The sequence below is a fragment of the Romboutsia sp. LXY-2 genome (genome assembly GCF_056171995.1).
The window spans coordinates 1-57671 of sequence record NZ_JBKFGI010000015.1 but is presented as its reverse complement, the minus strand read 5'-3'; the positions used below and the strand labels follow the sequence as shown (position 1 = coordinate 57671).

Here is a 57671-nt window from a genome sequence, read left to right as displayed (position 1 = left end):
ACAGCTACAGCATTAGCGTCTTGTATAGGTAGTATAGCAATGGGTCTATTGGCTAATTATCCAATAACTTTAATGCCAGCAATGGGACTGAATGCATTTTTTGCTTATACAGTAGTACTTGGAATGGGGTATAGTTGGCAATTTGCTTTATGTGCAGTATTCATAGAAGGAATTATATTTATAATATTAAGCTTAACAAATGTACGTGAAAAGATAATTGAATGTATACCAACAGTATTAAAGCATGCGGTTACGGCAGGAATAGGATTGTTTATAGCATTTATAGGTTTAAAAAGTGCAGGAATAGTAGAAGCAGGAGGGGCTATAGTTCAGCTAGGTAATATGAAATCACCAGCTGTTGTATTATCTGTAGCTGGAATACTAATAGCATCTACTTTATTAATAAAGAACGTAAAAGGAACTTTCCTTTTAGCTATGATAATAACTACGGTATTAGGTATAGTTGCAGGATTAGTGGAAATACCATCTGCAATAGTATCAAGTATACCATCAATAAAGCCTGTATTTTTACAAGCATTTAGCTTAGATGCGTCGCAAATATTTAGTATGGATATGTTAATGGTAGTGTTTACATTCTTATTTGTAGATTTATTTGATACAGTAGGATTTTTAGTAGGAATAGCATCTCAGTCTGGAATGTTAGATGAAGATGGAAATCTACCAAGAGCTAAGCAGGCATTACTTGCAGATGCTATAGGAACTACGGCAGGTGCAATGCTTGGAACATCAACAGTTACATCTTCGGTTGAAAGTGCTGCAGGAATTGCAGAAGGTGGAAAAACAGGGCTTACGTCAGTAGTTACAGGTTTAATGTTTGTATTAGCATTATTCTTTGCACCTATATTTACATCAATACCTGCTCAAGCTACATCAGCAGTATTAATAATCGTTGGTGTTATGATGGCTAGTTCAATATTAAAAATAAACTTTGATGATTTTACAGATGCAATACCAGCTTTCTTAACATTCACTATGATGCCACTGGCTTATAGTGTTGCAGACGGTATTATGTTTGGTATAATCTCTTACACAATATTAAAACTAATAGCTAACAAAAAAGATGAAGCCAAATTATCACTTATAATACTGACGATAGTATTTATATTAAAGTTTGCCCTATTATAGATTTAAAGGCTAGATTTTGAAATATCAGGTCTACCTAGTTTTAATTATAGAAATAGCAATTAAGTATATAAAATAGAAATATTACGCAAAATAAAAGTATACATGCAATAATTGAAAAATCGGAGGAAAATTATGAAATTCAAAAAACTAATATCATTAAGTACAGCAGTTGTAATAGCATCATCATTACTTGTAGGATGTAGCAATAAATCAGAAGGCGACAAAGGATCAGAAAATAAAACTATGACAATAGGTATGGTAGCCGATGTTGGTGGAATAAATGATGAATCATTTAACCAATCAGCATGGGAAGGTCTACAAAAGGCTAAAGAAGATTTAGGGGTAGAGATAAAAGTAATAGAATCTAAACAAGCATCAGAATATCTACCAAACATAGAAAGTTTAATAGAAGAGGAAGTTGATTTAGTTATAGGTGTAGGTAATACAATGAAGCAAGATATAGAAACAGAAGCTAAAAATTACCCTGACCAACAATTTGTAATAATAGATGAAACATATGATGAAATACCAGAAAATGTAACACCATTATTATTTAGAGAAAATGAAGCAGCGTATTTAACAGGACTTATAGCTGGAAAAATGACTAAAACAAATAATGTAGGATTTATAGGTGGAATGGATAACAATGTTATAGCAAGATTCCAATATGGATATATGGCAGGGGTAAGAGAAGCAAATCCTAACGCTAAGGTTTCTTCACAATATGCAGGTACATTTGGAGATGCAGCAAAAGGTAAATCTTTAGCTAATCAAATGTATGGAAATAATGTAGATATAATATTATCAGCAGCAGGTGGAACAGGTTTAGGTGCAATAGAAGCAGCTAAAGAGAAAAATAAGTATGCAATAGGTGTTGATAAAGATCAAAGTTCTTTAGCTCCAGAAAATGTTTTAACTTCTGCATTAAAGAAAGTAAATGTTGGTGTTTATGATGTAGTTAAAGACTTCGTAGATGGAAAATTAACTGGTGGACAAGAGAAGGTATACGGACTTAAAGAAGATGGTGTAGGTATACCTGAAACAACTAGCAAGTTAGTTCCTCAAGATGTAATAGATTATGTAAATGAAATGATAGAAAAAATAAAAGTTGGAGAAGTAAAAGTTCCAACTAACAAAGAAGAATACGATGCAATGGCGAAATAATTTTTAAAAGGTGATCTTAATAGATCACCTTTTTTTACGTATTGGGAAAATGTAACGTCTTAAAAAGGATATGAGTAAAGTTAAATTTCAAAAGTATGTGATTAGTAATATAGCTAACTATTAAATAATGAAATAATTTTTTTAGTATTATAATGAAAAATATACCGGGTTTTATAGTATATGTAGATGTAAAGTTTATAAAATTAAACTTATTTACGAATTATATATAAAAAAATAAAGAAAATGTACGAAAAATGTATTGAAAAAACATGAACAATATAATATAATAAGATTATAAAGTTAGCAATTATACGAATCATAAATCTAAAAATAATTAGGAGGACGTGTATGCAAGCTACACAATCGGCAAAAAGATCAACTCTGGACAGAGTATTTAAACTAACAGAAAATAACACGAACGTTAAAACAGAAATAATAGCAGGTATAACTACATTTATGACAATGGCTTATATATTAGTTGTAAATGCCAACATACTTGGAGATGCAGGTATGGATAAAGGTGCAGTATTTGCTGCTACAGCAATAGCAGGATTTATAGGAAGTTGTGCAATGGGATTATTAGCAAACTATCCAATAGCTTTAGCTCCTGGTATGGGATTAAATGCATTCTTTGCTTATACAGTAGTATTAGGAATGGGATATAGCTGGCAATTTGCACTATGTGCAGTTTTAATAGAAGGATTAATATTCATATTACTTACAGCAACAAATGTAAGAGAGAAAATAATAGATTGTATACCAGCAGTACTTAAACATGCAGTTACAGCAGGTATAGGACTTTTCATAGCATTCATAGGTTTATCAAATGCAGGCATAGTTGTAAACGGAGCAACAATATTAGCATTAGGAAACTTAATGGATCCATTGGTTTTATTAACAATATTTGGTCTACTATTAGCATCAGTATTATTAGCTAAAAATGTTAAAGGTGCATTCCTTTTAGCTATGATAATTGTATCTGCAATAGGTATGGTAGCCGGATTAGTACAATTACCAACGGCTTTAGTATCATCAGTACCTTCAATAAAGCCAATATTTATGCAAGCTTTTTCGGTACCAATGAATGAAGTATTTAGTTTAGACATGCTAGTAGTAGTATTTACATTCTTATTCGTTGATTTATTTGATACAGTAGGATGTTTAGTAGGGGTAGCATCTAAAGGGAATATGTTAGATGAGAACGGAAAATTACCAAAAGCTAAGCAAGCATTATTTGCAGATGCTATAGCTACTACAGTAGGTGCTTTACTTGGAACTTCAACAGTTACAGCTTATGTTGAAAGTGCAGCAGGTATAGGAGAAGGTGGAAGAACAGGATTAACAGCTATTACAACAGGATTATTATTCTTAGTATCTTTATTCTTCGCACCAATATTCATAGCAATACCAACACAAGCTACAGCTCCAGTTTTAATATTAGTTGGGGTTATGATGGCTAGCTCACTTACTCAAATAGATTTCTCAGACTTTACAAATGCAATACCAGCATTCTTAACATTAGCAATGATGCCACTTGCATATAGTATAGCTGACGGTATAATATTTGGTATAATATCTTTCACAGTATTAAAGTTAGCTACGAATAAAACAAAAGAAGTAAATATATCTTTAATAATACTTTCAATACTATTTATTAGTAAGTTTGTATTCTTAAGTCACTAAAATAAATAAACTGTAGGAAACTACATTATAAGGTATCAGGTCTTAATTGATCTGGTACCTTTTTTACGCTTAAGGATATTATAATACTTCGAATTATGTGGATAACTTCAGAACATAAGTAATATCAATAAACTGGATTTGAGCTTAAAAAAAGATTTTGAGCAACGGACGAAGTCGTTAGCGACATGAGCGAAGCGAATTTATTACGTATAAGTAAACTTTGATAGTACATAATCTGTGTATTTTTCTTCTAATGTGTCGAATTTATAGGTAAAGTTGTTTTTATATAGTATATAGAAAAATTATATTTTAAAAATAAATACGAACTATATAAGTAATATTGAGGAAAATGTAAGGTTTATAAAATAAGATGTAATTGTTAAAACTATTTAAAAATTACCAGATAAAAGTAAAAAACACTTGAAAAAAAGCGTATAATAATATAAAATTTAAGTATAAAGTTCGTAACAAAAAATATATTTTCTTTAAAAACTGGAAAAACACATCTACAATTTAGGGAGGAAGTAAGATGAAAGTTGCGGTAATAATGGGGTCTAAATCGGATTATCCTAAAATAGAATCAGGAATAGAACTTTTAGAAAAGTTCGGAATTAAGGTGGTAGCTAGAGCGTTATCGGCTCATAGAACACCAAATCAATTAATGAGTTTCTTAAAAGAAATAGAAGCAGATACAGACGTAATAATAGCAGCAGCTGGTAAAGCGGCACATTTACCAGGAGTAGTAGCATCACACACTTTAACACCAGTAATAGGCTTACCAATAATATCATCTACACTAGATGGATTAGATTCTTTACTATCAATAGTTCAAATGCCACCAGGAATACCGGTAGCAACGGTAACTATAGATTCAGGTCTTAATGCAGCACTTATGGCAGCTCAAATAATGAGTATTAAATATCCAGAAATAAAAGAACAATTAGTAATATATAGAAAAGAAATGGAAGAAAAAGTATTAGAAGCTGATAAAAACTTAAGGGGGTAATAACAATGTTATTATATGAAGGAAAAGCTAAGCAAATATATTCTACTGAAAACGAAAATGAATTTGTTGTATATTACAAAGATGATGCTACTGCATTTAACGGAGAAAAGAAAGCATCAATAAACTCAAAAGGTATATTAAACAATAAGATATCAACTATAATGTTTGAAATGTTACACGAAAATAACATTGAAACTCACTTTATAAAAAAGGTATCTGATAGAGAAATGATAGTTAAAAAAGTTGAGATATTACCACTTGAAGTAATAATAAGAAACATAACAGCAGGTTCATTCTGTAAGAGATATGGAATAGAAGAAGGGATAGTTTTAGATGAGCCAATATTTGAATTAAGTTATAAAAATGATGCATTTGGAGACCCAATGTTAAACAATGACCATGCAGTAGCTATGAAGCTTGCTACTAGAGAAGAATTAGATTTCTTAAGAACTCAAACATTAAAGATAAATGAATTAATGAAAGAATTCTTCTTAAAGATGAACCTAAAGTTAGTAGACTTTAAATTAGAATTTGGTAAAGATGTAGATGGAAATATAATATTAGCAGATGAAATATCTCCTGATACTTGTAGATTATGGGATGTAGACACTAATGAAAAATTCGATAAAGATAGATTCAGAAGAGACCTTGGGGATTTAGTAGAAGGTTATGAAGAAGTCCTTGCAAGAATGAATGGTAATTAGGGGGAAGTTACATGTGTGGAATTGTAGGAATATATTCAAATAAAGATGTAGCTAAAGAACTATACTACTCTTTATATTCTATTCAACATAGAGGTCAAGAAAGTTGTGGAATAGCGGTAGTAGATGGAGACAATATCAATTATAAAAAAGATATGGGTCTTGTTGGAGAAGTATTTAAAGAAGATGAGTTAAGTAACTTAAAAGGAAACATGGGTATAGGTCATGTTAGATATTCTACAGCTGGTGGAAGCCATACGGCAAATTGTCAGCCTTTAGTTGGAAGTTGTAGAAATAGAAAGTTAGCTCTAGCTCACAACGGGAACTTAGTAAATGCAAATTACTTAAGAGATATGTTAGAAGAGGATGGATATATGTTCCAAGCTAACTCTGACACAGAAGTTATACTTTATATACTTGCTAGATATTATAAGGGAGACATCGTAGAAAGTTTAAAGTTAACAATGGATTATATAAAAGGAGCTTATTCTCTTGTAATAATGGGAGAAGATGAATTAGTAGGTGTTAGAGATCCTCATGGTTTCAGACCACTTATACTAGGTAAAAAAGATGATGAATATATATTTGCTTCAGAAGATTGTGCTATAGATATACTTGGTGGAGAAGTAATAAGAGATGTTGAGCCAGGAGAGATAATAGTAATAAAAGACGGTCAAATGAAATCTTATAACTACTCAGAAAACTATAAGCCAGTTAAGAAGAGCTGTATATTTGAACATATATACTTTGCTAGAAATGATGCCACTATAGACAACGTAAATGTTTATGATTTCAGAGTAAAAAGTGGTGAAATACTAGCTCAAAATGAAGAAATAAACGCAGATATAGTTGTTCCAGTGCCAGACTCAGGATGGGCAGGAGCTATAGGATATGCAAATGCAAGTGGACTTAAGCTAAGTGAAGGTCTTGTTAAAAATAGATATGTAGGAAGAACATTTATAAAGCCTACTCAAGAAGAAAGAGAAATAGCAGTAAAAATAAAATTAAATCCATTATCTAATGTAGTTAGTGGAAAATCTGTAGTTTTAGTTGATGACTCTGTTGTTAGAGGAACTACTTCAAGACAAATAGTTCAATCTTTAAGAGAAGCGGGAGCGAAAGAAATACATCTTAGAATAACATCACCTCCAGTAGAGTACTCTTGTTATTACGGAATAGATACTCCGAATCGTTCTAAGCTTATAGCATCAAATAATAGCATAGAAGAAATAAAAAATTATATCGGATGTGACAGTTTAAAATTCTTAGAAATAGATGCAATGATGGAAGCTACAGCTAACAAAAATAATTTCTGTAAAGCTTGTTTTGATGGGGATTATCCAGTAAAGAAAATCGATAAGGAGGAGTTACTTTCATGTTAACTTATAAAGAGTCAGGCGTTGATATAGATGAGGGGAACAGAGCAGTAGATCTTATAAAAGGGAAGATAAAATCTACTTACGACAACAATGTAATCGGTGATTTAGGGAACTTTAGCGGACTGTACAGCTTAAAGGATTTTGTAGGAATGAAGGAGCCAGTATTACTTTCTTCTACAGATGGAGTTGGAACAAAATTAAAATTAGCACAAATGATGGATAAACATGACACAGTAGGTATAGACTTAGTTGCAATGTGTGTAAACGACTTAATATGCCAAGGTGCAAAGCCATTATTCTTCTTAGATTATATAGCTACTGGAAAGTTAGTTGCAGAGCAAGTAGAACAGATAGTATCAGGTATAGCTGACGGATGCAAAATGGCTGGATGTGCATTAATAGGTGGCGAAACTGCTGAAATGCCAGGTATGTATTCTGACGATGAATATGACTTAGCTGGTTTCTCTGTTGGTATAGCTGATAAAGAAAAGATAGTATCAGGTCAAGATGTTAATAGTGGTGATGTATTAATAGGAATTCAATCAAGTGGAGTACACAGTAATGGGTTCTCATTTGTTAGAAAAATATTCTTAGATAAATATAATTATAAATTAGATCAACATATAGAAGAATTAGGAATGACTTTAGGAGAAGCTCTTTTAACTCCAACAAAAATATATGTTAAGTTAGTTTTAGATGTATTAAAGAATCATGAATTAAAGGCAATAGCTCATATAACTGGTGGCGGAGTAATAGAAAACATAACAAGAGTTATACCTAAAGGATTAGGAATAGACATAAAGAAAGATTCTTGGGAAAAGCCAGCTATATTCAAAATGATAGAAGGATTCAATGCTATAGATGAAAGAGAACTTCATAAGAGTTTTAACATGGGTGTTGGATTAGTATTTATAGTAAATAAAGATAAAGCTCAAGGTGTAGTTGATTATATAAATAATTCTACAGAAGAAAAAGCTTATTTAATAGGTGAAGTAGTAGATTCTCATGAAGGTGTGGTTCTATGCTAAATATAGGCGTTTTAATATCTGGTGGAGGAACGAATTTACAAGCTATTATAGATGAAACTGAAGCTGGAAATATTAATGGCAAGGTTAAGGTTGTTATATCTAATAAAGAAGATGCTTTTGGATTAGAAAGAGCTAGAAAACATGGTATAACAGCTATTTATGAAACTGATGAAGATAAAATAATAGAAATTTTGAAAGAAAATAATATAGATTTAGTGGTTTTGGCTGGTTTTTTAAAGATAATCAGCCCAAACTTTGTTAATGAATTTAGGAATAAAATGATAAACATCCATCCATCATTAATACCAGCTTTTTGTGGTCACGGATACTATGGAGAAAAGGTACACCAAGGAGTTCTTGATTATGGTGCTAAGGTAACTGGAGCTACAGTTCATTTTGTAGATGAGGGAGCAGATACAGGTGCAATAATAATGCAAGAAAGTATAATGGTAAATCAAGATGATGACGCAAAATCACTAGCTAAAAGAGTGCTAGAAGTTGAACATAGAATATTGAAAAATACTATTAAGCTTTTCTGTGAAGACAGAATAAGTATTCAGGATAGGAGAGTGTTAATAAATGAGTAAAAGAGCATTAATAAGTGTAACTGATAAAACTGGGGTAGTTGAATTTGCTAGAGAATTAAACAATTTAGGATATGAGGTTATATCTACTGGAAATACATTTAAGATATTACAAGAAAACGGAGTTAATGCTATTCAAATAGATGACGTAACAAAATTCCCAGAAATGTTAGATGGAAGAGTTAAGACTTTAAATCCATATATACATGGTGGAATATTATTCAAAAGAGATGATGAAAACCACGTTAAAACAGTAAATGAATATAAAATAGGTTCTATAGATTTAGTAGCTGTAAACTTATATGATTTTGAAGGTACATTAAAGGCTGGAAAATCTCATGAAGAAATGATAGAAAACATAGATATTGGTGGACCATCTATGATACGTTCAGCAGCTAAAAATTATAAGGATGTAACTGTTGTTGTAGACATAAATGACTATGACATGGTAATAGAAAAGTTAAAAAATAATACTTTAACATTAGAAGATAGAAAAAGATTATCTTATAAAGCTTTCTCAACTACAGGAAGATACGATGCACTTATATCAAGCTATTTTGCTGGTGAGGTAGGAGATACTTATCCTGAAATATTAAACTTAACATTCCAAAAAGAAGAAACATTAAGATATGGTGAAAATCCACATCAAAATGGAGTATTATACAAACAATCAAATGCTAAAAATCCTATATTAAATTACGAACAATTAAACGGAAAAGAACTTTCTTTCAATAACTTAAACGATCTACATGGATGTTTAGAAGTAATGAGAGAATTTAAAGATAGTGAAGAAGTAGTATCAGTAGCAATTAAGCACACTAATCCATGCGGAGTAGGATTAGGAAAAGACACTTTAGAAGCTTATACAAAATGCTATGAAGCTGATAAGGTATCAATATTTGGTGGAATAGTAGGAATAACATCTACAGTTGATGCAGCTACTGCAGAAATGATGAATCAAATATTCTTAGAAATAGTAGTAGCTTACGATTTTACAGAAGAAGCTTTAGAAATCTTAAAGAAAAAGAAAAACTTAAGAGTATTAAAGTTAGCTAAGATAGAAGAGAGCAAGCAAGCCTATGATATGAAGTACTTAGATGGAAAATTATTAATACAAGATAGAAATAATACTTTAGCTGATAAATATGAGACAGTAACAGAGTTACAACCTACAAAAGACCAATTAAAAGATATGGAATTTGGTATGAAGGTTGTTAAGAACATGAAGTCAAATGCTATTGCTATAGTTAAAGATGGAAAAACTTTAGCATTAGGTTGTGGTCAGACTTCAAGAATATGGGCATTAAAAAATGCTTTAGAAAACAACAATGACAAAGACTTTACTGGAGCAGTACTTGCATCAGATGCCTTCTTCCCATTTGACGATTGCGTAACATTAGCAAATGAATACGGTATAAAGGCAGTTGTTCAACCAGGTGGCTCAATAAATGATAAGGATTCAGTAGCTGCTTGTAACAAACTAAATATGACTATGGTGTGTACTGGTGTAAGACACTTTAAGCACTAGGGGGTAGAAAATGAAAATATTAGTTGTAGGCGGTGGCGGAAGAGAGCACGCTATATGCTGGAAATTAAGTAAAGAAAATAATGTAGAGAAAATATTCTGTGCACCAGGTAACGCAGGAATAAAAGAAGTAGCGGAATGTGTAAATATTGGTGACAGTGAAATAGATAAATTAGTAGAGTTTGCAAAAGAAAATAAAATAGACCTAACAGTAGTGGGACCAGAGGTTCCGCTAGTTTTAGGGATCGTTGATGAATTTGAAAAGAGTAATCTTAGAATATTTGGACCAAATAAAACTTGTGCTAAGCTAGAAGGAAGTAAGGCTTTTTCAAAAGAGTTTATGATAAAACACAATATACCAACCGCTAAGTATAAAGAATATACAGACTTAGAAGAAGCTATAAGTGAAATAGACAGCTTTGGATATCCAGTAGTAATTAAAGCGGATGGACTTGCAGCAGGTAAAGGTGTTGTAATACCAACAAATAGAGAAGAAGCAGTAGCTACTTTAAAAGAAATGATGGCTGACAAGAAGTTTGGAAATGCTGGAGATAAAATAGTTGTAGAAGAATTTTTAAAAGGAATAGAAACATCTATATTAGCCTTTGTAGACAATGACACAATAATTCCTATGGTAAGCGCAAAAGACCATAAGAAGGTATATAACTTTGAAGAAGGTCCAAACACAGGGGGTATGGGTACATTCTCTCCAAGTGAAATCTACACAGATGAGTTAGCTAAAGAAATAGAATTAGAAGTATTAAATAAGACTTTAGTAGGTTTTAAAGAAGAGGGGCTAAACTACAAAGGAATATTGTTTATTGGACTTATGATAACTGGTGATGGAGCTAAAGTTCTTGAGTACAACACGAGATTTGGAGATCCAGAAACTCAGTCAGTATTATTTAGATTAGAGACAGATTTAAGTGAAATAATGAACTCTATAATAGATAATAATTTAAAAAATGTTGATATAAATTATAAAAAAGAAGAAGCAGTTTGCGTAATGCTTACATCAGGAGGATATCCTGATAATTACGAAAAGGGTAAGGTAATAACAGGTCTTGATAACTTAGATAAAGACATAGTAGTATTCCATAGTGGAACTAAGATAGTAGATAGTCAACTAGTTACTAATGGAGGAAGGGTAATCGGAATAACAGCAAAGTCAGATACAGTAAAAGATGCAGCAACAAAAGTATATGAAAACATCAAGAAAATAAACTTTGAAGGAATGCATTATAGAACTGATATAGGAATGTAATTTGAAAAATTAACAGGATTAGAGGTTATCGTATTTGATAATTTCTAATCCTAAAATACTTAGAAAAGTAAAACTAAATTTTCTAAATAATATGGGGGAAAAGACATGTTAAATACTTTAACTTTAGAGTCAACTGTTAGAAGAGTGTTAGTTGAAAAAAGACCAGGATTTGATCTTGAAGCTAGAGCTTTAAAGAAAGATTTAGTAGAAAGTTTACACATAGATACTATAGAAGAAATTAGAGTTTTAAATAGATATGATATAGAAGGTATAGCTGACGAAGCATATGAAAACGCAGCAAGAACAATATTCTCAGAACCAAACTTAGATGTAGTTTATCATGAAGAATTATCTATAGAAGAAAATAATGCTACAAGAATATTTGCTGTAGAATACTTACCAGGTCAGTATGACCAAAGGGGAGATTGGGCAGCTCAGTGTATTCAAATAGTAAACCAAGGTATAAGACCAGCAATAAACACAGCTAAGGTTTATATATTAAGTGGAAATGTAACTGAGGAACAATTTGATAAAATAAAAAGTTATATTATAAATCCAGTAGACAGTAGAGAAGCTTCTTTAGAAAAGTCAAAAACTTTAAAAATGGAAACAGAAATACCTACATCAGTAGAAGTATTAGAAAGATTTATAGATTTAAGTAGTGAAGGATTACAAGATTTCTTAAATACAAGAGGCTTAGCTATGACATTAGCTGACTTAGCTCATGTTCAAGGATATTTCAAGAATACAGAAAAAAGAAATCCTACTATAACAGAAATAAAAGTACTAGACACATACTGGTCAGATCATTGCAGACACACTACTTTTATGACTGAAATAGAAGAGGTTAAGATAGAAGAAGGTAAATACACTGACGTAGTAAAAGAAGCTTATGACATGTACCTTGATTCTAGAAAGAAAGTATATGTAGATAGACAAAAGGATATATGCTTAATGGATATAGCTACGATAGCTATGAAAGAATTAAGAAAAGATGGAAAGCTAGATGACTTAGATGTAAGTGAAGAAATAAATGCATGCAGTATAAATGTAGATGTTGAAATAGATGGTAAAATGGAACAATACTTAGTAATGTTCAAAAATGAAACTCATAACCATCCAACAGAAATAGAGCCATTTGGTGGAGCGGCTACTTGTTTAGGTGGAGCAATAAGAGATCCATTATCAGGTAGAAGTTATGTATATCAAGCGATGCGTGTTACAGGAAGTGCAGACCCGAGAACATCATTAGAAGATACATTATCTGGTAAGCTAATGCAAAAGAAAATAACTACAGAAGCAGCTCACGGATATAGCTCATATGGAAACCAAATAGGATTAACTACAGGTCAAGTAGCAGAAGTATATGATGAAGACTTCGTAGCGAAGAGAATGGAAATAGGAGCTGTTATAGCTGCAGTACCTAAAGAAAATGTAGTAAGAGAAAGACCAGAAGCTGGAGATATAATAGTTCTACTTGGAGGAAAAACTGGTAGAGATGGTTGCGGTGGAGCAACAGGTTCTTCTAAAGAACACAGTGAAGAATCAATACTTACTTGTAGCGCAGAAGTTCAAAAAGGAGATGCTCCTAACGAAAGAAAGATACAAAGATTCTTTAGAAATAAAGAAGTAGCTCAGATGATAAAGAGATGTAACGACTTTGGAGCAGGTGGAGTTTGCGTTGCTATAGGAGAAATAGCTGACAGCTTAGATATAAACCTGGACTTAGTTCCTAAAAAGTATGATGGTCTTGATGGTACAGAACTTGCAATATCTGAATCACAAGAGCGTATGGCAGTAGCGATAAATAAAGAAAATAAAGAAAGATTTATAGATTTAGCAAGAGAAGAAAACTTAGAAGCTACACATGTTGCTACAGTGACAGACACAGGATATTTAAGAATGTTCTGGAACGGAGATGCTATAGTAAATGTAAATAGAGAATTCTTAGATACAAATGGAGTTAAGCAAAGTACTAAGGTACATGTAGCTAAGGTTAATGAAGAAGAAACATTCTTCAATTCAAATGTACTAATAAAAGATAATAGCTTAGAATGTTGTGAAACTAAAAATACATGTAGATGTAAATCTTCAGAAGGATTATTAGACATAGCTATAGCTAAAGAAGTTTCATTAAAAGATAAATTTATAGAAGTAATGTCAGATTTAAATGTTTGTTCTCAAAAAGGTTTAGTTGAGAAGTTTGACAATACAATAGGTGCAAATACTGTACTTATGCCATTTGGTGGTAAACATCAAGCTACACCATCTCAAGGTATGGTTGCAAAAATACCTGTGCTTGGTGGAGAAACAAATACTTCAACAATAATGACTTACGGATACAATCCCAAAATAGGAAAATGGAGTCCATTCCATGGTGCTTTATACGCAGTAGTAGAATCTGTGTGTAAAGTTGTGGCTATTGGGGGTAACTACAGAACAACTAGACTTACACTACAAGAATACTTTGAAAAACTTGGGGATAACGAAACTAAGTGGGGTAAACCATTCTCAGCATTATTAGGTGCATTTTATGCTCAAAACAAACTAGAAATACCTGCAATAGGCGGGAAAGATAGTATGTCAGGAACATTTAAAGATATAGAAGTACCCCCAACATTAGTATCATTTGCTGTGGATACTGTGGATGCAAAGCATGTAGTTTCTCCAGAGTTTAAGAAAAGTAATTCACAAGTTGTAATGTTACTAACAGATAGATTAGCTAATGAAGTGGTAGACTTTGATATATTAAAGAAAAACTTAGATAAAGTAACAGAACTTATTCACAAAAACACAGTGTTATCAACATATGCGCTAGGATTTGCTGGACTTGGAGAAGCAATATCTAAGATGACGTTTGGTAATAAAATAGGATTCAAGTTTAATGAGGAAGCTAGCAAGTCATTTACAGATACTGATAAGTTATTTGAAGCTAGTTATGGAAACATAGTACTTGAATTGGCTAAAGATGATTTAGGCATATTAGATGGATATAACTATGTAGTACTAGGTAACACTACAGAAGAAAAATCAATAGTTATAGGAAATGAAGAAATAAGTTTAGATGAGTTATATAGTGCTCATTGTGAAACACTAGAGCCTATATTCCCAACAAAATCTATAGAAATAAAAGACAAAATAGAAACTATAAACTTTATATCACAAGGTGAAGCTAAAAAATCGTCAATAAGTATAGCTAAGCCAAAGGTATTTATACCAGCATTCCCAGGAACAAACTGTGAATATGATTCAGCTAGAGTATTTGAAAATGCTGGAGCTAAATCAAGCATAAAGGTATTTAAAAACTTAAGCTATAAAGATATAGAAGGCTCTATAGACACAATAGTAAACGAAATAAAATCATCACAAATAATAATGCTTCCAGGAGGGTTTAGTGCAGGAGATGAGCCAGATGGCTCTGGTAAGTTTATAGCAACAGTATTTAGAAATCCTAGAGTACAAGAAGCAGTAAATGAATTTTTAACTAAGCAAGATGGTCTAATGTTAGGTATCTGTAACGGATTCCAAGCACTTATAAAATTAGGATTAGTACCATATGGTGAAATAAGAGCTCCACATGAAGATGCACCAACACTTACTTACAATAATATAGGTAGACATCAAGCTAAGATAGTTCAAACTAGAATAGCTTCTAACAAATCACCTTGGCTTCAAGGAACTGAGGTTGGGGATGTTCATAGCATAGCAGTTTCTCATGGAGAAGGTAAGTTTGTCGCTAGTGAAGAAGTTATGAAATCATTAATAGCTAATGGTCAAATAGCTACTCAATATGTAGATTTTAACAACCAGGCTACTTACGATATAGATTTTAACCCTAATGGTTCATTCTACGGCGTTGAAGGTATAACGAGTATTGACGGAAGAATACTTGGTAAGATGGGTCACTCTGAGAGAATAGGGGATAATGTGATAAAGAATATCATAGGTGAGAAGGATCAAAAAATCTTTGAATCTGGAGTTAAATATTTTAGATAGATTTATTGTAGATAGTACACTTACAGAAATGTAGGTGTATTATTTATTTTTGACAAATTAAAGAAAGAGTATTAGAAGTAAACCATACCGCTTATAAGTTTTGAAATGTAAAATAATTTTTAATTATTTCATAAATTTTGTTTGCTATTGTATTTTTTATGATATTATAATATATGTATTTTGTATACAATATATTGAAAGGTATTAAACATACAGGAGGATTACAATGACAAATGAAACAAAAGTAAAGGTTGTAACAGCTGACCCTTCAGCATTAGGACTTTTTGGGCTAGCTATAATTACATTAGTTGCATCATCTCAAAAATTAGGAATAACTACAGGAGTATCACTTGTTTTACCATGGGCAATATTTTTAGGTGCATCTGCTCAATTAATGGCAGCAATACAAGATTTCAAGCACAATAATACATTTGGAGCTACTGCATTTGGTGCATATGCATTTTTCTGGTATGCAGTTGGATTTACTTGGTTAATACAAAATGGAGTATTTGGGCCAGAGTTAGCAGCAGCAGTAGATCCTAAGCAGTTAGGATTTGCTTACTTAGGATATTTAATATTTACTATATTTATGACTATAGGTGCTATGGAAACTCATAAGGTATTATTTACAATATTTGTACTTATAGATTTCTTATTCTTAGGATTAAGTTTAACGTCATTTGGAATAATGGAACATGCTACTCATCAACTAGCAGCATATTCTGAGTTAGCAATAGCTATAGTATCATTCTATGGATGTGGTGCGGCTGTATTAAACACTCATTTCGGAAGAGTGTTCTTACCAGTTGGTAAGCCTTTTGGTATATTTAAGAAATAATTAATAAAAAAACTACGAAATCTTTAGTAGTAAAATTAAATAGCATTTATATCAAATTATGGATATAATAAGTAGATACAATTAGTTGTAAAAACATATTTTAAGGAGCTTTTTATGATAAAAAGAGAATTTGATATAAATGATATAGCATATCTTGCAAAGGATAGAAGAATAAAAGTCCATATAGATGGAAGTGAAACAAACACAAGAAATATATCTCTAAAAGCAGGAGATGCAGTTAAAATATTAGACTATTACGAAATAGAGAAATACGGGTATTCATATGAGGCTGAATTTAAAAAAGACGGAACTGTATATGTAATAAGAAAACATCTAAGTCAAAAAGATTTAAGACCTAAGAATGCTTAAAGTTTAAAATAAATGAATGAAATAAAAACTACTCTTGTTTATACTGGAGTGGTTTTTATTTTATTCACTTATTTTCTGTGGGCGGTATCATTAATCTATTCTTTATATAAATATTATTATAACCTTCTAATATACAATTCAAAAAAGAACTATATATAGATTTGAATTCGTACAAATTTATATATAGTCCTATTTTAATTAAAAAAATTGACGTTGTTTTATATTATTTATCTTAAAAACTTCATCTATCAAATTCATTTGATAAGAGCTAGCTTTTATAAGTTTGCTATGAAAAGTATATTTAGAGGAAGAATTTTTCTTGATTTTCAACTCAACAGAATAAATAATTTTGTTCTTAGAATGTTCCTTAACCCACCTATATCCCTCGATATTATCCCAAGGAATAAAAGATTCTAGAGTAAGTATACCATCAGGATAGACAATATTATTTTGTACTTTAGGGCTTTGGCAAGAAAGTACAATAATCGTTGTTAAACTCATGGTTAAAAGATGCACAGTATCTAAAGTCTCGTATGATATTTCATTCTGTGATATATTTTTAAAATCTATTAAGTAGGATGCAGCAGTTATCAAAAATGAGATTATAAATAGCCACTTAATAGGCTTTAATAAATTTTCATACCAAGCAGATTCTTTACAAGATTGAATATAAAAAACAGGGTCAATTTTGCAAAGTGTTTTACTTTTTTTACATGTTTTTATAAGTAGGGCAACAAATGGCATATAACAAATAAGAAAAATGATATTCATAAAAAGGTCTATAAATGTATAAGTATTAGTTATATAACCGTAAATAATAATTGATAATAGTATTAGCATAAGGGAAATTATTAAACCAACTATAAATATATATTTATGGTTAGAAACATTATCTTTAAAGCTCGTACTTAAAGCATGGGGATCTCCCATTTGATTTAATGCTTTTAATGTAGAATCTTCAATAGTCATACCATCATTTGTGTACTCATCAATATAACTATTAATATGATCTCTAAGTTCATCTTGTATATCTTGTGCTCGCTCTTCAGTTGAAATAAATCTGCATACAGATTGCAGAAAATTCTCTATAGAATTTTTTTCTCTATTCATTATCATCATACCCCCAATACAAAATCCATTGTCTTACTAAAGGCTTTCCATTCGTTTTCTCTAAGTTTTAATTCTTTGAGTCCTTTTGTTGTAATCTTGTAGTATTTTCTACGTCTACCATTTTCTACATGCCAAAAGGATTCGATAAATCCATTTTTTTCAAGATCATGCAAAATAGGATATAAGGTCCCTTCTTTAAAAAGAAACACGCCATTAGATTTATTTTCAATTTCTTTAATCATTCCATATCCATAAAGAGGTTCCTTTTTTAGTGCATTTAAGATAATGGTAACGGTACTTCCTTTTATAAGTTCTTTATTTATAACCAACACCTCGGATTCCTATGTATTATAAATAAAGTATAGTACCATTTATTGTAAAATGCAAGCTGGGATTTGAAATAAGCATAGTATTTCTTACTACTGAATAAGAAGAGGCAAAAGCAGAATATATGTAGAGCTTACAATAAGACCTATAAAGATAGAGTGATAACTGCAGGATCTAAATTGAAATGAAAGCATTGATACGTATTGGTTAAGTGTATTTAGCGAGAGAGGTAACTTAAATGTAACTAGACACTAAAATGTACCTAATTGTTGTTTTTTTCTCCAAGATTTATTATTAATTTATAGATGAAAATAAATTAAAAAACTGGAGGATTTAAAATGAAATTTAATAGTAAAGAAACTGCATTGGTATTAGTAGATCCACAAAATGAATTTTTACATGAAATGGGTGAAGGTTATAAATTAGCAAAAGATATTATTGAAGCTAATAACACTATAGAAAATATTGTATCATTACTAAAAAAATCTAAAGAAAATGGATATAATATATTTGTATCGCCACACTATTACTATCCACATGATTATACATGGAGATTTGGATCAAATGGTGAACATATGATGCATGAAATGAAAATGTTTGAAAGAAAAGGGCCATCTGAAGCAGTTGAAAAGAATTCAAGAGCTGATATACTTGATGAGTTTAAGCCATATATAGAAGATGGACAAACTATAATAGCAAGTCCACATAAAATATTTGGACCGCAAACTAATGATTTGGTTTTGCAGTTAAGAAAACAAAAAATAGATACAGTAATACTTGCAGGTATGAATTCAAATATTTGCATAGAATCACATATGAGAGATTTAGTAGAACAGGGATTTGAAGTTTATATAGCAAAAGATGCAACAGCAGCACCAGGAATAGATGCCTATAAAGCCGCAGAAGTTAATTTTGCTATGTTATCCAGTGGTTCACTGACAACAGAAGAAATATTAAAGGAATTAAATTAATGATTCAAATAAGTAAGTTTATAAAAAAATTATTAGAAAAAAAGGATGGTAAAAATATGTCAAGAATAATAGGTATAAATGAATTTAAAAATGATGTAGAAAATAATAAAGGTACAGTTGTAGTAGATTTCTTTGCGACTTGGTGTGGCCCATGTAAAATGTTATCACCAGTATATGATTTAATAGGCGAAGAAATGAAAGGAAAAACAGAGTTTTTAAAAGTTGATATAGATCAAAGTATGGAGTTAGCTCAAAGATTTGAAGTATCAACTGTTCCAACAGTTATAGTTTTTAAAGATGGTAAAGAAATGGATAGATTAGTAGGTTTTATACCTAAAAATAGTTTAAAAGCTAAAGTAGAAGAGTATTTATAATAAAATTGAACTGTACTTTGTTAATTAGACAGTGTAAATAATAAGAGTTAACAACTAAGGCCTGGGTCCTATATTCAATGGGACTTAGGTCTTTTTAGATTTTTGGAGTCTGCAAATTAGCAAGTTAGAGTAACAACTTGATGGAATTTAGTAAATGGCATAAATTTTAGAAATATGTAATTTCTATATCGAGCTTTTTTATTTGTATGGACTTTAGTATTAATAGTTAATATAGTGCATAAAAAGAGTGCTTTATAAGTAATTAGTTATAATAAAATATAAAAATTTTTATGAAAATTTAAAAATAATGTAAAAAAATGTTTTAATATACAGAAAATTGGGGTATAATAATGATAATTGATATCAAAAGAAAATAAATATTAAATCATTGAGATTAACATATGAAAATATATAGCATAAAGGAGAGTTATAAAATGGGACTAAAAAGAAAATCAATAATATCATTAATAGGAGTAGCAGTACTTTCAATGGGAATACTTTCAGGATGTGCTCCTAAGGTTAATAATTCCTCATCAGAAGGTAATGAAGTAGTAAATATATATTCAGCAAGACACTACGAAGTAGATAAAGTTTTATACAAGCAATTTGAAGAAGAAACGGGTATAAAAGTAAATGTAGTAGAAGGTAAAGCGCCAGAATTATTAGAGAGATTAAATAGAGAAGGTGAAGATACTCAAGCAGATTTATATGCAACTGCTGATATAGCAAATATTTATCAAGCAATAGATTTAGGATTAACTCAAAATATAGAGTCAGAAACAGTAGATAAAAACATACCTCAAAACTTAAGGGGAGAAAATAACGAGTGGGTAGCATTTACAACAAGAGCTAGAATATTAGCGTATGACAAAGAAAAGATAAATAAAGACGATTTATCTACTTATGATGACTTAACAAGTGATAAGTGGAAAGATAGTATATTAGTTAGAGGATCAGACTCAAGCTATAATCAATCATTATTAGCGTCATTTATAGAACTAAATGGTGAAGAAAAAGCTAAGGAATGGGCTCAAGGTATTGTAAATAATATGGCGAGACAACCAGAAGGAAATGATAGAGACCAAGTTAAAGCTGTTGCAGCAGGTGAAGGTACTATAGCTATAGTAAACAGCTACTATGTTGGTAGAATGTTAAACTCAGAAGATGCAGAAGAAGTAAAGGCAGCTGAAAAAGTAGGAGTATTTTTCCCAGAGAATACTCAAGTAAACGTAAGTGGTGCAGTGCTTGGAAAGTATGCTAAGAATAAAGAAAATGCTGTTAAGTTTATAGAGTTTATGACTAGTGAAAAAGCTCAAAAAGCTATGACGAATGAAAACTATGAATATCCAGCAAATAGCTCAGTTGAACCTAGTGAATTATTAAAAAGTTGGGGAGAATTTACACCTCAAAACATAAATATAACTAAAATGGGAGAATACAACAAAAAAGCTGTTGAGATATTTAACCAAGTAGGTTGGAAATAATAGTAATTTAAAAGTGAGGGCAATCTTAATATAAGATTGCCTTTATTTTTAAAAAATTAGATTTAGAAAGAGGCTTCGTATGAAAAAATTGAAATTTAATGGCTGGGCTATGTTAAGTACTGTTTTTATGCTTATGATAGTTTTGCCTAATATAAATGTAATAGCAAACTTATTTAATGCACCTGGTGAAAATTGGTATCATATAAAAGAATATTTACTAAAAGATTATGTAATAAATACAGTTATCATTTGCGTATTTACAGGACTATTTACCATAATTCTAGGTGTAAGTTTAGCGTGGTTAGTGTCGGCGTATGAATTTCCAATGAGAAAGTTTTTTAGATGGGGGCTTATACTTCCGCTTTCAATACCACCATATATAGCAGCATATACTTATGCAGGAATAATGGGGTATACAGGTGTAATACAGACGTTTTTAAGAAATGATTTAGGTCTTAACTTAAGTCAAAAATACTTTGACATAATGAGTTTACCTGGAACAATATTTATATTTACAATATTTTTACTACCTTATGTATATATGGTAGTTAAATCATATTTAGAGAAACAAGCAGCATCTTTAGTAGAAAATGCAAGATTGCTTGGTGAAAACTCATGGGGAGTATTCTTTAGAGTAGTAATTCCTATGAGTAGGATAGTTATAATTTCAGGTGCAACTTTGGTAATACTTGAGGTACTAAGTGATTATGGCGTGGTATCATACTTTGGAATACCAACTTTCTCTACTGCCATATTTAAAAGTTGGTTTAGTATGAGTGATATAGATTCAGCTATAAGGCTTGCAGCTATATTATTAGTAGCAGTTTTTGTTGTAATGAATGGAGAAAAGGTATTAAGAGGAAGAAAAAAATATAGTTCAACAAATACTAAAATAAGACCATTAGCTAGAAAGAAGTTAAATAAATTTTACGGTACGTTAGCATTTTTATACTGTGCTGTAATATTAGCATTAGGATTTGTAATACCAACAGCACAACTTATAAGATGGGGGATTATGAGTTACTCAAAAATACTTAACTCAGATTTTTTTATATTAATATATAACTCTTTATGGGTGGCAGTAGTATCTAGTATTCTTATAGTTATAATGGCTATCATAATAGCAAATTACACAAGAATGAGCGATAATGTATTGTCTAAGTTGTATTCAAAAATAACTTTAATTGGATACTCTATACCAGGAGCAGTTATTGCTATAACTATGGTTGTATTCTTTGTAGATGTTGATAGAAAACTAGGATGGTTATATAAGATGTTTGATCCAAATGCACCTACTCTTGTATTAAGTATGAGTTTAGTAATGCTTGTATTTGCTTATTTAGTAAGATTTTTGGCAGTTGGTTATCAAAGTATAGAAGGCGGATTTGAAAAGATAGGTAAAAAGTTTTATGAAGCTTCAAGAACCTTAGGATATTCTAGAACTAAGACGTTTTTATTAATTGATTTACCAATGATAAAGCCTGCAATACTTAGTGCGCTATCATTAGTATTTGTAGATATAATAAAAGAACTTCCATTAGCTCTTTTACTTAGACCTTTTAACTTTAATACTTTAGCGACAAAAGTATTTGAGTATGCCAATGATGAGATGATAGTTGAAGCATCAATACCATCTTTGATAATAATATTACTAAGTTTTGTAACAATATTTGTACTATATAAAGTGGTTGATAAGGAGGAAGAACATGCTTAAGATAAATAATTTGCATTTTAAATATAAAAATTCGAAAGAAGATAACATTGAAAATTTCAATTTACAAATAAATAAAGGTGAGATAATAAGTATTTTAGGGGAAAGTGGTAGTGGTAAAAGTACTATGTTAAGAATTATTGCTGGGCTTGAAAGTGCTTATAAGGGGAGTATAACTATTGCCAATGACGTAGTATATGATGAGAAAGTTTTTGTAGAGCCAGAAAAAAGAGGAGTAGGTATGGTGTTTCAAGATTATGCATTATTTCCTCATATGACAGTTGCAAAAAATATAATGTTTGGCTTAAAAAAGCTAGATAAAAAGGCAAAAGAAGAAAGAATGCTTGAAATGCTAAAACTAGTAAACTTAGTTGAACATAAGGATAAGTATCCACATGAGCTAAGTGGAGGGCAACAACAAAGGATAGCTTTAGCAAGGGCCATTGCACCTAAGCCATCTGTATTACTTTTAGATGAACCTTTTAGTAACTTAGATTCTCATTTACAAAATAAAATAAGAACAGAATTAAAAGAAATAATACAAAAGGCTAATATTACGTCAATATTTGTTACTCATGACAAGGAAGATGCTAGAGCCTTAGCTGATAGAGTTGTATTTTTAGATAATGGTAAGATTGTAAAGATAGATAAAGGTTGTAATTTATAATAAATACAAACTTAAAAATACTAGGTATACAATTAAAAAATAAAAAAATGAATGTAACCCGATTAAGTTTACTTTATAAAAGGTGTAACTAATCGGGTTTATTTTTTATGTGGAGATTAATTAATAGAAGATATATTATTATAGCTAGTTAAAGTAGCATCTTAAATTCTGAAAATCATAAAAAAATTTTAATAAGTATGATAAAATGAGAATATTAGTATATATTTTACAATATGCAGGAGATTGGTATATGATTAAAAGTATGTTTTAGAAAGTTTGGGGAAACGCTGTATAGTTGAAGTTTTAATGGGGGAGAAAAGTAATTATATGAAATGGGGGAGCATTTAGATTATGGATAAGACATTAATAGCTATGTCAGCACTAAAGATATTAATACTTACTATGTTTATGGGGATAGGCGTGGTAATGTCTAAAGGATATGGTGCAGATTTTTTAACTTTCTTTGATGAAAAAATACACGATAGAGAGCAAATTAGCGAAAAGTCAGGAAAGCTTATAATTATAGGCAGTGGACTCATGATAGTACTTACCATAATAGACTGCTTATTGAATGCTTAAGAAACTTGCAATAAGATGCTGACTAGAAAATTAAATGATATATAAATATATATATATAAAAGGGATATTACATAATAATTTATAATTGTTATGTGATACCCCTTTTTATATTAATATAAGTACTTAAATTTTTATAATTGCTAGTACACTAAATTCAGATTCAGAACAGTTAATATTAAGTGTTCCGCTATATTTATTAACAATATCCTCTATATTTTCAAGACCAAAGCCGTGCATTTTAGTATCTAACTTAGTAGAACTATACTTTCCATAATGTAATTTAACAATGCCATTATAATTATTACTAATAGAGTAACTAAAATAACCTTTACTACAGCGAGCTTTTAAAGATATTTTTCTTTGAGAAATATCATCTAGCATTAAAGATGCCTCAATAGCATTATCAAGAGTATTTGCAAAAACAGAGCATAAATCAACATCTTCTAGAGGTAGAAGCTCGTCTATATCAATATTAAAGAAGCAATCTATTTGATTTTGTATCGCTAAGTTATACTTTGAGTTTATAACTGCATTCACAATACTATTTTTACAAAAGACTCTGTTACTTACATTAAACCTATCTGAAAGTTCATTAAAATAATCTTTAGCTCCTTCTAAATTATCATATTCTAAAAAAGAATATATTACAGAAAGATGATTATTCATATCATGATGAAGTTTTCTAACCCCTTTCTGATTTTCTTCAAGCTCTTTATAGTAGCTATATTCAAGTTTAAGGTTTTGATTTTCAAGTCTATTTTTAACACTTTTAACTATATATTCAATAAGAAAAATCATACTTAAACTTGTAATTATACATGCAACTGCTATAGGATATGCTTGGAACTCTTTACCCATAGGTGTATTTATAATAGTTGTTATTATTGAGATAAAAGGCGCTAGGCATATAATATCAATCATAACCCAAGTTTTTATATCTATATATCTGCTTATATTATTAATCTTATCCTTAGAAAAATGATAAATCAAAAACCAAGATAAACTAATAACACACATCTCAAGTGTCTGAGCCAAAAAATCTAACCACAATTTTTCACCTAAATAAAAATATACTTTTGCAAAGAAGTCATTTGCAACGACATTAATAGATACTATAATAGGATAAAAAATCATAACGGCAGATATATTTCTAATGTAACTACCCTTGTAGAAAATAACCATCATAATAATAAACCCAATCATAGTATATAAAACATTAACAAGGTCTGAAGTGTATATAATAACATTTGGTATAAAATAAGCTCCTATTAGGGCAATAAGTCTAGCATACCTGTTATCTTTGATGGAAGCAAAATTGTTTATAACTTTATAAAAATAGTAACTCGTTATGGAATAAAAAATTAAATATGAAAAATTGTAAACTATAGAAAACATAATCACACCTATCCTAACATGGTTTTTGCAAATTCAACCATAAATGAATTATATCTACCACGGCTTATAGGTAAGTTTTCACCATTTATAATTAAGTTATTAGATTCTACTGAAGATACAAAATTGATATTTATAAGATAGCGTTGATGAATTCTAACAAAAAATGAAGGTAAATTTCCTTCAAGGTCATCTAGTTTATCATAAAAATCTACGTCTCCTGTGAAAGTGACGGCTTTTACCTTACGTTTATCGCTAGTAAAGTAGTAAGTATTGCTTAAATTTATTTTTTCACTTTTAGATTTAGATTCTACTATATAAAACTTATCTTGGATATGATCTAATTCGTCAAGTGCAGAATCTAAAACTTGTCCTATTTTTTCTGGTTTATAAGGCTTTAAGATATAGTTAAATGCCTTAACTTCATACCCTTGAAAAACAAAATCAGGATATGCTGTAACAAATATAATGATAGATTTTTTATTATGTAGTCTAATGTTTTTAGCAGTTTCTATTCCATCTATATTTGCCATTTCTATATCTGAAAATATAATATCGTAATCTTCTTCAGTTATTGAATCAAGAAGATTTTCTCCAGAATTGAATTCGTATATTTTATAATCTATCCCCTTTAGATCTAAATGTATTGATAATATGTTTTTTAGTAAATTAAGTTGAGACTTTTCGTCATCACATATTGCAATTCTTAGCATTAAATACCCCCCTTTATATTTTTCATTATAGCATTTTGAAATATAGTTTTCTATTAAATGACCACCAATATACCAATAATTACAATATTACTGCAAAAGATTACATTTGGTGTAATTTTTAACTTTTTGTTTCTAGGATAAAATTAATTTATAAGATAATGAAAGATTAACTTACAAAATAACTGCAAGACCGATTTTAAAGTATTGAAAGTTAATCCATATAATATTAGGAGGGAAAATTATGCTTAAAGTTAACAATCTATATAAAAGTTATAAAACAGGAAATACAAACTATGATGTATTAAAAGATATATCTTTTCAGGTGAAAAAGGGAGAGTTTGTAGCGGTTATGGGGCCGTCAGGAAGTGGAAAAACTACTCTTTTAAATTGTATATCTTGTTTTGTACCTTTCGAAAAGGGTGAAATACTACTTGGAGGAGAAAATATATCTGGATTAAATGAAGAAAAATTAGCAGATGTAAGAAATCATAAACTTGGGTTTGTTTTTCAGGACTTTATGCTATTAGACGGATTAAGTGTAATAGAAAATATTTGTTTACCGCAAATTATATCCGATAAAAATGTTACTAAAATGGAGATACTTGCAAATAAGCTTTGTGATACTTTTGGAATTTCCAACATTAAGGATAAATATCCAGCGGAGATATCAGGAGGAGAAAAACAACGTAGCGCTGTTGCAAGGGCTCTTATTAATAAGCCGTATGTTATTTTAGCAGATGAGCCAACTGGTAACTTAGACAGTAAATCATGTAGGGCGGTTATAGATTCATTTGTTCGAGCAAAAAGTGAACTAGATGCTACTGTATTTATGGTAACTCATGATAGTTTTGCCGCATCATTTTGTGACCGAGTTATAGTTCTTAAAGATGGAGAAGTATATACGGAGCTTACTAGAACTACAAGTCGCGTTGAGTTTATGGATACACTTTTAGATACACTAAAAAAACTAGGGGGTGATGATAGTGACAATGAGCAAGATTATATCAAAGCTTAGAAAAAATAATATAAAAAACTATTATGTCTTAGCATTTTGTATCACATTATCAGTACTTCTAGTTACTTCATTTGCCTTAATGTTTTTTAGTCCAACTGTAATGAATATTTTACCAGAGGGAGGAGATAGTAGAAAACAAGGTTATATGATATTTTCTATAGCAATTATGGGATGTGGTGTGTTTACAACTTATGCATCATCTTTATTTTATAAATATAAAAGTCGAGAGTTTGGAATATTAATGGCATTAGGAGAAAAAAAGTCAAAACTTAAAAAAGTTTTATTAAAAGAATTACTATTTATTGTGCCAGTATGTTTAGTAGTGGGAGTAGTTCTTAGTATTCCTACTTCTTACGGAATATGGAAACTATTTCAGATATTTATTGTAGACACTAAAGAAATGGCATATCAATTTGGGGCTACAGGTATTATATTTGGCATTGGCTTCTGTGTTTTTGTGACACTTTGTATTTTTATAAATGGTGTAAAGTTCATAAAAAGAAGTAATATTATGGATATTATATATGAACAAAGAAAGTCTGAAGTTGTTAAAGAGATTAAGTCTTGGACAGGAATAGTTGGTTGGGTATTGGTAATAAGTGGATTATTTTTAGGGTATGGAGTTCCAGCGATAGTGGTAAGAGTAATAGGATATAATATGCCGGCTATATGGAATGCTGTATATTTATTATCTTTTATAGGTCTTTACATGATAATGACTCATTCAATAATTTATAGTAAAAAAGGAAAGAATCCAAGCAAATATTATAAAAACATTATATCAACAAATATGATGAGATTCTCAGGAAGACAGACTGTTAAGAATATGTGTGTAATAACATTTTTAATAGCTGGAGGATTATTTGCGGCATTTTATGGACCAACTATGATGGCGAATCTTCTTGTAGATATTAAAAATACTACTATAGATTATTCTTTCTATTATAAAGGAAGTGAAAATCAAATAAATAAAGATGAAATATATTCACTTGCTAATAATCATGATGTTTCTATAACAGATTATTATGAAGTTGATGCTATTTCACTTATTACAAATGGATACTACAGAGATTATGACGAAAATAGCATGTTAATAGAAGAGTATGCTGAAAAGATGCAATACAATGAATTTTTTAGAGAAAGTGACTTCAATAGAGTATCAGGTCAAAATATTGATGTAGTAGAAGGTGAGTATTATAGAATAATAGCTGATGGAGAAACTGAATTTATCTGGCATAAATGGGATGACTTAGATACAATAACTCACCCAGTTACAGGAGACTCGATGAAAGTAGAATTTGCTGGTACAGTTTCATTTAGACCTTTTTTAAAAGAATATCAAGGAAAGTATGTAATATCAGATGAAGATTATTTAAGACTCTCAGAAAATCTAGAATTAGAAAACCATGATAAGTTTGTATTATTTAATGTTAAAAACTATGAAGAAACTTATGTATTTGCAAAAGATTTAAAAGATGAGATTATAAATAGAAGCTCAGAGGATGTAGCTGTATCAACTTCATATGATGAATATGAAAAAAAGGTAGCAAATGAAAATGGGAAAGAGTATTGGTACGCTGATGTTAAGTTAGACCTTTCTTCAGATAATACACAACTTTTTAATGAATGGAAGTATTATCCTATGTTTAAACCTTTAGATAGTCAAGACACGGTTAAGAATATGGCAGTATTCATAATGTTATTCACTTATATAGCTATAATCTGTTTAGCTGCAACGGCTATAATAGCTTATACTAGAGCAGTAACTATTGGTCTTGATAATAAGCAGTTATTTTCAGATATAAAAAAGCTTGGTGCAAACAATAAGTATATTGAAAAGAATATTAAGAAGCAGCTTGCCAAGGTATTTATATATCCAACTGTAATAGGTAGTGGATTTACTTATATGATATATATTACTATATTCTATGGAAATAGTGGAGGTAATATATCTCAAGGAGAGTTTTTAGGACTTTTGGTTGGATTAGGGATTATTTTACTAGTAATATTATTTATGTTTGTAGTATATAAGCTTTCTCTTAAAAAGGTTAAGCGTATAGCAGAGATTTAAAGGAAATTATATAATTGCATCGCCTGCAGACAATATAAAAGAAGTAATTGATATGTACAAAGGTATGGTTGATATTCTGATAGAGTAATATATTTATACTCACGAGATTTTATTATAAGGGCAAGATAATAATGCAATGTTTCTTGTAGAACATTTTTATTATTAAATTCTAAAGAACATATTTAATAGTGAAATCATATGTTGATAGTATAAGAATTATTATTATTAAAATTGATAACTTGGCGAGAGATGAGAGAGCCTTCTATAGATAATATAGGAGGCTCTTTGTTTATATATAAATAATTAAAGGAGGTTAATATGGAACAGAATGTAACCTGTATAGTATGCCCTATGGGATGTAGAATGACTGTAACTAAAGTACATGAAGAGTACAAGATAGAAGGAAACAGCTGCAAAAGAGGAGCTAAATATGCAGTAGAAGAAATATCAAATCCTAAAAGAGTCATAACCTCAACAGTTAGAATAAAAGGATCATATTTAAAATTACTTCCTGTAAAAACTGATGGAGCAGTACCTAAATCTTTAATAATGAATGTAATGGCAGTATTGGATAAAGTAAAAGTACAATCTCCAATAGAAGTAGGAGATATAATAGTGAAAGATATTTTAGGAACAGGAGTAAATATTATTAGTACAAAAAAATTATAAACCGTGGCTTGCGCCACGGTTATTTTAATATAATGAAATTAAATTTATAAATAAATTTTAATTATACTAGTCTAAAATCTATATGTAAAAATACTTCTTTTATAGGTTCGATATCAACATTAGTAATAACACAAGTTTTTATTTCACCATCTAAATGTAGATCAATAGGTTTAGTATTTTCGCCAGCTTCTATTAATCTTTTAAAATCAGTTTTATAAAGTTCTATAGGTATACTTTTATCTAATTTATTACTATAAATAACCGCAGGTATATAACCTCTTTCTCTTATAGCTTTAGTTTTTTCGTTTAAATTTCTGTGTAGTACGTTTAGCATTTATTTTCCCCCTTAGTAAATAAAAAATATAGAGCTTGTTTACCCTTAATAAATAATATTTAGCCAAGCATTAAATTATTCATAAAATTTTAAGAAGTCTTAGTTTTTTATTCAGCATAGATATGAGAATTTAAGGAAAAAATACTAAAAAATAATGTGAGAGGTGAAAGTATGTTTAAGCCTAAAAGAGTAATATTTGAAAAAGGAGCTTTAGATACTAGTATCGGAAAGACTATATATAAAGAACTAAAATATGATGAAAATATAGAAATAATAAATGTATCATCAAACCAAGTAAAAGGAAAAATACCAGGGAATAATCTGAGAGAACAATACAAAGAAGGTAAACAAACTTTAGTTGTTGGAATAAAGAAAGGCCTAAAATTTCAAACATGTAAGCCATCAGCACATTATCAATTACCATTAGTTAGTGGATGTATGGGGCAATGTGAATACTGTTATTTAAATACTCAATTAGGAGATAAGCCATTTGTTAGAGTACATGCTAACGTAGATGAGATATTAGGACAAGCTAAAAAATACATAGAAGAAAGAAAGCCAGATATAACTATATTTGAAGGTGCGGCTACTTCAGATCCTATACCTGTAGAGCCTTATACTCATAGCTTAAAGAAAACTATAGAATTTTTTGGACAAGAGGAATATGGAAGATTTAGATTTGTAACTAAATATAATGATATAGACACATTACTTGATGTAAAGCATAACAATCATACTGAAATAAGATTTAGTATTAATACACCTAGGGTTATAGATAACTATGAACATCATACAGCATCTAGTGATAAGCGAATAGAAGCTGCTGCAAAAGTGGCTAAGGCTGGATATCAAATAGGATTTTTAATAGCTCCAGTTTTTATTTATAAGGGCTGGAAAGAAGAGTATAGTAAATTAATAAAAAGTATAAAAGAAAAATTGCCTGAAGAATTTGATGGAAAAATAATGTTTGAAGTAATATCTCATAGATATACAACTAAAGCTAAAAATAGAATTTTAGAAATATTTGAAGATACAATGCTACCTATGAACGATGAAGAACGTAAATTTAAATATGGTCAATTTGGATATGGCAAATATGTATACACTAAAGAAGAACTAAGTGAGATGAAGGAATTTTTTAAAAATGAAATAGAAAGTGTATTTGAAAACAATGAAATAAAATATATTATTTAGACTTACAAGAGTGGCAGGTTATGCACGTGAAATGGAAAATAAGGAATATCAATTAATTAAACTATAGTCATAGAAAGATTTTATTTTTATATACTTTACTAAGGATGTTTATTATTAACACTTGGAGGAAGTATTATGAGAATTTATTTTAAAAGTGCAAAAAAAGGCAGACCAAATGAGAGTAATATTCCAAATGCTTTTGCATTTACCTTTATTAGAAGTTTTTTGACAGATAAACAAAACCAAGTAATTAGAGAAGAATATTTTATAGGTAATTTATCTACAAATCAGGTAAATCAGGCTATGAAAGATATAAAGTGGCTATTTAAAAACTATAAAGGTCTAGATGTAGTAACAATAGAAAATGAAAATGGAGATATATCTAAATTTATATTGTAAATAAAAAATCTCTTACAATGATTTAACACATTGTAAGAGATTTTTTTGTATATATATTAATAAAAATACTTATTACATATAACAAAAGTTTTAATAGATTACCGCATATATATTGTATATAGCGATTTTAAGGGGTTGGAATAATGCTTAAATTAATAAAAATAGATATTGAAAAAATTATACAGAATGAAAAACATCATGTTTTAAAATATATAGTAATATTTTTAGTTTTATACTTTGGGTTTAATGAGTTATTTTACGGTGGAATAAGTATATTAATAAGTTATCTTATTGTAACAAATACATTTCATAATGGTTATAAGGAAGAGTTTAAAGATAATATAATTGATGTAGCAAGTTTAAATGAAGATGTAGTATATATAAAATATATAGTAGCTGTAATTACTATAATAATAATAAATATAATTAGTATATGTGTAATGAAGCTATCTTCCACCCTGATGTTTCGATCTATAGTTCTTAATGACGTGTTATTTTCAATAAATGTTTTTATAGTAATTATGTCCTTTGTTTTTCCTATATTTTTTAAATATGAATACTATAGTGCTAAATTCACGTGTGGAACTATAAGCATAGTTATATATTGTATATTTGGGTCTTTTATAAATATGATTAACGACAGAATATATGAGGTTAATTTTTTGAAAATGTATAAAGAGGAAATGTTACTAAATGATTATTCAGGCTCTTTTTCAAAAATAATGAGTAAGATCGCTTATGGTTTAGATACAAAATATTTGAATTTTTATTTTATAACAACTATGGCTATTATATTGTTCATAGGTTCTATGTATATTTCTCTTAAAATTATAAAAAGACATCAATCTCTAATTAAAGAAAATAATTTTACATCTCGATAGGGAGGAGATCATGAGGAAATTTATTAATGTTTCTATATATATATTTATTTTATTATGGGCATTCATATTTGGAAGTAAAATATTTTTTAAAGATATGATTCATTCTAATGATTATGGTGAAATAAATCGAAGAGAAATAAAAATTACTTTAGAAAGTAAAAGAGAAGGAAAAAATGGAATATACGTAAAACTAAAGGTAATAAATAATAGTAGGTATGTATTTTTATTATCAGATGCAAAGCTAGAGTTTCCGAATTATAATAATGAAGGAGATGTTGATTTAATTTTAGAGTTAAATTTATATAAGCCCTATGAAGGTGAAAATGAAGAGATAATGGCAAATGGAATTGAAAAGTATGGAGAAGGATATATGACATTTTTAATTCCAAAGGGAATATCCTTAGATGAAGCCTATTTTGACTTGAATGCTATTTCTGTAAAATACGAGGGAATATATAAAGTAAATATACCGATTTTAGAGAATAAATATTTGGTAATAAGCAATAACAGTGGAAATTGCCAAATTGAAGATAGTAGAGAAAAAATAAATATAAAAAAATAAGGAGATGTGTAATAAATGAGATAACCTCTATGTATTTCACATCTTTTTCATATTAATATGATATGCTAGTTTGAACTAGTATTTTTAAATAAAGTTTGAAAGACATATATGCTAAAATTGGAAATTGTAGGGCATAATATAAAAAATCAAAAGAATATGGAGTTGAAAAAATGGTAAAAGAAAATTATTTGGATATTATGAAAACATTCTTTGTAGCTATAACTTTTTTAGTAATTGGAAGTATAGTTGGTGTTAGATTTATACCGCCATCAGTTAGATACATGATGAATATAGCATTCTTTGTTTTAATACTATTTTCTGTATTTTCAAGGAAAGGTGGATTTATTAGGACAAAAGCAAGTATGTATATTTATGCATTAATTCTAGGTATTTTAACAGGATCCACGTATATATACTATTTTGCAAAATTAGGTCCAGCGACCTTTATATCAGCAGTACTTGGTATATTCTTAGTATTTGGCTTTGCATATATAATAGCTAAAAACACATCAGAAGAAAAAATATTCAGAATATCACCTATGATTTGGGGAGGAATATTTGCGCTATTAATACTTGAATTTATTAATATATTCTTCTTTAAGTTTGGAACGTTTGATTTACTATTATCAACAATTGGAGTAGTGTTATATTCAGGATATGCAATTATGATAATGAAGAATGTCCAAGTTAGATGTAGATATTCTATCTTATCAGAAGAAGAAATTGTTCAATTAGCGTATTCTATATTTATAAGTTTCTTAAACCTACTTCTTGATTTATTAAGATTATTGTCTATACTTAAAGATAATGATTAATAAATCTAAATAGGAAACAATAGCATTGTATTGAATAACAATACATAAAAAGGAGTTGGATATTATGGGGCAAAGAAAAGCACCGAAAAAGCCCTTGATTTATTACTACATTGTAGTAGTTCTAGGTATTATGCTTATAAATGGGTTTATATTACCTACGATTTTAAATAAAGAAATAAATCAAGTAGACTATGGAACATTTTTAACACAAATAGAAAGTAACAAAGTAAAAGAAGTAGAGATTCAAAATAATAAAATAATATATACAGCAACAGATGATAAAGGAAAAGAAGGAATTTATGTAACTGGAACAATGGAAGATCCTGATTTAGTTAAGAAGTTACATGAAAATAAGAATATTAAATTCTCAAAAGTTATTCCAGAAGAAACTTCTTTCATAACAGATTTATTGTTTACATGGGTAATACCTATAGCAATATTTATGTTTATGGGTCAGTTATTCGCTAGACAAATGCAAAAGCGAATGGGTGGACCTGGTGCTATGAGTTTTGGAAAGAGTAATGCAAAAATATATGTAGAAGCTCAAACAGGAAAAACATTTAAAGATGTAGCTGGTCAAGATGAAGCCAAAGAAGCTTTGACTGAGATAGTTGATTTCTTACATCATCCGGAAAAGTATAGTGAAATAGGAGCGAAATTACCAAAAGGAGCTTTATTAGTTGGACCTCCGGGAACAGGTAAAACACTTTTAGCAAAAGCTGTTGCTGGTGAAGCTAAAGTGCCATTTTTCTCTATTTCTGGTTCAGAGTTTGTAGAGATGTTTGTTGGTATGGGGGCTGCTAAAGTAAGAGATTTATTTAAGCAAGCAAATGAAAAAGCTCCTTGTATAGTGTTTATAGATGAGATTGATACTATAGGTAAAAAACGTGACAATGGAGGTATGGGTGGTAATGATGAAAGAGAGCAAACTCTTAATCAATTACTAACAGAGATGGATGGATTTGATGGTAAAAAAGGAGTAGTTATATTAGCTGCTACAAATAGACCAGAAAGTTTAGATAAGGCATTACTTAGACCAGGTCGTTTTGATAGACGTATACCTGTAGAACTTCCAGATTTAAAAGGTAGAGAAGCTATACTTACAGTTTCTTCGGAGCAAGTTAAGATGGAAGATAATATAGACTTTAATGCTATAGCAAGAGCAACATCAGGTGCATCAGGTGCAGATCTTGCAAATATAGTAAATGAGGCTGCACTTCGTGCAGTAAGAGATGGAAGAAATGCTGTAAGTCAAGGTGACTTAGAAGAAAGTGTTGAGGTTATTATTGCAGGGTACCAAAGAAAGAATGCAGTTGTATCTAAGAAAGAAAAAGAGATTGTATCTTATCATGAAATAGGTCATGCAATAGTTGCAGCAAAACAAAACAACTCAGCACCAGTGCATAAAATTACAATAATACCAAGAACATCTGGAGCATTAGGTTATACTATGCAAGTAGATGCAGAAGAAAATAACCTTATGAATAAAGAAGAAGCTTTTAATAAAATAGTTACTTTCACAGGTGGTAGAGCAGCAGAAGAAATAATATTTAATAGTATTACTTCAGGAGCTGCAAATGACATAGAGCAAGCTACAAAAATTGCACGTGCTATGGTAACAAGACTTGGTATGAGTGAAAACTTTGATATGATGGCTTTAGAAACAGTTACTAATCAGTATCTAGGTGGAGATGCATCACTAGCTTGTTCACCATCTACATCAGCGAAAATAGATGAAGAAGTATTATCTATTATCAAAGAAGCTCACGGAAAAGCTAAAAAAATATTACTAGAAAATGAAGAAAAACTACATGAATTATCTAAGTACCTTCTTGAAAAAGAAACAATAACAGGTGAAGAGTTCATGGAAATTTTAAATAGAGAATAAACAAAAAGTGCCATGATTAATAATTTTATAGTTATTAATCATGGCACTTTTGTTATATAAATAGCAGTCTAAGTACTCATATTTTTAAGAAAAGTAATTTTTGTGATAAAATTTTTTATAAAGTGTGCCAGTTTTTTAGGCGTAATATTGAAATAGTAACTGTAAAAGCTTTTACAGATTGGGAGGAATAGAAATTGGAAGATAAATTGATAATTAAATATATCAAAAAAAGAAATCCAAAGTGGATTATAAGATAAATAGTATTAGCATTAGTAAATACAACTTAATAGTTGATTATGAAATGCCTAGAAGCTTTCCAGCAACAAAGGAAGAAGATAAAAATGATGTAGTAAAAAGAGTTCAGATAGACCTGGATAACTATTACGAAGCATATTCATTAGACCCTACTGATAAGTTTGTAAAAAAAGATTCATCTTACTATAAAGTAGAGGGAGATTCAATAAGAAGTAGGGCATCTATAGTTTTAGACCCAATAAATATAGATGGAGAGCCAAAAGAGTTAACTCTTACTTTTAAGGAAATGAAAAAATACATGATGAATCAAATGGTTACGAGTTAGAGGAGGTAGATAATACTGAAAAAGTAGTATTTAATATAAAGATAAATCAGTAAAAAGGTTTTATGCTAAATATAATAATGCAACTGTAAAAAAATAAGCTCGGAAGATAATAATCTACTGAGCTTATTTTTTTGCATTAATAAGAACTATAAAATATATAGATAAACATCTCTATATGATTAATCAAATATTAATTGTGTATATATAGAAATAGATATAATAAAATTAATTTAGAAAGTAGGTAACAATGTGGATGTTTATGCAATAGGTCACTCTAATTATCCTTTGGAGAAGTTTTTAGATATGATAAACAAATATGATATAAACTGCATAGTTGATATAAGAGAAACACCTTACTCTAAATATAATGTTCAGTACAACAAAGAGGACTTTAATAAAACCCTGAAGAAGCTAGGGTACACATATATTTACATGGGTGTAGAATTTGGAGCAAAAAGGTTAAGTAAGCTTAGCTACAATAAACAAGGTTATGCTGATTTTGAAGAAGTAGCTAAAGAAGAAATCTTTTTACAAGGAATAGAGAGACTAAAAAAAGGATGCTCTATAGGCTATAAAATAGTGTTAATGGGAGCTATGCAGGAACCAATAAGATGTCATAGGTCAATATTAGTAGGAAGAGAATTAGAAAAATATGGATTTAATATAAAGTATATAATGCATGAAGGTCATATAGAATATAAAAAGGATATAGAAGATTATTTGCTTGATAAATACTTTGATGAAAGGAACCAATTAAGTATAGATAATTTACTAGGTAATGCAATGAGTAAGAATGATATGATAAATGAAGGATATAAATTAGCAAATAAAGAAATAGGATTTAGGACTGAGAATTTAAAGTAGCGGATTTTTTATTTATTATGTTTTGGACTAGTTTAAAAAGTGTATATAATAAATAAACTGAAAATCATTTAGGGGGTTATTATATGCAAAAACTTTTTAAAATTTCATCATTTTATTTATTTTTAGGGCTAGTACTTGGAGTATTTTATAGAGAATTTACTAAATTTAATAATTTTACAGGAACAACAACTTTAGGATTAACTCACTCTCATGTTCTTATACTTGGATTTGTATTCTTCATAATAGTGTTATTATTAGAGAAAAACTTTGATATTTCATCTATTAAAAATTTTAAAGCTTGGCTTATAACATATAATGTAGGATTAATTTATATGGTATCAACTTTAGTGCTTAGAGGAATTTTACAAGTTCAAGGTAGTGACTTTAGCGGGTTAAGTCATATTGCAGGATTAGGACATGCTATTTTAGGTATATCTTTAGTATGGTTCTGTGTAATTGTAAATAAAGCAATAAAAACTTATGAAAACAAAAGTGATGTAAAAAACATATAGAAATATAGAATATTATTAGAGCCATATAATTTTGTAAAATATTATAAAATTATATGGCTCTATTTATTTATATCGAAATGAAAAATATATACTTATTATAAAAAAAGTAATGATAGCTGCTCTTTTATTTTATATACACTATTTAATGCAATGTAGATAAGGCTAATAACCAAATTAGAAATAAGCATAACTATCCCACCATAAACCAAATGATTAAGGTTTTGTCCAATAGATATTGGTGATGAATTCATATATCCATAATTAGAGCCTATAGTGCAGTTTAATATATACATAGTCATACAGTATACATTCGTAAATACTAGTAATCTTTTTAAATCTATCTTACTCATGCCAGTCTTTTTAATACATAAAACATATACGCTGCCCCAAAGTAAAAATAGATGTCCTACAAAGTAGGATACCATGGTTATATGTGGAAATACAAATGGATCTGGTCCTGGAACTAATAAGGCAAATATAGAACCTATTATTCCCCAGTAACTTCCAAATTTCATTAGCATTTGCTTATCTAAAATAAGCCCTATACCTAAAAGTAATATAGAGATTCTACAGTGGTATAGTGGAAGACCCTGCGTTAACACATTGTAGTCGCTTACAAAGTACCACAAGTATAAAGTGGACTGTTGAATAAGCAAAACAATACCTATGAAAAGTTCAAAATTACGACTTTCTTTTATATGCTTAACAATTAAATAACTTATCAGAATTGATAATACCAATATTATTACATGAAATCGTCCGAACTTTATGAAATTCACACTATCGGGAATACCTCTAAAAAAATATCCAAAGTTGTGCATTTTCTGTGCTCCTTTATTTATATTATTTATAACAGAAAATACTATAATAACAAATAAATTGACATTATTCTATAGGTTAATTATTACAGAGTGCCTCTTAGAAACTGAAATAGTAGGAGTTGTAGGTAAGTAATAGGATGTGTATTTTTATGCTATAAAGATATAAAACAATAAAAGAACATCATTTAGGTAAACTAAAAAAATAAAATAGGTTGACGTAAATAAATTACTGAATTAGAATTTAAACATAGAAACGATTAATAAAACTTTTAATACGTAGGCAGGTAAATTATATGATTAGAAAATTAGCAGGTAAAATCAAAGACGGATATTTAATAAATAAAGAAGAAGCTATGGAACTATTAAATTACGATGTAAAAGAACTAATGGAGTGTGCAAATGAAATCAGAGAATATTTTATGGGAAATCACTTTGACTTATGTTGCATCGTCAATGGTAAGAGTGGTCAATGTAGTGAAGATTGTAAGTTCTGTGCTCAATCATCATACTATAAGACAAACGCAGAAGTATACTCTTTACTACCTCAGGAAGAATTTGTAAAGGATGCCGAGTATCACCATGATAAAGAAGTAAAAAGATACTCTATAGTAACTTCAGGTAAGAAATTATATAAAAAAGAAATGGAACATGTGTGTGAATCATACAAGAAGATAAAAGATGAAGTAGGAATAAGAACATGTGCATCACATGGTTTACTAGATGAAGATGATTTAAAAATGCTTAAAGATGTTGGGGTAGAAAGATACCATAATAACTTAGAAACTTCAAGAAATCACTTCTCAAAAATTTGTACTACCCATACATATGATGACAAAATTGAAACAATAAAAGCGGCTCAAAGAGCCGGTCTTGAAGTATGTAGTGGAGGTATTATGGGTCTTGGTGAAAACAATGAAGATAGAATAGACATGGCATTTGAATTAAGAAATCTCAATATAAAATCAATACCATTAAATGTACTTAACTATATAGAGGGGACACCAATGGGTAACATAGAGCCTGTGACAGAAGAAGAATTTTTAAAGATATTAGCGATATATAGATTTATAAATCCTACAAGTTATATAAGATTAGCTGGAGGAAGAAACCTTTTAACAAAATACGGAATATTAGCATTCAAAGGTGGAGCTAATGCAACTATAACAGGGGATTTATTGACAACTTGTGGAAATGGGATTTCTGAAGACAAAAAAATGATTAGAGAACTAGGATTTGAAATATAGGGATAAGAGGTGAAGTATGGGAAAAGGAATTTTTATTATAGGGACAGATACAGATGTGGGAAAGACTTTTGTAAATGGAGGGATAACCTACAAACTAAAACAAAGTGGATATAAGGTAATATCATATAAGCCAGTACAATCAGGAGGGATAATTCCTCAGGATTGTAAATATGTAAAAGAAATATGTGATTTAGCAAATACATATGAAGAAATGAATAGCTATTGTTTAAATGAAGAAGTATCTCCACATCTAGCATCTAGAATGGAAAATATAACAATAGATAAAGAAAAAATAATAAATCATTACAAAAAACTTATTGATGAGTATGAGTATGTAATATCTGAAGGAGCTGGAGGTATAGTAGTTCCTTTGATTGAAAATAAGTACTTTGTATATGATTTAATAAAAGATTTAGGTATGGATGTTGTTATAGTGGCCCGTGCAGGTGTAGGAACAATAAATCATACTGTGCTTACAAATGAATTTTTAAAACTAAAGAATATTAAGGCTAAAGGAATTATCATTAATCAATACAATGAGAAGTTTTATGAGGATGACAACATTGAGGCTATAGAAAACCTGACAAAGTTACAGGTAGTAGGCAAGCTTAGTAACATAAATGATTTTACTAAGGAAAATATTCAAGAAGAATACAAAAAATTAGATTTAGAAAAATTAAAAAAATTATTTGATTAAAGGAGATAAAGATAATGAGTATGAAGAGTCTTCAAGAAAAAGATTTAAAATATGTATGGCATCCATGTTCTCAGATGAAGGATTATGAAAAATTTCCACCAATAGTTATAGAAAAAGGTAAGGGCGTATTTTTAGAGGATGTTGAAGGTAAAAAGTATTTAGATGCAGTTTCATCTTGGTGGGTAAATCTATTCGGTCACTCTAACCAAAGAATAAATGATGCACTATATAAGCAAGCAAATACATTAGAGCATGTTATATTTGCAAACTTTACTCACAAACCGGCAATAGAAATTTCTGAAAGAATAGTAAATTTAGCACCAGATAGACTAGACAAAGTATTCTTTGGCGATAACGGATCATCAGCAGTAGAGATTGCCTTAAAACTTAGTTTCCAATACCATCAACAAATAGGAAAAAGTAAAAAAATAAAGTTTGTAAATATAAGTGATGCGTATCATGGTGAAACAATAGGAGCTTTATCTATGGGGGATATGGATTTATATAATAAGGTATATAAGCCTATATTATTAGATTCACTTACTGTAGAGGGACCTGATTGCTTTAGATGTAAATACAATAAAGAGAGAAACACGTGTAAAGCAGAGTGTTTTGAACTTATGGAAAAAGCTATTAAAGATATACATGAAGAAGTAACTGCAATAATAATAGAGCCGATGGTTCAATGTGCAGCAGGTATGAAAATATATTCTCCTAATTACTTAGTAAAGTTAAGAGAACTTTGTGATAAGTATGATATTAATTTAATAGCAGATGAAATAGCTGTTGGTTTTGGTAGAACTGGAAAGATGTTTGCAAGTGAAAATGCAGGTATATCGCCTGATATTATGTGCTTATCTAAAGGATTAACTGCAGGATATATGCCATTATCATTAGTTCTGATGAGTAATAAAATATATGATGCATTTTATGATGAGTATAGTACTATGAAGGCATTTTTACACAGTCATAGTTATTCAGGAAATCCTCTAGGATGTAGCATAGCAGTAGAAACATTAAATATTTTTAAAGACGAAGATATATTAGAAAAGAATAAAGCAAAAAGTGAGTACTTAAGAAATAAAGTAGAAAGCGTTTTAAAAGACATACCTCATGTTGGTGAGTACAGACAAATAGGTATGATAGGAGCAATAGAATTAGTAAAAGATAAAGAAACCAAAGAGCCTTTTGAGTATGAAAAAAGAGTTGGATATAACATATACAAAAATGCACTAAAGAAAGGTGTTATATTAAGAGCTTTAGGAAATATAGTTTACTTTATGCCTCCATTTGTAATTTCAGAAGAAGAGATAGACTTTATGGTGGAAGTAGCTAGAGATAGTATAAAAGAGTACTTCGATAACAATTAAAAATATAAACACAATTAATCTTATGAAAATTTATAGGGATTAAGTTGAAGAAAGATATAGAGGTAACGATATGAACAATAAAACGAAAGAAATAACATTAATTTCTTTGTTAGCAGTTATTATTGCTATATCAGGTACATTTAAATTACCAGGGTTAATACCAGGTACAGAATTTCAAATGTCAGCACCTATAGCAATAGCAATATGCGCTACTTTTGGATTCAAACGATATATAAGTGCGGGGATAATAGCAAGCTGTATAAACTTATTAATGGGAACACACACCATATTAAATGTAATTGTAGCTATGACATTTAGAATAGTGGCAGGTGGAACCATAGGTATATTAGGAACTAGTTTTTTAGTAATTACATTAGCAGGCCCCCTAGGAACTTTTGTAGGAAGAATAGTAATGTCTCAAATAGTAGGAACACCATTTAAAGCATTACTAATAGCTGCATTTCCTGGTATGATTTACACTGCATTATCATCTTATCTGATATATAAAGTTATACTTAAAATAGTAAAGAGTACGCCATACAAAAACCTTAGCACTCAAGTCAAAATAGGTTAGGTGCAATATGGGGTTGTATAGTATAAAAATGAGAGCGGCTAAAGATGAAAAACATATATCTGGAGCTGAAAATATAGTAGAAGAACATGATTTGGAAAGAGCGGTTAGCCTTTTAATAAAAAGGGCACTAATTCATACCAAAGGTAAATCAGATTTTATAAATATAAAAATAGAAGAAATAGAAGAAGAAAAATTAGAAGCTCTTAAACCTTTAGAAGTAACTACTGTAAATGTAAAAGATCATATTGAAGGAATGGAATGTGTAGAAGCAATTCTTGATAAATTAGGAGTTGATGAAAAAAGAGCAAAGAAAATACTAAATATGTTTAATGAAACCTTCAATATGAGAGGTGCGATGTTATTAGATATTAACACTCTAGAAAGACTAGAATATGATAAAAAAAGAGGTATTAGAGCTACATATATGGATTTTGAAGGATCTAAATTAAATCACCTTACAAAGGATACAAAACATAATGCACATTTTATAGAAGCATTAGCACTAGCCACAAAGGTGGCTAATGCACCTAATATAATAGGTGAAATATGTTACTCGGATGATCCACATTATACTGCGGGGTATATTGCTTCTAAAAAGTATGGATATATAAGATTCCCATATCTTAAGCAGTTAGGTGATATTAGAGGTGGAAGGATATTTTTATATGACTCTTCAAATGAGAATAGGAATTGTAATGAGAAAGAGAAAAATATATTAAAATGTATAGACTACATAGAAAATACTAAAGTGATAATAAAGGACGAAATCGAAATAAATGATAGTAGAAATTATTATGACATATTAAATAATAATTTTGATTTCTAGATAAATTTAATAGTTAAAATTAGATTGAAATAAATTTATAGGTTGAACATCATGGCAATGTGTTCAACCTATATCTGTGTGGAGGTAAATATGTCATACATTAAAGGAAAGCTGCAAAAGATAAAAGATAATAATTTATATAGAGAAATTAGATATTTAAGTGAAGCTCAAGATACTTATACTACAATAGATGGGAAAAAAGTATTATTAATGTCATCTAATAACTATCTTGGACTTTGCAATAATGAAGAAGTAAAGAATGCTGCAATAGAAGCTATAAATAAATATGGATTAGGCTCTGGAGGATCAAGACTTACCACAGGTAGTTATGATGTCCATAAAGAACTTGAAGAAAAAATAGCTAAATTCAAAAATAAAGAAGCGGCTTTAATTTTTAATACTGGATATATGGCAAATGTAGGTGTAATATCGGCTATATGTGAAGATGGCTATTATATATTTAGTGATGAATTAAATCATGCGAGTATAATTGATGGATGTAAATTATCTAAAGGAAAAATACTTGTATATAAGCATAATGATATGGATGATTTATATAGAAAAATAAGTGAAATAAATCCTAAAAAGGGAATAATAGTAACTGATAGTGTCTTTAGTATGGATGGAGACATAGCTAATATGAATAGAATAGTAGAGATAGCCAAAGAAAAAAATCTACTTACCTTAGTGGATGATGCACATGCTACAGGAGTAATCGGAAAAACAGGAAGAGGAAGTAGTGAGTACTTTAATTGTGATATAGACATTACTATAGGTACCTTAAGTAAGGCAATTGGAAGCGAAGGTGGATTCGTATGTGCAAAGTCAGATGTTATTGATTACTTAAAAAATAAAGCTAGAAGCTTTATTTTTTCAACAGCACTTTCTCCAGCGGTAATAAGTGGAGCTATCAAAAGCTTTGATATTATTGAAAAAAATCCAGAACTAGTAAAAAAATTATCTTCTAATATTAATTATTTGTGTGAAGGTCTTAAGGATATAGGTTTTGACGTTAGCAGTGAAACACCAATAATACCTATAATTATTGGAGATGAAGAGCTAGCCCTTAATTTCAGTAAAAAATTAATTGAAGAGGGTGTTTATATACCTGCAATAAGATTTCCTACAGTAAAAAAAGGAGAAGCTAGACTTAGAATGACTTTAATGGCTACTCATAGCAAAGAAGATATTGATTTAGCATTGTCTAAAATAAAAAAGGTTAAAGAAGAACTTGGAATTTAGAACACTAAAAGAAATTGATATAAGTTCAAATATTAGTTAAAATATACTCGATTATATTTGAAAGAGGAATGAGCATGCGCAAAATTAATAAAGATACGAAATATGATATTATTCAAAGAAATATTAAAACATTTAGGAACTCATTAAACATAACATTTACAGTAATTCTCATTATAGGCGGTATATTATTTAAACATATGCTATTTATTGTAGCGGCATTAATGATAGGTGGATATACAACTTATACGATGAAAAAAGACTATGACGCAAAAGTTAAAGCTGAAATTGAGTATGTAAACAGAGCAAGAGAATTAACAAATAAGATGAGCGGTAAAAAAGCTACTAAAAGTAAAAAGAAAAAACGTAAATAACTAATTAAAATATCTCAAGGGATCATTAAATTCCTTGAGATATTTTTTATGATAAAAAATAAGTTACAATAAAAATGAACCGATGATGAAGTTACGACAATTATAAGTGTGGGGGGTGATATGATTGGAAATAGTGGATATAGAGAACATCATTGATGAATACGGAAGTTTTATATATAAGTTTTGCATAAAGCTAACACAAAATAAAGAAGATGGGGAAGACCTTTATCAGCAGACCTTTTTAAAGGCAGTAGAGTTAAAATCAAAATTAGATATAAATAAAAATCCTAAAAGTTATTTAATATCTATATCAGTTAAACTTTGGAAAAACTCAGTGAGGAAGAATATTCGGAGAGAAACTATCGCTAAAAGCGTAAACATAGATGGATATGAATCAATGGAGATAAAAGATACAAAAGTAAATACAGAGCAAAATGTAATAGAAAAAGAAATTGAAGATGAAGTTAACTTAGCAGTAAGTAAGCTAGAAGATAAGTTTAAGCTAGCTATTATTATGCACTATACAGCAGAGATGCCTATAGAAGATATAGCAAGAGCTTTAATGATTCCAAAGGGAACTGTAAAAAGTCGATTGTACAAAGGACGAAGTATTATAAAAAAAGAATTGGAGGTTATGGGATATGAAGGATTATGATAATTTAGATGATTTACTTAAAAAATCTCTTTCATCTAAAGAAACTCCTTCTATAGGAGTAAATGTAGATTTAAAAATTAAAATAAATAATCAAATTGAAGAAAATAAGGGGATCTCAATATGGTGGTTACCGATGGTTATATCAATAGTAATGACAGGTATGGGATATACGTTTATAAATATATTTGTTCCATCAGGTGTAATACAAAATATGCTTATTTTATTTAGCATTGTTTCGCTTATATTTAGTACTTCAATGACGGCTATTGGTGTGAAATATTTTGAACTTAGAAAAGGAGCTAGAGTAAATATATGAATGAATTTATATGGGTAGTAATGTGTCTTTTATTAATTGTAGTTGCAGGTATATTTTTAGGATTATGGACATATAGAGATGCGCAAAATAGGGGATTAAATCCTAAGTTATGGACATTAATAGTTATTTTAGGGCCTAGTGGCATAGGTATTTTGATTTATTTTTTAGTAGCAAGAAAGCAAAGTTTTATAAAGTGCAATAGCTGTTCAAATAACATCCCACGAGATTCTAAGTATTGTAATAAATGTGGTAATTTAGTTACTGAAATAAAAGAAATTGAGAAAAAGCCTACAAAGAATTTTATGATTGGGTTTGTAGTAAGCTTTTTAGTATCTATGTCATGTTTTGTAGGTTTTATATTTACTAGTGAGAGTCTTGAATTTACTAGTGGGACATCACTTTTCCTTGTTGAAGTTAATACAAAGAAGAAGTGGAATATATCTTATTATAAATCCACAGCTGAGTTTTCTAGAACCATAAAGAAAGAAGATAATACACCATCTAATATGTATATTGACGCAAGTTGTGATGAAGGTAACTTGGCTATTAAAATAACGCAGGATGATAAAGAAGAAGTCATTGATATAAGTAACACTAATGGGAGCATGAAGGTTGATTTAAGTAAGTATGAAAATGGGAAAATAAAATTGTATTTAATGAATGAAGGATGTAAAGGTGTAAGTCTAGAAGCCTATTGGGAATAAATATATATAAAGAGACTTTAAAGTTATTAGTTTTAAAAGCTATACAACTCTAAGGTCTTTTTTACGCGTAAGAAAATTTTTATTGAAAATAATTGGAGTATTGTAGGTAAAAATACTTATTAATACTATGTTAAATTAAAAATAGATTAAAAATATCCTATTTTTAATCGATAAATGTTAAAAATGGATATAATTATTATATAGAAGAAAATATTAGGAGATAAATAATGATAATAGGTATAATATCTGATACTCATGGATTACTTAGACAAGAAGTAAAAGATAACTTAAGTGATTGTAACCTGATAATTCATGGAGGAGATATAGGCAAGCTAAATGTAATAGAAGAATTAGAAAAAATAACGAACATAGAATTTATAAAAGGCAACTGTGATAAAGGAGAAGAATTTAAAAATACTCCAGAAACTAAAATAATAAATGTAGATAATTCTAAAATATATATAGTTCACGATATTAGTAAAGTAGATATAGATTTAGAAAAAGAGCAAATAGATATTGTAATTTATGGACACTCTCACAAAAGTGACATTTACTCAAAAGATAATGTATTATATATTAATCCAGGTTCTGTAGGACCAAGACGATTTAAACTACATACAACCATGGCGAAATTATATATAGGAGCTAATAAAGATTATAAGGTTGATCTTATAACAATAAATAACTAGAAAGGAAACAATATGTTTGGATACGTAAAAGTAAACAAAATGGATTTAACTTTTAGAGAATACGAACACTATAGAGGTTACTATTGTGGCTTATGTAAATATCTAAAAGACAACCATGGAGAAATATCTAGATTATCACTAAACTATGATATCACTTTTCTGATACTTGTGCTTACATCGGTTTATAGACCAAAGCCAACAGTTACAGAAGAAGGATGTATAGTAAATCCATTTAAAAAGAAAAAGAAAATAGTAAATGAAATAACAGAGTATGCAGCAAGTATGAATGTATTACTTACATACTATAAACTAGAAGATAATTTAAAAGATGATAGAGGAATAAAAGATGTATTAGCATATAATATATACAAAGGAAAATTGAAGCTAGCATATGAAAAATATCCTCAAAAAGCTGAATATATAAAAAAACAGCTAGATATACTATATAAGCTAGAACAAGAGAAAAATTATAATATTGATGAAGTATCAAATACCTTTGGGAATTTAATGGGCGAGATATTTGCCTACAAAAATGATCAATACGAAAGAGATTTAAGGATGGTAGGATTTAACGTAGGAAAGTATATTTATTTACTAGATGCTTATGAAGACTTAGAAAAAGACTACAAAAAGGGAAGTTATAATCCATTTATTGATTATGTAGATAGAAAAGAAGAACTAAAAGAAAAGGTAGATAAGCTTATTGGATTATCCTTAGGTTTTTTAGCTCAAGGTATTAATAATCTAAATATTAGAATGAACACAGGAATAATAGAAAATATCATATATTCAGGAGTTTTCTTAAGATATAAAAATATATTAGATAAAGGGTGTGAAACAAATGTACAGCAACACATATAATAATGACAATTTTATAAAAGTAAGAGCTCTTATAGATAATAAAGAGTTTAAAGCAGCGTATGATTTTTTAAAAACAATAAGTGATAAATGTGCCCAGTGGTACTACTTAACAGGTATATCTGCTATGAATATAGGATATTATGAAGAAGGCGAAAGTTGCATAAATACAGCTAAAACTATGGAGCCAGAAAATACAGATTATGATAGTGTGGTAACTAGTTTTAGTAGATACAGAGATGATTATCATGATAGGGCATATAGATATAATAGAAGAAGACGTAATGATTTAGATGGATGCTGTTGTTGCTGCTGTGACGGTCTTTGCTGTTGTGATGATTGTTGCTGCTGTATAGGTGATGACTGTTGTGGTGATTGTACAAAATTATGGTGTCTAGACTCATGTTGTGAATGCTTCGGAGGAGATATAGTAAGTTGTTTTTAGGAGAATAAAAAATGAGTAGAAAAATAGCTTATGGAGGAATTTTATTAGCATTAAATATTATTTTATTGATGCTTACAAATATAGTACCTATAAATACATTATTTTTAATGGGTCTAGCATCTTTGCCTATTTCTGTTGTAATAATGGAATATGGTACAAAAATGGGAGTGGCTTTTTATATAGGTTCAGTAGTACTATCTTTTATTGTGATGGCAAATAAAGCACAATATATTTTATATATATTCACCTTTGGAATATATGGATTAATAAAATATCTTTTAGAGAGATATAAATCCATATATATTGAATTTGCATTGAAGCTAGTATTTGCAAATATGGTTGTAGCAATATTATATTTCATGTTAAAGCCATTTGTATTTATACCTATAAATATAGTTGCGATTGTTGCTTTTCAAGTAGTGTTTGTAGTTTATGATTATATGTATAGTGCATTTATAGACTACTATAATGATAAGATTAGAAGATTGCTAAAAATAAATAATTAATAAAAAAATACTATATAGTCATTGTAGTAATACAATTTTCTATATAGTATTTTAATTTATATCCTAAAAAATAATTATTAAAAATTAGTTGGGTCATAAGATATTAACATGTTTATTAAAAATTAAAATAAGATTTTTGATTTTCATCAAGTTCAGCTTTGCAATTTCCGCAATAATAAGATGTAGATTTTGAAATAAAAACATTATTTGTATCGTCATATTCTAATCTGGATGTATCAAAAATTCCAACTTTAGTTAAGTCCTTGCCGCAATTATTGCAAGATTGAATTTTGCAGATATTTTCAAGAGTTTCAAGAGTAGTATTAGCAAGTATAGTGTTACAGTTATTGCACACTACTTGTTTTGAGTTGTTGCTAGATACTTCTATAAGTTTATTTTCAGAACTAGAAAATCTATGTACAGTATTACCAATAACCTTATAACCTAAATCGAATATATTACACTTACAGCGTGTACAAGTATATTTAGGTAAGTTTTCATTATGCTTTTCACCTGACTCTACACTAGAAATCTCAGATAAAATAGTATTGTTATTTTTGAAAGTATCATCAAGTAAGCTTAACACTTCATCACAATTGTATTGCTTTGAAGCTGCAATTAAGTGTGCTCTAATTGATGAATAGTTATTATTTTTAGAAGGAGTATCCAAATCTAGCTTATTATTTTCAATAGCGAATTTAACTATAGAAGGTAGGTTATGCTTTATAGCAAAAAATAAAACCATTTCATCTATTACTTTATCATCGATTTTGCTGGAAAACTCAATCCAAAGGTCAGGGGACTCTAAATATAATTTTTTACTTAGTTCTTGTAAATCTTTATCTATAGTAGTATTCATAATTAAATCTCCTTATTAAAAAGTTCATTTCCATTATACCATTAAGGCATTTTAGATAAGCTTTGATCGAAGAGACCAAATCATTTAGTTCAAATAATTAAAAGCCCATTAGATAATAATCTAAGGACTTTAATTTATAAATATTTATATGTCTAGTATGTCAACATTTGCATTTAGAGAATAAATTATATCTTTTCGCTCTACTATTATTTTAGCAGTTTTTGATATTATAGGGTCACTACCTATATGAGAAACAAGTTCTTTAGTTGGATTTATAGCAATAGGGTTTCCAACTCTTCTAAGCATGTTTATATCTCCATTAGTGTCACCATAAGCGTATGACTTTGATAAATCTAGGTTGTATTTATTTACAAAATCATTAATTGCGTTGTTTTTACTTACAGAATCCCACATAGGAATTACCTTACCATTAAAAGTATCATTCTCAAAAACATAATCAGAACCTATAAAATCTGTAGCACTATATTTTTTAGCCATCTTTTCAACTAAAAAGTTAGGACTACCAGATATGAATATTACGATATGTCCGTTATCTAAATGCCATTTTATTCTAGAACGAGTATATTTATATACTCTATCTGATTTTAGACGTATTACTTGATCACTAGTAAAGTCTATACAAGTTTTATCTAATCCAATTAAGGATTCTACGTATAAGTCACATACTTCTAATAAGTAGTCGTCGTAGTTTCCTTGTCTCTTATCCCAATCCATAAATGTATCTCTTGCATGTGTATACCAAGCTTTTTGATCGATAATGTCATACTTGATTAACTTTTTAAAATGTTCAACCATAAGAGAGTCTCTATATAGAGTACCGTCTATATCAAAAAATGCTGCAATTTTTTCCATAATATCACCTCGATTAACCATTTATTTTATTATATTATAAAATCCTGATTAAGTTGTAAAATAATATAAAATAAATTAAAATTCTTTTTAAGAGATAAACTATTAACAGTATTAGTTAAAAATTATATGACTAATAATTAGTTTATAGCCTATTTATATATATTATTCACAAAAAAAGATTCGGTTAAAAGTTTTTATAAACAATAAAAGATAAAGAGGACGTGATGTAATGGAATTTAAATTTGCAAAAATAACAAACTCTAGACTTATGGGAAGTATGGGACTTATTATAGCGTGGCAAGAAAAAGAGGAAGAAGTATATCAATACTTTTTACTAGATGCAGAAGGGCTAGGAATAGCTGATTATGTTGGACTTCATAACCCTAGTGAACAAGAAGCTTATAGAGAAGAAGAAAGGTTGATGGGAGGACTCGGCTCAGATAGAATAAAAATATCTGAAGATGAAGCATTATTCTTAGTTAGTTATTATGGAAATAAAAACTCCTATTATGAAAAGCCATTACCTGGTCATGTTGAAGAATATATAGATATTATAGAAAATTATAAAAGTGACTTAAGTATATATGATATGTTTCCTAAGATATGTAAGGAGATTAATGAAGAAGTAGAATTTATTAACTACATGACTATGAGATTTATTGCCTGGGATAAAGAAAGTTTATATTATTTCTCTCAAAGTGAAGAAATATCTCAAATGCATATTACCAACATAAACGGAACTCTTTTAAAGACAAGAGTTTATGATAGAGGAAATAATATATATGTTAGTGAAGTAATATTTGAAGATAATGATGGATACTACATATGCAAGATTGCTTTTAACATAGATAAACTAGAGAGTGGGTTTAAAATTAGTTCTATGGTTGTTGGTGAAAAAGAGGGTATGTATGACTTTGATGTTTTTGATGAAATATCAAAAGAAGAATATGTTAGTATATATAGCTTAGAAAATAGAGAAGAGTTTTTAGAGAGATTTTATGCAGATAATCCATTTGTGCTAAAAAGTGATTTAGAGGATGCAGTTTTCTTTACAAGATTTAACTTTAACAATAATCATGTAAAAGAATATATATATATTATCAATAACGATATAAAGGCAATATATTATCAAATGGGAGATAAGTTTTTTGTAGGGACTTATAGTGATAAAGATAGAAAGTATATTAATAAATTACTTCAATGTAATTATGAAGATTATATTAAGCTAGATGAAGAGTTATTTTTCGATGAAAATGTACTTTATGATTTTGTAGAGTCAGGTTCAGACAACTTCTATGATTTTTTAGATTAAGTTATTAAGTGTATAGATAAAAATAAAGCCATGATATTATCCTATATCACGGCTTTATTTTGTATTTATAATATTGGGGGAATATTATGAGGAATACATTAAATATTTTGTACAAATATTTAAATTTTAAACATGTATTTAAAAAAAAATAAAAAAATTACATTTCTTCCTCATCAAACTCCTCAATATTAATAGCTTCCATACCCGGCATCATTTGCATAAAAGGATACATCTGCATACCTGGCATCATACCCGGCATCATCATGTTCATTGGTGGCATCATCATTCCTTGCATACCCGGCATCATACCCGGCATCATATTTGGCATCATCATCCCTGGATACATACCCATCATACCCGGCATCATATTTGGCATACACTGCATATTATTTTGCATATTAAACATATCTTCAAATTCGTCCATTTCATCCATATCATCATCTTCAAATTGGTAGTTATATGGATTATCATCCATAGGTTCTTGACCAAGAAGAGGATTAGCCATTTGAGGATTCATATAAGTCATATAATTTGACATATTTGCGTTTTGATTCATTTGGTTAGGATAATTCATAGCATAAGGATTGAAATACATCATAGGATCAAGATAAGGTCTAGGGTATATATAATTAGGATCCATATCGTCATTTTGGTTATTGGAAAACATATCAAAATTCATAATAATTATACCTCCTAAAAAAAATTCTAAAACATCTATCGTAAAGTGCTCTAATAATATATATATTATTAAAAATGTTAATATGTGCATTTTGTAATTTATTTTAAAAAGTGTACAAAATATAGTTGCAAAACTAGGACAAATAGCATAGTATTTAATATATGAACAATTATTCATATATTAAAATGAAACTTGGAGGAACTAATATGAAACGAGGCTTAGATACTTGTGTTTGTAATGAAATACATGAAAATGTTGTTATAGAAGCAAAAAATACAATGCCAGATGAAGAATTACTATATGATATGGCAGAGTTGTTTAAGGTATTTGGAGATACCACAAGAATAAAGATACTATATGCATTATTTGCGAATGAAATGTGTGTATGTGATATAGCTAGTTTATTAAATATGACACACTCGGCAATATCTCATCAACTTAGAGTTTTAAAGCAAGCTAGATTAGTTAAGTTTAGAAAAGAAGGTAAGGTTGTTTATTACTCGCTTGATGATGAGCACGTAAGTCAAATATTTGATTGTGGATTACATCATATAGAAGAAACATACAAGAGATAGGGGGATTAACATGGGAGCTTGTAGCTTGATTAAGAGAGAAATTCTCCTAGGAGGATTGAACTGTGCACATTGTGCAGAGGTAATTAATGAAAAAGTAGGTAAGTTAGAAGAAGTAGAATCAGCTAATTTAAACTTTATTAGTAAAAAACTTACTGTAGAGATAGTTGATTCTAGTAATGAAGATGAAGTAATTAATAAGATAATTGATATTATTAATGTGACAGAACCTGGATTAAATATTCAAGTAATAGGTTCTAATTATTCTTCAAGTAAATCTAAAATAATAAATACTTTTGTAAAGAAAGAAATATTACTTGGAGGATTAAACTGTGCACATTGTGCAGAGGTAATAAATGAAAAAGTAGGTAAATTAGATGGGATAGAGTCAGCGAACTTAAATTTCATTAATAAAAAACTTACTTTAAATATAAATAACTCAGTAGATGAAGAAGAAATAGTAAGTAAAGTTGTAGACATAATAAATACAACAGAGCCTGGATTAGATATACAGATACAATCGATAGATACGAATAAAAAAGTAAGTAAGGTAGATGTACACGAACATGATAATAGTAAAAAAGATTTAATTAAATTAATAATAGGAAGTTTAGTATATATATTTGGTATTTATCAAATTGCAACAGGATTTGAGAGTATATTAGCAGATGCATTATTTATAGTTGCATATATAGTTGTAGGTGGAAATGTATTAATAAAAGCCTTTAAAAATGCAATTAGAGGTCAAATGTTTGATGAAAACTTTTTAATGTCTATAGCAACTATAGGTGCTTTAGCAATAGGTGAGTTACCTGAGGCAGTTGGAGTTATGCTTTTCTATCAAGTAGGAGAGTACTTACAAGGTATGGCTGTTGGTAAATCAAGAAAATCAATAACTGCTCTTATGGAAATTAGGCCAGATTATGCAAATGTTAAAGTTGGGTCTGAAATTAAGGTAGTTTCTCCTGAAGAAGTAGGTATAGAAGATATAATAGTAGTTAAACCAGGAGAAAAAGTACCTCTAGATGGTGTAGTAGTAGATGGTGTATCTATGTTAGACACTTCTGCTCTTACAGGTGAATCTGTATTAAAAGAGGTTTCGGTTGGAGATGAAGTTTTATCAGGGGTAATAAATAAAAATGCTTTATTAACTATAAAAGTAACAAAAGAATTTGGAGAATCTACAGTATCTAAAATATTAGACCTTGTAGAAAATGCAAGTAGTAAGAAATCTAAAACTGAAAACTTTATAACTAAGTTTTCTAAATATTACACGCCAGCTGTAGTAATAGGAGCTATGATAGTAGCGTTTGTACCCCCTATAGTAATACCTGGAGCAAGTTTTAGTGAATGGATATATAGAGGATTAGTATTTTTAGTTGTATCTTGTCCATGTGCATTAGTGCTATCTATACCATTGACTTTCTTTAGTGGAATAGGGTTTGCTTCTAAAAATGGTATATTAATAAAGGGAAGTAACTATCTAGAAGCTTTAAGGAATGTAGATACAGTAGTATTTGATAAAACTGGTACTCTTACAAAAGGAGTATTTAAGGTTACAAAGGTAAATCCAGTAGGAATATCTGAAGATAAGTTATTAGAATATGCTGCATTTGCTGAAGCCAACTCTAATCATCCAATAGCTAAATCGATAACAAGTTATTATGATAAAGAAATAGATTTAAATAAAATAGAAAGCTACGAAGAAGTTGCAGCTTATGGAATTAAGATAAGTTATAATGGAGAAAACATATTAGCGGGTAATGAAAAATTAATGAGAAAAGAAAATATATTCTATTCTCCTACTAAGGAAGTTGGAACTGTAGTTTATCTAGCAGTTAATAAAATGTATAGAGGATATATTATAATTTCTGATGAAGTTAAAGATGATAGTGAAGACGCTATTAAGAAACTTAAGTCTATCGGAATAAAACAAGTTGTAATGTTAACTGGAGATAATGAAAAAGTAGCTAAAAGTATAGCATCACAACTTGGAGTAGATAAAGTATATGCTAATTTACTTCCAAATGAAAAGGTAGATAAGTTAGAAGAGATATACGTTGGAAGAAGTGAAAAAGAAAAAGTTGTATTTGTAGGTGATGGTATTAATGATGCTCCTGTTCTAGCGAGAGCTGATGTTGGGATTGCCATGGGTGGTCTAGGATCAGATGCAGCTATAGAAGCAGCAGACGTAGTACTTATGACTGATGAGCCTATCAAAATATCTAAAGGAATAGATATAGCTAAGAAAACCAATAAAATAGTATGGCAAAATATAATATTTGCATTAGGAGTAAAGGCAATTGTGTTAGTACTTGGTGCAGGAGGAGTAGCGACTATGTGGGAAGCAATATTTGCTGACGTAGGAGTTGCACTTATTGCAGTACTTAATGCTATGAGAGCTATGAAGTAAAAAAATATAAAATATGAAGAGTTGTATCTGTGATTATTAATCATTCAGATACAACTTTTTTTATATTAAGTAAAGTGACTTTAAAATCAAAATAGTATTAAATAAAAAGTTAGATTTTTCAATATCTTAAATAGTATAGTAATATATCGAATTTATATTATATTTAATTAAATGAAAAATAAAATAAAAAAACTTATAAAAAAACTATTGACGTATATAAAAAGAGGTGGTAAAGTATTACTTGTCCTTAAGAACGGGACAAAACGAAAGAAAAAATAACTTTCAAAAAAAGTTGACAAAGATTAAAAGCTTTGATAAACTGAGAAAGTCGAAAAGATGAACTTTGAAAATTAAACAGTAGGTTAATTTATAGAATTTGAAACAACCAAACAAAGCCAGATATATAACAGTATCTGAGCCCGTTAAACTTTTATTTGAGAGTTTGATCCTGGCTCAGGATGAACGCTGGCGGCGTGCCTAACACATGCAAGTCGAGCGATTCTCTTCGGAGAAGAGCGGCGGACGGGTGAGTAACGCGTGGGTAACCTGCCCTGTACACACGGATAACATACCGAAAGGTATGCTAATACGGGATAAAATGTTTTGATCGCATGGTCGAAATATCAAAGCTCCGGCGGTACAGGATGGACCCGCGTCTGATTAGCTAGTTGGTGAGGTAATGGCTCACCAAGGCGACGATCAGTAGCCGACCTGAGAGGGTGATCGGCCACATTGGAACTGAGACACGGTCCAAACTCCTACGGGAGGCAGCAGTGGGGAATATTGCACAATGGGCGAAAGCCTGATGCAGCAACGCCGCGTGAGCGATGAAGGCCTTCGGGTCGTAAAGCTCTGTCCTCAAGGAAGATAATGACGGTACTTGAGGAGGAAGCCCCGGCTAACTACGTGCCAGCAGCCGCGGTAATACGTAGGGGGCTAGCGTTATCCGGAATTACTGGGCGTAAAGGGTGCGTAGGTGGTTTCTTAAGTCAGAGGTGAAAGGCTACGGCTCAACCGTAGTAAGCCTTTGAAACCGAGAAACTTGAGTGCAGGAGAGGAGAGTAGAATTCCTAGTGTAGCGGTGAAATGCGTAGATATTAGGAGGAATACCAGTTGCGAAGGCGGCTCTCTGGACTGTAACTGACACTGAGGCACGAAAGCGTGGGGAGCAAACAGGATTAGATACCCTGGTAGTCCACGCCGTAAACGATGAGTACTAGCTGTCGGAGGTTACCCCCTTCGGTGGCGCAGCTAACGCATTAAGTACTCCGCCTGGGAAGTACGCTCGCAAGAGTGAAACTCAAAGGAATTGACGGGGACCCGCACAAGTAGCGGAGCATGTGGTTTAATTCGAAGCAACGCGAAGAACCTTACCTAAGCTTGACATCCTTTAGACCTCTCCCTAATCGGAGATTTCCCTTCGGGGACAGAAGTGACAGGTGGTGCATGGTTGTCGTCAGCTCGTGTCGTGAGATGTTGGGTTAAGTCCCGCAACGAGCGCAACCCTTGCCTTTAGTTGCCAGCATTAAGTTGGGCACTCTAGAGGGACTGCCAGGGATAACCTGGAGGAAGGTGGGGATGACGTCAAATCATCATGCCCCTTATGCTTAGGGCTACACACGTGCTACAATGGGTGGTACAGAGGGTTGCCAAACCGTGAGGTGGAGCTAATCCCTTAAAGCCATTCTCAGTTCGGATTGTAGGCTGAAACTCGCCTACATGAAGCTGGAGTTACTAGTAATCGCAGATCAGAATGCTGCGGTGAATGCGTTCCCGGGTCTTGTACACACCGCCCGTCACACCACGGAAGTTGGGGGCGCCCGAAGCCAGATAGCTAACCTTTTGGAAGC

At 29.8% G+C, this 57671-nt stretch carries 57 protein-coding genes and 1 rRNA gene (1 of these 58 running past the window's edge); 49 read left to right on the top strand and 9 right to left on the bottom strand.

Features of this window, described 5'->3' with window-relative positions; all coding sequences use genetic code 11:
- The 13 genes from ACI48P_RS19185 to ACI48P_RS19125 form a co-directional block, all read left to right on the top strand.
- On the top strand, positions 1–1146 hold the 3' portion of the coding sequence (locus tag ACI48P_RS19185) for an NCS2 family permease (RefSeq protein ID WP_475218704.1). The gene continues 192 nt to the left of window position 1, outside the view; the window shows 1146 of its 1338 coding nt (coding positions 193–1338); its start codon lies off the left edge, out of view; the stop codon is at positions 1144–1146.
- 132 nt (positions 1147–1278) lie between these two features.
- On the top strand, positions 1279–2310 hold the full coding sequence (locus ACI48P_RS19180) for a BMP family lipoprotein (RefSeq protein ID WP_475218702.1): 1032 nt from the start codon (positions 1279–1281) through the stop codon (positions 2308–2310).
- A gap of 348 nt (positions 2311–2658) precedes the next feature.
- The gene (locus ACI48P_RS19175; protein WP_475218701.1) at positions 2659–3993 is read left to right on the top strand and encodes an NCS2 family permease; all 1335 of its coding nucleotides are present in this window, start codon (positions 2659–2661) and stop codon (positions 3991–3993) included.
- A 529-nt stretch (positions 3994–4522) separates the two neighbouring features.
- Positions 4523–4999 carry a 5-(carboxyamino)imidazole ribonucleotide mutase gene (gene purE, locus ACI48P_RS19170; protein ID WP_475218699.1) on the top strand — a complete coding sequence of 159 codons (477 nt, stop codon included), beginning with the start codon at positions 4523–4525 and terminating at the stop codon, positions 4997–4999.
- A 5-nt stretch (positions 5000–5004) separates the two neighbouring features.
- Positions 5005–5703, top strand: a complete 699-nt coding sequence (purC, locus tag ACI48P_RS19165; RefSeq protein ID WP_475218697.1) for a phosphoribosylaminoimidazolesuccinocarboxamide synthase — start codon at positions 5005–5007, stop codon at positions 5701–5703.
- A gap of 11 nt (positions 5704–5714) precedes the next feature.
- Entirely contained in the window at positions 5715–7082 is a 1368-nt protein-coding gene (gene purF / locus ACI48P_RS19160; protein WP_475218696.1) for an amidophosphoribosyltransferase, read from the top strand.
- Positions 7076–8107 carry a phosphoribosylformylglycinamidine cyclo-ligase gene (gene purM, locus ACI48P_RS19155; RefSeq protein WP_475218694.1) on the top strand — a complete coding sequence of 344 codons (1032 nt, stop codon included), beginning with the start codon at positions 7076–7078 and terminating at the stop codon, positions 8105–8107. The genes purF and purM overlap by 7 nt, the downstream gene beginning before the upstream one ends.
- Positions 8101–8694 (top strand): phosphoribosylglycinamide formyltransferase, encoded by a 594-nt coding sequence (purN, locus tag ACI48P_RS19150; RefSeq protein ID WP_475218692.1) that lies wholly within the window; start codon positions 8101–8103, stop codon positions 8692–8694. The genes purM and purN overlap by 7 nt, the downstream gene beginning before the upstream one ends.
- Positions 8687–10219, top strand: coding sequence for a bifunctional phosphoribosylaminoimidazolecarboxamide formyltransferase/IMP cyclohydrolase (purH, locus tag ACI48P_RS19145; protein WP_475218691.1), 1533 nt, complete (start codon positions 8687–8689; stop codon positions 10217–10219). Before purN ends, purH begins: the two co-directional genes overlap by 8 nt.
- 10 nt (positions 10220–10229) lie before the next feature.
- Positions 10230–11480: a phosphoribosylamine--glycine ligase gene (gene purD / locus ACI48P_RS19140; protein WP_475218689.1), complete on the top strand. Its 1251-nt coding sequence runs from the start codon at positions 10230–10232 to the stop codon at positions 11478–11480.
- 105 nt (positions 11481–11585) lie between these two features.
- Positions 11586–15476: a phosphoribosylformylglycinamidine synthase subunit PurQ gene (locus ACI48P_RS19135; RefSeq protein WP_475218687.1), complete on the top strand. Its 3891-nt coding sequence runs from the start codon at positions 11586–11588 to the stop codon at positions 15474–15476.
- Between the two features lie 226 nt (positions 15477–15702).
- Positions 15703–16314: an acetate uptake transporter gene (locus ACI48P_RS19130; RefSeq protein ID WP_475218685.1), complete on the top strand. Its 612-nt coding sequence runs from the start codon at positions 15703–15705 to the stop codon at positions 16312–16314.
- Positions 16315–16428: 114 nt separating this feature from the next.
- Positions 16429–16683 carry a hypothetical protein gene (locus ACI48P_RS19125; RefSeq protein ID WP_475218684.1) on the top strand — a complete coding sequence of 85 codons (255 nt, stop codon included), beginning with the start codon at positions 16429–16431 and terminating at the stop codon, positions 16681–16683.
- Positions 16684–16881: 198 nt separating this feature from the next.
- On the opposite strand, the gene ACI48P_RS19120 is transcribed toward ACI48P_RS19125, so the two are convergent.
- Both ACI48P_RS19120 and ACI48P_RS19115 read right to left on the bottom strand, forming a co-directional pair.
- A complete protein-coding gene (locus ACI48P_RS19120; RefSeq protein ID WP_475218682.1) occupies positions 16882–17793 on the bottom strand; it encodes a permease prefix domain 1-containing protein in 912 nt (303 codons plus the stop codon).
- Between the two features lie 5 nt (positions 17794–17798).
- Positions 17799–18125, bottom strand: coding sequence for a PadR family transcriptional regulator (locus tag ACI48P_RS19115; RefSeq protein ID WP_475218680.1), 327 nt, complete (start codon positions 18123–18125; stop codon positions 17799–17801).
- 333 nt (positions 18126–18458) lie between these two features.
- Here ACI48P_RS19115 and ACI48P_RS19110 point away from each other — a divergent pair, with 333 nt between their 5' ends.
- The 6 genes from ACI48P_RS19110 to ACI48P_RS19085 all read left to right on the top strand — a co-directional run bounded on the left by ACI48P_RS19110 (position 18459) and on the right by ACI48P_RS19085 (position 23906).
- Entirely contained in the window at positions 18459–19091 is a 633-nt protein-coding gene (locus tag ACI48P_RS19110; RefSeq protein ID WP_475218678.1) for a cysteine hydrolase family protein, read from the top strand.
- A gap of 56 nt (positions 19092–19147) precedes the next feature.
- Positions 19148–19465 (top strand): thioredoxin, encoded by a 318-nt coding sequence (gene trxA, locus ACI48P_RS19105; protein WP_475218677.1) that lies wholly within the window; start codon positions 19148–19150, stop codon positions 19463–19465.
- A gap of 434 nt (positions 19466–19899) precedes the next feature.
- Positions 19900–20949 (top strand): Fe(3+) ABC transporter substrate-binding protein, encoded by a 1050-nt coding sequence (locus tag ACI48P_RS19100; protein WP_475218676.1) that lies wholly within the window; start codon positions 19900–19902, stop codon positions 20947–20949.
- Positions 20950–21028: 79 nt separating this feature from the next.
- Entirely contained in the window at positions 21029–22663 is a 1635-nt protein-coding gene (locus ACI48P_RS19095; RefSeq protein WP_475218674.1) for an ABC transporter permease, read from the top strand.
- Positions 22656–23327, top strand: coding sequence for an ABC transporter ATP-binding protein (locus ACI48P_RS19090; RefSeq protein ID WP_475218672.1), 672 nt, complete (start codon positions 22656–22658; stop codon positions 23325–23327). Before ACI48P_RS19095 ends, ACI48P_RS19090 begins: the two co-directional genes overlap by 8 nt.
- A 351-nt stretch (positions 23328–23678) precedes the next feature.
- Complete coding sequence (locus ACI48P_RS19085) at positions 23679–23906, top strand: hypothetical protein (RefSeq protein ID WP_475218670.1); 228 nt, start codon at positions 23679–23681, stop codon at positions 23904–23906.
- Positions 23907–24029: 123 nt separating this feature from the next.
- Here ACI48P_RS19085 and ACI48P_RS19080 read toward each other — a convergent pair whose 3' ends face one another.
- Both ACI48P_RS19080 and ACI48P_RS19075 read right to left on the bottom strand, forming a co-directional pair.
- Positions 24030–25091, bottom strand: coding sequence for a sensor histidine kinase (locus ACI48P_RS19080; protein WP_475218668.1), 1062 nt, complete (start codon positions 25089–25091; stop codon positions 24030–24032).
- Between the two features lie 218 nt (positions 25092–25309).
- Complete coding sequence (locus ACI48P_RS19075; protein WP_475218666.1) at positions 25310–26011, bottom strand: LytR/AlgR family response regulator transcription factor; 702 nt, start codon at positions 26009–26011, stop codon at positions 25310–25312.
- Positions 26012–26252: 241 nt separating this feature from the next.
- On the opposite strand from ACI48P_RS19075, the gene ACI48P_RS19070 reads away from it, so the two are divergent.
- The 3 genes from ACI48P_RS19070 (at position 26253) to ACI48P_RS19060 (ending at position 29766) form a co-directional block, all read left to right on the top strand.
- A complete protein-coding gene (locus ACI48P_RS19070; protein WP_475218665.1) occupies positions 26253–27026 on the top strand; it encodes an ABC transporter ATP-binding protein in 774 nt (257 codons plus the stop codon).
- Positions 27001–29097: an FtsX-like permease family protein gene (locus ACI48P_RS19065; RefSeq protein WP_475218663.1), complete on the top strand. Its 2097-nt coding sequence runs from the start codon at positions 27001–27003 to the stop codon at positions 29095–29097. Before ACI48P_RS19070 ends, ACI48P_RS19065 begins: the two co-directional genes overlap by 26 nt.
- A gap of 318 nt (positions 29098–29415) precedes the next feature.
- Positions 29416–29766, top strand: a complete 351-nt coding sequence (locus ACI48P_RS19060) for a DUF1667 domain-containing protein (RefSeq protein WP_475218662.1) — start codon at positions 29416–29418, stop codon at positions 29764–29766.
- 61 nt (positions 29767–29827) lie between these two features.
- Here the strand turns inward: ACI48P_RS19060 and ACI48P_RS19055 are convergent, their stop codons facing one another.
- Positions 29828–30100, bottom strand: coding sequence for a hypothetical protein (locus ACI48P_RS19055; protein ID WP_475218660.1), 273 nt, complete (start codon positions 30098–30100; stop codon positions 29828–29830).
- A 171-nt stretch (positions 30101–30271) separates the two neighbouring features.
- Between ACI48P_RS19055 and splB the strand changes: the two genes are divergently transcribed.
- The 9 genes from splB to ACI48P_RS19010 all read left to right on the top strand — a co-directional run bounded on the left by splB (position 30272) and on the right by ACI48P_RS19010 (position 37795).
- On the top strand, positions 30272–31294 hold the full coding sequence (gene splB / locus ACI48P_RS19050) for a spore photoproduct lyase (protein WP_475218658.1): 1023 nt from the start codon (positions 30272–30274) through the stop codon (positions 31292–31294).
- Positions 31295–31429: 135 nt separating this feature from the next.
- Positions 31430–31693, top strand: coding sequence for a hypothetical protein (locus ACI48P_RS19045; RefSeq protein ID WP_475218657.1), 264 nt, complete (start codon positions 31430–31432; stop codon positions 31691–31693).
- Between the two features lie 143 nt (positions 31694–31836).
- Positions 31837–32574, top strand: coding sequence for a hypothetical protein (locus ACI48P_RS19040; protein ID WP_475218656.1), 738 nt, complete (start codon positions 31837–31839; stop codon positions 32572–32574).
- Positions 32575–32584: 10 nt separating this feature from the next.
- Positions 32585–33136 carry a hypothetical protein gene (locus ACI48P_RS19035; protein WP_475218654.1) on the top strand — a complete coding sequence of 184 codons (552 nt, stop codon included), beginning with the start codon at positions 32585–32587 and terminating at the stop codon, positions 33134–33136.
- Between the two features lie 170 nt (positions 33137–33306).
- Positions 33307–33951, top strand: a complete 645-nt coding sequence (locus tag ACI48P_RS19030; protein WP_475218653.1) for a Bax inhibitor-1 family protein — start codon at positions 33307–33309, stop codon at positions 33949–33951.
- A 64-nt stretch (positions 33952–34015) separates the two neighbouring features.
- Positions 34016–35839: an ATP-dependent zinc metalloprotease FtsH gene (ftsH, locus tag ACI48P_RS19025; protein ID WP_475218652.1), complete on the top strand. Its 1824-nt coding sequence runs from the start codon at positions 34016–34018 to the stop codon at positions 35837–35839.
- A gap of 241 nt (positions 35840–36080) precedes the next feature.
- Positions 36081–36419 carry a hypothetical protein gene (locus ACI48P_RS19020; RefSeq protein WP_475218650.1) on the top strand — a complete coding sequence of 113 codons (339 nt, stop codon included), beginning with the start codon at positions 36081–36083 and terminating at the stop codon, positions 36417–36419.
- A gap of 249 nt (positions 36420–36668) precedes the next feature.
- Entirely contained in the window at positions 36669–37283 is a 615-nt protein-coding gene (locus ACI48P_RS19015) for a DUF488 domain-containing protein (protein WP_475218649.1), read from the top strand.
- Between the two features lie 83 nt (positions 37284–37366).
- Entirely contained in the window at positions 37367–37795 is a 429-nt protein-coding gene (locus ACI48P_RS19010) for a DUF2871 domain-containing protein (RefSeq protein ID WP_475218647.1), read from the top strand.
- 95 nt (positions 37796–37890) lie between these two features.
- Here the strand turns inward: ACI48P_RS19010 and ACI48P_RS19005 are convergent, their stop codons facing one another.
- Complete coding sequence (locus ACI48P_RS19005; protein ID WP_475218645.1) at positions 37891–38616, bottom strand: TMEM164-related integral membrane acyltransferase; 726 nt, start codon at positions 38614–38616, stop codon at positions 37891–37893.
- Between the two features lie 293 nt (positions 38617–38909).
- Between ACI48P_RS19005 and bioB the strand changes: the two genes are divergently transcribed.
- The 14 genes from bioB to ACI48P_RS18935 all read left to right on the top strand — a co-directional run bounded on the left by bioB (position 38910) and on the right by ACI48P_RS18935 (position 49113).
- A complete protein-coding gene (gene bioB, locus ACI48P_RS19000) occupies positions 38910–39860 on the top strand; it encodes a biotin synthase BioB (RefSeq protein WP_475218643.1) in 951 nt (316 codons plus the stop codon).
- A 16-nt stretch (positions 39861–39876) separates the two neighbouring features.
- Positions 39877–40557 (top strand): dethiobiotin synthase, encoded by a 681-nt coding sequence (gene bioD, locus ACI48P_RS18995; protein WP_475218641.1) that lies wholly within the window; start codon positions 39877–39879, stop codon positions 40555–40557.
- 14 nt (positions 40558–40571) lie between these two features.
- The gene (bioA, locus tag ACI48P_RS18990; RefSeq protein ID WP_475218640.1) at positions 40572–41927 is read left to right on the top strand and encodes an adenosylmethionine--8-amino-7-oxononanoate transaminase; all 1356 of its coding nucleotides are present in this window, start codon (positions 40572–40574) and stop codon (positions 41925–41927) included.
- Between the two features lie 70 nt (positions 41928–41997).
- Positions 41998–42501, top strand: coding sequence for a hypothetical protein (locus tag ACI48P_RS18985; RefSeq protein ID WP_475218639.1), 504 nt, complete (start codon positions 41998–42000; stop codon positions 42499–42501).
- Between the two features lie 13 nt (positions 42502–42514).
- On the top strand, positions 42515–43327 hold the full coding sequence (locus ACI48P_RS18980) for a 6-carboxyhexanoate--CoA ligase (RefSeq protein ID WP_475218638.1): 813 nt from the start codon (positions 42515–42517) through the stop codon (positions 43325–43327).
- Between the two features lie 90 nt (positions 43328–43417).
- Positions 43418–44569, top strand: a complete 1152-nt coding sequence (gene bioF / locus ACI48P_RS18975; RefSeq protein WP_475218636.1) for an 8-amino-7-oxononanoate synthase — start codon at positions 43418–43420, stop codon at positions 44567–44569.
- Positions 44570–44643: 74 nt separating this feature from the next.
- Positions 44644–44940 (top strand): hypothetical protein, encoded by a 297-nt coding sequence (locus ACI48P_RS18970; protein ID WP_475218634.1) that lies wholly within the window; start codon positions 44644–44646, stop codon positions 44938–44940.
- Positions 44941–45073: 133 nt separating this feature from the next.
- Entirely contained in the window at positions 45074–45595 is a 522-nt protein-coding gene (locus tag ACI48P_RS18965; protein WP_475218819.1) for an RNA polymerase sigma factor, read from the top strand.
- On the top strand, positions 45582–45911 hold the full coding sequence (locus ACI48P_RS18960) for a hypothetical protein (protein WP_475218632.1): 330 nt from the start codon (positions 45582–45584) through the stop codon (positions 45909–45911). Before ACI48P_RS18965 ends, ACI48P_RS18960 begins: the two co-directional genes overlap by 14 nt.
- Complete coding sequence (locus ACI48P_RS18955; RefSeq protein ID WP_475218630.1) at positions 45908–46615, top strand: hypothetical protein; 708 nt, start codon at positions 45908–45910, stop codon at positions 46613–46615. The genes ACI48P_RS18960 and ACI48P_RS18955 overlap by 4 nt, the downstream gene beginning before the upstream one ends.
- A gap of 227 nt (positions 46616–46842) precedes the next feature.
- A complete protein-coding gene (locus ACI48P_RS18950; RefSeq protein ID WP_475218629.1) occupies positions 46843–47304 on the top strand; it encodes a metallophosphoesterase family protein in 462 nt (153 codons plus the stop codon).
- Between the two features lie 12 nt (positions 47305–47316).
- On the top strand, positions 47317–48165 hold the full coding sequence (locus tag ACI48P_RS18945) for a DUF5685 family protein (RefSeq protein ID WP_475218628.1): 849 nt from the start codon (positions 47317–47319) through the stop codon (positions 48163–48165).
- On the top strand, positions 48146–48607 hold the full coding sequence (locus tag ACI48P_RS18940; RefSeq protein ID WP_475218626.1) for a hypothetical protein: 462 nt from the start codon (positions 48146–48148) through the stop codon (positions 48605–48607). The genes ACI48P_RS18945 and ACI48P_RS18940 overlap by 20 nt, the downstream gene beginning before the upstream one ends.
- 11 nt (positions 48608–48618) lie before the next feature.
- Positions 48619–49113, top strand: coding sequence for a hypothetical protein (locus ACI48P_RS18935; protein ID WP_475218625.1), 495 nt, complete (start codon positions 48619–48621; stop codon positions 49111–49113).
- Positions 49114–49228: 115 nt separating this feature from the next.
- On the opposite strand, the gene ACI48P_RS18930 is transcribed toward ACI48P_RS18935, so the two are convergent.
- Positions 49229–49972: a hypothetical protein gene (locus ACI48P_RS18930; RefSeq protein WP_475218623.1), complete on the bottom strand. Its 744-nt coding sequence runs from the start codon at positions 49970–49972 to the stop codon at positions 49229–49231.
- A 144-nt stretch (positions 49973–50116) separates the two neighbouring features.
- Positions 50117–50845, bottom strand: coding sequence for an HAD family hydrolase (locus ACI48P_RS18925; protein WP_475218621.1), 729 nt, complete (start codon positions 50843–50845; stop codon positions 50117–50119).
- A gap of 229 nt (positions 50846–51074) precedes the next feature.
- Here ACI48P_RS18925 and ACI48P_RS18920 point away from each other — a divergent pair, with 229 nt between their 5' ends.
- Positions 51075–52157, top strand: a complete 1083-nt coding sequence (locus tag ACI48P_RS18920; protein ID WP_475218620.1) for a hypothetical protein — start codon at positions 51075–51077, stop codon at positions 52155–52157.
- 157 nt (positions 52158–52314) lie between these two features.
- Here the strand turns inward: ACI48P_RS18920 and ACI48P_RS18915 are convergent, their stop codons facing one another.
- A complete protein-coding gene (locus ACI48P_RS18915; protein WP_475218618.1) occupies positions 52315–52836 on the bottom strand; it encodes a hypothetical protein in 522 nt (173 codons plus the stop codon).
- Positions 52837–53042: 206 nt separating this feature from the next.
- Between ACI48P_RS18915 and ACI48P_RS18910 the strand changes: the two genes are divergently transcribed.
- From ACI48P_RS18910 to ACI48P_RS18900, 3 genes are all read left to right on the top strand, one after another.
- Positions 53043–53411, top strand: a complete 369-nt coding sequence (locus tag ACI48P_RS18910; protein WP_475218617.1) for an ArsR/SmtB family transcription factor — start codon at positions 53043–53045, stop codon at positions 53409–53411.
- A gap of 10 nt (positions 53412–53421) precedes the next feature.
- Positions 53422–55821 (top strand): heavy metal translocating P-type ATPase, encoded by a 2400-nt coding sequence (locus ACI48P_RS18905; RefSeq protein WP_475218615.1) that lies wholly within the window; start codon positions 53422–53424, stop codon positions 55819–55821.
- A 430-nt stretch (positions 55822–56251) separates the two neighbouring features.
- Positions 56252–57671, top strand: a 16S ribosomal RNA gene (locus ACI48P_RS18900); the annotation flags it as partial.

Excerpts from the sequence above, each read along its gene's own strand:
- ACI48P_RS19180 (WP_475218702.1), top strand. The coding sequence starts at position 1,279 with ATGAAATTCAAAAAACTAATATCATTAAGTACAGCAGTTGTAATAGCA.
- ACI48P_RS19175 (WP_475218701.1), top strand. The coding sequence starts at position 2,659 with ATGCAAGCTACACAATCGGCAAAAAGATCAACTCTGGACAGAGTATTT.
- purE (WP_475218699.1), top strand. The coding sequence starts at position 4,523 with ATGAAAGTTGCGGTAATAATGGGGTCTAAATCGGATTATCCTAAAATA.
- purC (WP_475218697.1), top strand. The coding sequence starts at position 5,005 with ATGTTATTATATGAAGGAAAAGCTAAGCAAATATATTCTACTGAAAAC.
- purF (WP_475218696.1), top strand. The coding sequence starts at position 5,715 with ATGTGTGGAATTGTAGGAATATATTCAAATAAAGATGTAGCTAAAGAA.
- purM (WP_475218694.1), top strand. The coding sequence starts at position 7,076 with ATGTTAACTTATAAAGAGTCAGGCGTTGATATAGATGAGGGGAACAGA.
- purN (WP_475218692.1), top strand. The coding sequence starts at position 8,101 with ATGCTAAATATAGGCGTTTTAATATCTGGTGGAGGAACGAATTTACAA.
- purH (WP_475218691.1), top strand. The coding sequence starts at position 8,687 with ATGAGTAAAAGAGCATTAATAAGTGTAACTGATAAAACTGGGGTAGTT.
- purD (WP_475218689.1), top strand. The coding sequence starts at position 10,230 with ATGAAAATATTAGTTGTAGGCGGTGGCGGAAGAGAGCACGCTATATGC.
- ACI48P_RS19135 (WP_475218687.1), top strand. The coding sequence starts at position 11,586 with ATGTTAAATACTTTAACTTTAGAGTCAACTGTTAGAAGAGTGTTAGTT.
- ACI48P_RS19130 (WP_475218685.1), top strand. The coding sequence starts at position 15,703 with ATGACAAATGAAACAAAAGTAAAGGTTGTAACAGCTGACCCTTCAGCA.
- ACI48P_RS19125 (WP_475218684.1), top strand. The coding sequence starts at position 16,429 with ATGATAAAAAGAGAATTTGATATAAATGATATAGCATATCTTGCAAAG.
- ACI48P_RS19120 (WP_475218682.1), bottom strand. The coding sequence starts at position 17,793 with ATGAATAGAGAAAAAAATTCTATAGAGAATTTTCTGCAATCTGTATGC.
- ACI48P_RS19110 (WP_475218678.1), top strand. The coding sequence starts at position 18,459 with ATGAAATTTAATAGTAAAGAAACTGCATTGGTATTAGTAGATCCACAA.
- trxA (WP_475218677.1), top strand. The coding sequence starts at position 19,148 with ATGTCAAGAATAATAGGTATAAATGAATTTAAAAATGATGTAGAAAAT.
- ACI48P_RS19100 (WP_475218676.1), top strand. The coding sequence starts at position 19,900 with ATGGGACTAAAAAGAAAATCAATAATATCATTAATAGGAGTAGCAGTA.
- ACI48P_RS19095 (WP_475218674.1), top strand. The coding sequence starts at position 21,029 with ATGAAAAAATTGAAATTTAATGGCTGGGCTATGTTAAGTACTGTTTTT.
- ACI48P_RS19090 (WP_475218672.1), top strand. The coding sequence starts at position 22,656 with ATGCTTAAGATAAATAATTTGCATTTTAAATATAAAAATTCGAAAGAA.
- ACI48P_RS19085 (WP_475218670.1), top strand. The coding sequence starts at position 23,679 with ATGGATAAGACATTAATAGCTATGTCAGCACTAAAGATATTAATACTT.
- ACI48P_RS19080 (WP_475218668.1), bottom strand. The coding sequence starts at position 25,091 with ATGATGGTTATTTTCTACAAGGGTAGTTACATTAGAAATATATCTGCC.
- ACI48P_RS19075 (WP_475218666.1), bottom strand. The coding sequence starts at position 26,011 with ATGCTAAGAATTGCAATATGTGATGACGAAAAGTCTCAACTTAATTTA.
- ACI48P_RS19070 (WP_475218665.1), top strand. The coding sequence starts at position 26,253 with ATGCTTAAAGTTAACAATCTATATAAAAGTTATAAAACAGGAAATACA.
- ACI48P_RS19065 (WP_475218663.1), top strand. The coding sequence starts at position 27,001 with ATGAGCAAGATTATATCAAAGCTTAGAAAAAATAATATAAAAAACTAT.
- ACI48P_RS19060 (WP_475218662.1), top strand. The coding sequence starts at position 29,416 with ATGGAACAGAATGTAACCTGTATAGTATGCCCTATGGGATGTAGAATG.
- ACI48P_RS19055 (WP_475218660.1), bottom strand. The coding sequence starts at position 30,100 with ATGCTAAACGTACTACACAGAAATTTAAACGAAAAAACTAAAGCTATA.
- splB (WP_475218658.1), top strand. The coding sequence starts at position 30,272 with ATGTTTAAGCCTAAAAGAGTAATATTTGAAAAAGGAGCTTTAGATACT.
- ACI48P_RS19045 (WP_475218657.1), top strand. The coding sequence starts at position 31,430 with ATGAGAATTTATTTTAAAAGTGCAAAAAAAGGCAGACCAAATGAGAGT.
- ACI48P_RS19040 (WP_475218656.1), top strand. The coding sequence starts at position 31,837 with ATGCTTAAATTAATAAAAATAGATATTGAAAAAATTATACAGAATGAA.
- ACI48P_RS19035 (WP_475218654.1), top strand. The coding sequence starts at position 32,585 with ATGAGGAAATTTATTAATGTTTCTATATATATATTTATTTTATTATGG.
- ACI48P_RS19030 (WP_475218653.1), top strand. The coding sequence starts at position 33,307 with ATGGTAAAAGAAAATTATTTGGATATTATGAAAACATTCTTTGTAGCT.
- ftsH (WP_475218652.1), top strand. The coding sequence starts at position 34,016 with ATGGGGCAAAGAAAAGCACCGAAAAAGCCCTTGATTTATTACTACATT.
- ACI48P_RS19010 (WP_475218647.1), top strand. The coding sequence starts at position 37,367 with ATGCAAAAACTTTTTAAAATTTCATCATTTTATTTATTTTTAGGGCTA.
- ACI48P_RS19005 (WP_475218645.1), bottom strand. The coding sequence starts at position 38,616 with ATGCACAACTTTGGATATTTTTTTAGAGGTATTCCCGATAGTGTGAAT.
- bioB (WP_475218643.1), top strand. The coding sequence starts at position 38,910 with ATGATTAGAAAATTAGCAGGTAAAATCAAAGACGGATATTTAATAAAT.
- bioD (WP_475218641.1), top strand. The coding sequence starts at position 39,877 with ATGGGAAAAGGAATTTTTATTATAGGGACAGATACAGATGTGGGAAAG.
- bioA (WP_475218640.1), top strand. The coding sequence starts at position 40,572 with ATGAGTATGAAGAGTCTTCAAGAAAAAGATTTAAAATATGTATGGCAT.
- ACI48P_RS18985 (WP_475218639.1), top strand. The coding sequence starts at position 41,998 with ATGAACAATAAAACGAAAGAAATAACATTAATTTCTTTGTTAGCAGTT.
- bioF (WP_475218636.1), top strand. The coding sequence starts at position 43,418 with ATGTCATACATTAAAGGAAAGCTGCAAAAGATAAAAGATAATAATTTA.
- ACI48P_RS18970 (WP_475218634.1), top strand. The coding sequence starts at position 44,644 with ATGCGCAAAATTAATAAAGATACGAAATATGATATTATTCAAAGAAAT.
- ACI48P_RS18960 (WP_475218632.1), top strand. The coding sequence starts at position 45,582 with ATGAAGGATTATGATAATTTAGATGATTTACTTAAAAAATCTCTTTCA.
- ACI48P_RS18955 (WP_475218630.1), top strand. The coding sequence starts at position 45,908 with ATGAATGAATTTATATGGGTAGTAATGTGTCTTTTATTAATTGTAGTT.
- ACI48P_RS18950 (WP_475218629.1), top strand. The coding sequence starts at position 46,843 with ATGATAATAGGTATAATATCTGATACTCATGGATTACTTAGACAAGAA.
- ACI48P_RS18945 (WP_475218628.1), top strand. The coding sequence starts at position 47,317 with ATGTTTGGATACGTAAAAGTAAACAAAATGGATTTAACTTTTAGAGAA.
- ACI48P_RS18940 (WP_475218626.1), top strand. The coding sequence starts at position 48,146 with ATGTACAGCAACACATATAATAATGACAATTTTATAAAAGTAAGAGCT.
- ACI48P_RS18935 (WP_475218625.1), top strand. The coding sequence starts at position 48,619 with ATGAGTAGAAAAATAGCTTATGGAGGAATTTTATTAGCATTAAATATT.
- ACI48P_RS18930 (WP_475218623.1), bottom strand. The coding sequence starts at position 49,972 with ATGAATACTACTATAGATAAAGATTTACAAGAACTAAGTAAAAAATTA.
- ACI48P_RS18925 (WP_475218621.1), bottom strand. The coding sequence starts at position 50,845 with ATGGAAAAAATTGCAGCATTTTTTGATATAGACGGTACTCTATATAGA.
- ACI48P_RS18920 (WP_475218620.1), top strand. The coding sequence starts at position 51,075 with ATGGAATTTAAATTTGCAAAAATAACAAACTCTAGACTTATGGGAAGT.
- ACI48P_RS18915 (WP_475218618.1), bottom strand. The coding sequence starts at position 52,836 with ATGAATTTTGATATGTTTTCCAATAACCAAAATGACGATATGGATCCT.
- ACI48P_RS18910 (WP_475218617.1), top strand. The coding sequence starts at position 53,043 with ATGAAACGAGGCTTAGATACTTGTGTTTGTAATGAAATACATGAAAAT.
- ACI48P_RS18905 (WP_475218615.1), top strand. The coding sequence starts at position 53,422 with ATGGGAGCTTGTAGCTTGATTAAGAGAGAAATTCTCCTAGGAGGATTG.